Annotated in this window: 43 protein-coding genes and 6 pseudogenes (1 of these 49 running past the window's edge); 23 read left to right on the forward strand and 26 right to left on the reverse strand. The window is 69.9% G+C overall.

Annotated features, from left to right (window positions below; all coding sequences use genetic code 11):
* A pseudogene (locus IEY86_RS22140) lies at window positions 1-292 on the forward strand (transposase); the annotation flags it as partial.
* A 199-nt stretch (window positions 293-491) separates the two neighbouring features.
* Here the strand turns inward: IEY86_RS22140 and IEY86_RS22145 are convergent.
* The 14 genes and pseudogenes from IEY86_RS22145 to IEY86_RS22210 all read right to left on the reverse strand — a co-directional run bounded on the left by IEY86_RS22145 (window position 492) and on the right by IEY86_RS22210 (window position 15,357).
* Window positions 492-1,589: a glutamate--cysteine ligase gene (locus IEY86_RS22145; RefSeq protein ID WP_189133556.1), complete on the reverse strand. Its 1,098-nt coding sequence runs from the start codon at window positions 1,587-1,589 to the stop codon at window positions 492-494.
* The gene (locus tag IEY86_RS22150) at window positions 1,586-1,804 is read right to left on the reverse strand and encodes a DUF5133 domain-containing protein (protein WP_189133557.1); all 219 of its coding nucleotides are present in this window, start codon (window positions 1,802-1,804) and stop codon (window positions 1,586-1,588) included. Before IEY86_RS22150 ends, IEY86_RS22145 begins: the two co-directional genes overlap by 4 nt.
* Before the next feature lie 48 nt (window positions 1,805-1,852).
* Window positions 1,853-2,218, reverse strand: a complete 366-nt coding sequence (locus tag IEY86_RS22155) for an SDR family NAD(P)-dependent oxidoreductase (protein ID WP_189133558.1) — start codon at window positions 2,216-2,218, stop codon at window positions 1,853-1,855.
* A 111-nt stretch (window positions 2,219-2,329) separates the two neighbouring features.
* A pseudogene (locus IEY86_RS22160) lies at window positions 2,330-3,792 on the reverse strand (aminotransferase class I/II-fold pyridoxal phosphate-dependent enzyme).
* A gap of 612 nt (window positions 3,793-4,404) precedes the next feature.
* Complete coding sequence (locus tag IEY86_RS22165; RefSeq protein WP_189133559.1) at window positions 4,405-5,418, reverse strand: aldo/keto reductase; 1,014 nt, start codon at window positions 5,416-5,418, stop codon at window positions 4,405-4,407.
* 23 nt (window positions 5,419-5,441) lie between these two features.
* Window positions 5,442-5,729, reverse strand: a pseudogene (locus IEY86_RS22170) (FAD-binding protein); the annotation flags it as partial.
* Between the two features lie 95 nt (window positions 5,730-5,824).
* The gene (locus IEY86_RS22175; RefSeq protein ID WP_189133560.1) at window positions 5,825-6,778 is read right to left on the reverse strand and encodes an ABC transporter permease; all 954 of its coding nucleotides are present in this window, start codon (window positions 6,776-6,778) and stop codon (window positions 5,825-5,827) included.
* A 1-nt stretch (window position 6,779) separates the two neighbouring features.
* Window positions 6,780-8,297: a sugar ABC transporter ATP-binding protein gene (locus tag IEY86_RS22180; protein ID WP_189133561.1), complete on the reverse strand. Its 1,518-nt coding sequence runs from the start codon at window positions 8,295-8,297 to the stop codon at window positions 6,780-6,782.
* Window positions 8,294-9,271 (reverse strand): ABC transporter permease, encoded by a 978-nt coding sequence (locus IEY86_RS22185; protein ID WP_229698660.1) that lies wholly within the window; start codon window positions 9,269-9,271, stop codon window positions 8,294-8,296. Before IEY86_RS22185 ends, IEY86_RS22180 begins: the two co-directional genes overlap by 4 nt.
* 62 nt (window positions 9,272-9,333) lie before the next feature.
* Window positions 9,334-10,434, reverse strand: coding sequence for a sugar ABC transporter substrate-binding protein (locus IEY86_RS22190; RefSeq protein WP_189133562.1), 1,101 nt, complete (start codon window positions 10,432-10,434; stop codon window positions 9,334-9,336).
* 25 nt (window positions 10,435-10,459) lie between these two features.
* Entirely contained in the window at window positions 10,460-11,620 is a 1,161-nt protein-coding gene (locus IEY86_RS22195; RefSeq protein WP_189133563.1) for an acyl-CoA dehydrogenase family protein, read from the reverse strand.
* A gap of 48 nt (window positions 11,621-11,668) precedes the next feature.
* Complete coding sequence (locus IEY86_RS22200) at window positions 11,669-13,216, reverse strand: CoA-transferase (RefSeq protein ID WP_229698661.1); 1,548 nt, start codon at window positions 13,214-13,216, stop codon at window positions 11,669-11,671.
* Complete coding sequence (locus tag IEY86_RS22205) at window positions 13,213-13,971, reverse strand: SDR family NAD(P)-dependent oxidoreductase (protein ID WP_189133564.1); 759 nt, start codon at window positions 13,969-13,971, stop codon at window positions 13,213-13,215. The genes IEY86_RS22200 and IEY86_RS22205 overlap by 4 nt, the downstream gene beginning before the upstream one ends.
* 378 nt (window positions 13,972-14,349) lie before the next feature.
* A complete protein-coding gene (locus IEY86_RS22210; protein WP_189133565.1) occupies window positions 14,350-15,357 on the reverse strand; it encodes a LacI family DNA-binding transcriptional regulator in 1,008 nt (335 codons plus the stop codon).
* Between the two features lie 292 nt (window positions 15,358-15,649).
* On the opposite strand from IEY86_RS22210, the gene IEY86_RS22215 reads away from it, so the two are divergent.
* Both IEY86_RS22215 and IEY86_RS22220 read left to right on the forward strand, forming a co-directional pair.
* Window positions 15,650-17,158 carry an aldehyde dehydrogenase family protein gene (locus tag IEY86_RS22215; RefSeq protein ID WP_189133566.1) on the forward strand — a complete coding sequence of 503 codons (1,509 nt, stop codon included), beginning with the start codon at window positions 15,650-15,652 and terminating at the stop codon, window positions 17,156-17,158.
* Between the two features lie 108 nt (window positions 17,159-17,266).
* Complete coding sequence (locus IEY86_RS22220; RefSeq protein ID WP_189133567.1) at window positions 17,267-18,880, forward strand: GMC family oxidoreductase; 1,614 nt, start codon at window positions 17,267-17,269, stop codon at window positions 18,878-18,880.
* 314 nt (window positions 18,881-19,194) lie between these two features.
* Here the strand turns inward: IEY86_RS22220 and IEY86_RS22225 are convergent, their stop codons facing one another.
* From IEY86_RS22225 to IEY86_RS22235, 3 genes are all read right to left on the reverse strand, one after another.
* Window positions 19,195-20,025, reverse strand: a complete 831-nt coding sequence (locus tag IEY86_RS22225; protein ID WP_189133568.1) for an aldo/keto reductase — start codon at window positions 20,023-20,025, stop codon at window positions 19,195-19,197.
* A 410-nt stretch (window positions 20,026-20,435) separates the two neighbouring features.
* Window positions 20,436-21,260, reverse strand: coding sequence for a sugar phosphate isomerase/epimerase family protein (locus tag IEY86_RS22230; protein ID WP_189133569.1), 825 nt, complete (start codon window positions 21,258-21,260; stop codon window positions 20,436-20,438).
* Window positions 21,257-22,420 (reverse strand): dihydrodipicolinate synthase family protein, encoded by a 1,164-nt coding sequence (locus IEY86_RS22235; protein ID WP_189133570.1) that lies wholly within the window; start codon window positions 22,418-22,420, stop codon window positions 21,257-21,259. The genes IEY86_RS22230 and IEY86_RS22235 overlap by 4 nt, the downstream gene beginning before the upstream one ends.
* A 1,033-nt stretch (window positions 22,421-23,453) precedes the next feature.
* On the opposite strand from IEY86_RS22235, the gene IEY86_RS22240 reads away from it, so the two are divergent.
* The 6 genes and pseudogenes from IEY86_RS22240 (at window position 23,454) to IEY86_RS22265 (ending at window position 30,068) form a co-directional block, all read left to right on the forward strand.
* A complete protein-coding gene (locus IEY86_RS22240) occupies window positions 23,454-23,897 on the forward strand; it encodes a ricin-type beta-trefoil lectin domain protein (RefSeq protein WP_189133571.1) in 444 nt (147 codons plus the stop codon).
* Window positions 23,898-24,083: 186 nt separating this feature from the next.
* Window positions 24,084-24,611: pseudogene (locus IEY86_RS22245) on the forward strand (transposase); the annotation flags it as partial.
* 606 nt (window positions 24,612-25,217) lie between these two features.
* On the forward strand, window positions 25,218-26,165 hold the full coding sequence (locus tag IEY86_RS22250; RefSeq protein ID WP_373287076.1) for a D-alanyl-D-alanine carboxypeptidase family protein: 948 nt from the start codon (window positions 25,218-25,220) through the stop codon (window positions 26,163-26,165).
* A gap of 767 nt (window positions 26,166-26,932) precedes the next feature.
* A complete protein-coding gene (locus IEY86_RS22255) occupies window positions 26,933-27,997 on the forward strand; it encodes a tartrate dehydrogenase (RefSeq protein WP_229698663.1) in 1,065 nt (354 codons plus the stop codon).
* Window positions 27,994-28,926 carry an alpha/beta fold hydrolase gene (locus IEY86_RS22260; RefSeq protein ID WP_229698664.1) on the forward strand — a complete coding sequence of 311 codons (933 nt, stop codon included), beginning with the start codon at window positions 27,994-27,996 and terminating at the stop codon, window positions 28,924-28,926. The genes IEY86_RS22255 and IEY86_RS22260 overlap by 4 nt, the downstream gene beginning before the upstream one ends.
* Window positions 28,923-30,068, forward strand: coding sequence for a M20/M25/M40 family metallo-hydrolase (locus tag IEY86_RS22265; protein WP_189133575.1), 1,146 nt, complete (start codon window positions 28,923-28,925; stop codon window positions 30,066-30,068). The genes IEY86_RS22260 and IEY86_RS22265 overlap by 4 nt, the downstream gene beginning before the upstream one ends.
* Window positions 30,069-30,101: 33 nt before the next feature.
* Here IEY86_RS22265 and IEY86_RS22270 read toward each other — a convergent pair whose 3' ends face one another.
* Window positions 30,102-30,848: a TetR/AcrR family transcriptional regulator gene (locus IEY86_RS22270; protein WP_189133576.1), complete on the reverse strand. Its 747-nt coding sequence runs from the start codon at window positions 30,846-30,848 to the stop codon at window positions 30,102-30,104.
* A gap of 192 nt (window positions 30,849-31,040) precedes the next feature.
* Here IEY86_RS22270 and IEY86_RS22275 point away from each other — a divergent pair, with 192 nt between their 5' ends.
* The 6 genes from IEY86_RS22275 to IEY86_RS22300 are packed head-to-tail and all read left to right on the forward strand — an operon-like array spanning window position 31,041 to window position 38,708.
* On the forward strand, window positions 31,041-32,759 hold the full coding sequence (locus IEY86_RS22275) for a peptide ABC transporter substrate-binding protein (RefSeq protein WP_189133577.1): 1,719 nt from the start codon (window positions 31,041-31,043) through the stop codon (window positions 32,757-32,759).
* Window positions 32,760-32,818: 59 nt separating this feature from the next.
* On the forward strand, window positions 32,819-33,787 hold the full coding sequence (locus IEY86_RS22280; RefSeq protein ID WP_189133578.1) for an ABC transporter permease: 969 nt from the start codon (window positions 32,819-32,821) through the stop codon (window positions 33,785-33,787).
* Window positions 33,784-34,686, forward strand: coding sequence for an ABC transporter permease (locus IEY86_RS22285; protein ID WP_229698665.1), 903 nt, complete (start codon window positions 33,784-33,786; stop codon window positions 34,684-34,686). Before IEY86_RS22280 ends, IEY86_RS22285 begins: the two co-directional genes overlap by 4 nt.
* Window positions 34,686-35,714, forward strand: a complete 1,029-nt coding sequence (locus IEY86_RS22290) for an ABC transporter ATP-binding protein (protein WP_189133579.1) — start codon at window positions 34,686-34,688, stop codon at window positions 35,712-35,714. Before IEY86_RS22285 ends, IEY86_RS22290 begins: the two co-directional genes overlap by 1 nt.
* The gene (locus IEY86_RS22295) at window positions 35,711-36,724 is read left to right on the forward strand and encodes an ABC transporter ATP-binding protein (RefSeq protein WP_189133580.1); all 1,014 of its coding nucleotides are present in this window, start codon (window positions 35,711-35,713) and stop codon (window positions 36,722-36,724) included. Before IEY86_RS22290 ends, IEY86_RS22295 begins: the two co-directional genes overlap by 4 nt.
* 37 nt (window positions 36,725-36,761) lie before the next feature.
* Window positions 36,762-38,708: a prolyl oligopeptidase family serine peptidase gene (locus IEY86_RS22300; protein ID WP_189133581.1), complete on the forward strand. Its 1,947-nt coding sequence runs from the start codon at window positions 36,762-36,764 to the stop codon at window positions 38,706-38,708.
* 799 nt (window positions 38,709-39,507) lie between these two features.
* On the opposite strand, the gene IEY86_RS22305 is transcribed toward IEY86_RS22300, so the two are convergent.
* Entirely contained in the window at window positions 39,508-40,413 is a 906-nt protein-coding gene (locus tag IEY86_RS22305; RefSeq protein ID WP_189133582.1) for a LysR family transcriptional regulator, read from the reverse strand.
* 137 nt (window positions 40,414-40,550) lie between these two features.
* Between IEY86_RS22305 and IEY86_RS22310 the strand changes: the two genes are divergently transcribed.
* The 3 genes from IEY86_RS22310 to IEY86_RS22320 all read left to right on the forward strand — a co-directional run bounded on the left by IEY86_RS22310 (window position 40,551) and on the right by IEY86_RS22320 (window position 42,685).
* The gene (locus tag IEY86_RS22310) at window positions 40,551-41,369 is read left to right on the forward strand and encodes an inositol monophosphatase family protein (protein WP_189133583.1); all 819 of its coding nucleotides are present in this window, start codon (window positions 40,551-40,553) and stop codon (window positions 41,367-41,369) included.
* Between the two features lie 41 nt (window positions 41,370-41,410).
* Complete coding sequence (locus IEY86_RS22315; RefSeq protein ID WP_189133584.1) at window positions 41,411-42,007, forward strand: NADPH-dependent F420 reductase; 597 nt, start codon at window positions 41,411-41,413, stop codon at window positions 42,005-42,007.
* A 234-nt stretch (window positions 42,008-42,241) separates the two neighbouring features.
* Window positions 42,242-42,685: a hypothetical protein gene (locus IEY86_RS22320; RefSeq protein WP_189133585.1), complete on the forward strand. Its 444-nt coding sequence runs from the start codon at window positions 42,242-42,244 to the stop codon at window positions 42,683-42,685.
* A 211-nt stretch (window positions 42,686-42,896) separates the two neighbouring features.
* On the opposite strand, the gene IEY86_RS22325 is transcribed toward IEY86_RS22320, so the two are convergent.
* A complete protein-coding gene (locus tag IEY86_RS22325) occupies window positions 42,897-44,684 on the reverse strand; it encodes a hypothetical protein (RefSeq protein WP_189133586.1) in 1,788 nt (595 codons plus the stop codon).
* 448 nt (window positions 44,685-45,132) lie between these two features.
* Between IEY86_RS22325 and IEY86_RS22330 the strand changes: the two genes are divergently transcribed.
* The 4 genes from IEY86_RS22330 to IEY86_RS22345 all read left to right on the forward strand — a co-directional run bounded on the left by IEY86_RS22330 (window position 45,133) and on the right by IEY86_RS22345 (window position 49,882).
* Complete coding sequence (locus IEY86_RS22330; RefSeq protein WP_189133587.1) at window positions 45,133-45,969, forward strand: SDR family oxidoreductase; 837 nt, start codon at window positions 45,133-45,135, stop codon at window positions 45,967-45,969.
* A 6-nt stretch (window positions 45,970-45,975) separates the two neighbouring features.
* The gene (locus tag IEY86_RS22335; RefSeq protein ID WP_189133588.1) at window positions 45,976-47,295 is read left to right on the forward strand and encodes an NAD(P)/FAD-dependent oxidoreductase; all 1,320 of its coding nucleotides are present in this window, start codon (window positions 45,976-45,978) and stop codon (window positions 47,293-47,295) included.
* A 77-nt stretch (window positions 47,296-47,372) separates the two neighbouring features.
* Window positions 47,373-48,842, forward strand: a complete 1,470-nt coding sequence (locus IEY86_RS22340; protein ID WP_189133589.1) for a cytochrome ubiquinol oxidase subunit I — start codon at window positions 47,373-47,375, stop codon at window positions 48,840-48,842.
* Window positions 48,842-49,882 (forward strand): cytochrome d ubiquinol oxidase subunit II, encoded by a 1,041-nt coding sequence (locus IEY86_RS22345; protein ID WP_189133590.1) that lies wholly within the window; start codon window positions 48,842-48,844, stop codon window positions 49,880-49,882. The genes IEY86_RS22340 and IEY86_RS22345 overlap by 1 nt, the downstream gene beginning before the upstream one ends.
* A gap of 279 nt (window positions 49,883-50,161) precedes the next feature.
* Here the strand turns inward: IEY86_RS22345 and IEY86_RS22350 are convergent.
* A pseudogene (locus tag IEY86_RS22350) lies at window positions 50,162-51,983 on the reverse strand (glycoside hydrolase family 15 protein).
* A gap of 359 nt (window positions 51,984-52,342) precedes the next feature.
* Between IEY86_RS22350 and IEY86_RS22355 the strand changes: the two are divergent.
* Window positions 52,343-52,915, forward strand: coding sequence for a hypothetical protein (locus IEY86_RS22355; RefSeq protein ID WP_189133591.1), 573 nt, complete (start codon window positions 52,343-52,345; stop codon window positions 52,913-52,915).
* A gap of 414 nt (window positions 52,916-53,329) precedes the next feature.
* Here the strand turns inward: IEY86_RS22355 and IEY86_RS22360 are convergent, their stop codons facing one another.
* The 5 genes and pseudogenes from IEY86_RS22360 to IEY86_RS22380 form a co-directional block, all read right to left on the reverse strand.
* Complete coding sequence (locus IEY86_RS22360; RefSeq protein ID WP_189133592.1) at window positions 53,330-54,655, reverse strand: ABC transporter ATP-binding protein; 1,326 nt, start codon at window positions 54,653-54,655, stop codon at window positions 53,330-53,332.
* 426 nt (window positions 54,656-55,081) lie between these two features.
* Window positions 55,082-55,243 (reverse strand): hypothetical protein, encoded by a 162-nt coding sequence (locus tag IEY86_RS22365; RefSeq protein ID WP_189133593.1) that lies wholly within the window; start codon window positions 55,241-55,243, stop codon window positions 55,082-55,084.
* Between the two features lie 965 nt (window positions 55,244-56,208).
* Window positions 56,209-56,817, reverse strand: a complete 609-nt coding sequence (locus IEY86_RS22375) for a LysR substrate-binding domain-containing protein (protein ID WP_265805281.1) — start codon at window positions 56,815-56,817, stop codon at window positions 56,209-56,211.
* Window positions 56,806-56,928 (reverse strand): annotated as a pseudogene (locus IEY86_RS38500) (helix-turn-helix domain-containing protein); the annotation flags it as partial. The pseudogene IEY86_RS38500 and the gene IEY86_RS22375, both read right to left, overlap by 12 nt.
* Window positions 56,929-57,576: 648 nt before the next feature.
* Window positions 57,577-57,671, reverse strand: the 3' portion of a protein-coding gene (locus IEY86_RS22380) for a hypothetical protein (protein WP_189133596.1). It continues 532 nt past the right edge of the window; 95 of the gene's 627 nt are visible here — the last part of the coding sequence; its start codon lies beyond the right edge, outside the window; the stop codon is at window positions 57,577-57,579.

Raw genomic sequence — 57,671 nt, forward strand, 5'->3', positions numbered from 1 at the left:
CGAGTTCGCCGACGCCTGGGGCAGGACGTATCCGGCGATCGTGAAGCTGCGGGAGAACGCCCGGGAAGAGCTCACGCCGTTCCCGCGGTTCGGCACCGAGATCCGCCGCATCGTCTGCACCACGAATGCGATCGGGTCGGTAAACGCCCGGATCCGCCGGGCGGTCGAGGCTCGCGGGCACTTCCCGCATGAGCAGGCCGCGCTGAAGTGCGTCCACATGGCCATCATGTCGCTCGATCCCACCGGCAAGGGGCAGGCCCGCTGGACCATGCGCTGGAAGACCGCACTGAACNGCACCGCTCGTTTGACAGACCTCTCGGCCGGACCGGCCCTGTCCTCTTTCGGGAGGCCACGGCCTGCACGCAGACTTCGTTCGGGGGCAATGACCGGCCCCCGTTTGTGCCCTCGCCTCTCGCCAGGACCCTCGCCCTGCCGCCGTTGACGACAGTGCCCCTGTCATCTGCCGGCTGGCTGCGCGCCGAGCAGCCCTGTCAAATGGTTCGCAGGGTGCAGCGGGCGACAATGTCGCGCAGGCTGCCGGTCTGTTCCAGGAGCTCGCGCTGGGTGCGGGCGCCGTTGCCCCTCTTGAGGATTTCGGCCAGGGCATCCTGAGCCGGGACGAGGTCGTCGGTGTCCTCCAGAGCATCCCGCACGTGGTCGAACAGGGCTCGTACAACGGTCTCTGCGGAAGCGGGCTCCATGGTGGCGGGGTGGATGAGTTGTCCGTCCAGCCCCTCGCGGCCGGCCTGCCAGGTCGCCAGTCGCAGTAGACCGACGCTGTGGCGGGACGGCGGCTCGTCGTCCCGCCATTGACGGGCGGCTGTCTCGACCAGGGCCCGTACCAGGGTGGCGAGCAATGCGGTGTCGTCCGCGTTCAGGCAGACGTCGGCCACCCTGATCTCCACGGTGGGGTAGGTGCGGGAGAGCCGGGCGTCGAAGTAGATCATGCCCTCGTCGCGCAGGGCGCCGGTGGCGACCATGGCCTGGACCAGTTCGTGGTAGCGGCCCGCGGAGCCGAAGATCTCCACCGGGCCTGCCGAGGGCCAGCGCCCCCACACCCGGCTGCGGTAGCTGGCGTATCCGCTGTCCTGTCCTTGCCAGAAGGGCGAGTTGGCGCTCATGGCGAGCAGAACCGACAGCCACGGCCGGATCCGGTCCAGGACGGCCACGCCTTCTTCGTCGGAGTCCACGGACACATGGACGTGGCAACCACCGGTCAGCTGCTCGTCTGCGGTGAGCCCGTACCGTTCCTGCATCCACTGGTACCGCTCCCCCGTGCTCAGCGTCGGGCTCACGGGAAGGGGCGACGTCGCAAGCGCGGCCACCGCCGCTCCCAGGCTCTCGGCATGGCGTGCCGCCTCGGCACGCCATCGCGCAATCTCGGCGGCCAAATCCTGCATGCGGGTCTGTGGGCGAGTGGCGAATTCCAGTTGCTGACGCTGCAGCTCGGCGTCGAACGCCTCGTCCGTGCCCGAGCGGCCGCGGCGGGCCGAGGCCAACACGGCGGACGACAGTGCGCGCGGCTCGAACGATTCGGCGTCCAGCAGGAGGAGTTCTTCCTCCACCCCCACACTGCGGCTCATGTTCATGCCGCCACGGAGTCGTCCTGCGGGCGGGCCCCAGGCAGCCGCAGGCGCGCGGCGATCACCGCGGCATCGACGTCACTGGTGCCGGTCGCCACGCACAGCGTGTAGGACACGTCCTCCAGCCGCCGCCGCACCTCAGGGTCTTCCGAGTTGAGCAGGCACAGCGTCTCGTAGCGGTCGAGGAGGTCGTCCAGAACAACGGGGTGGGCCATCAGCATGGGCTTCTCCTGGTATCCGCGGCACCGAAGCGGCCGTCTGTACACCGGCTACCCCGGCCCGCCCCCGTCACTCAGGGGAGCGGCGTCCCGATAGGCGGCGCTGTTCACCAGGATGTCCAGCCGCCCGAACTCCGCGACCGCCATGTCGATCACTTCGGCAGCGGTCCTCGTCGCGGATGTCGCAGGCCACCGCCACGGCCTTGCGCCCGGCGTCCACGCCGGACCCACGGTGGCGTGCGCGCCGTCCTTCTCCTCCGGCAGATGCGTGAAGAGGATGTCCGCACCTTCGCGGGCGAAGGCGAGCGCCACGGCCCGGCCGATCCCGAAGCCGCCTCCGGTGATGACCGCGGCCTGCCCCTGAAGGAGGCCGCTGCCCCCGTAGGAGGTCTCGCCGTGGTCCGGGGGCGGGTCCATCGGTCCTGGCCAGCCTGGATGCGGCTGGTCCTGTGCGGGCAGGTCGGGCTGCGGGTGCCGGGTGACCGGGTCGGGAGCCCCGTCGTGGGGATCGTGCGCCGTGGTTGCTCCTCAGTGCTCGATCACGACGCGGACGGACTCGACCCGCGGGTCGACGGCGTCGGGGACGACCATGCCCGCCTTCACGCCCGAGCGCAGGTACTCCAGCACGTCCTGGTTCAGGCGTTCTCCGGGCAGCGCTGCCGGGATGCCCGGCGGGTAGGGAGTGAGCATCTCCGCCGCGATGCGCCCTTCGGCCCGGGCCGCGGATACCTGCTCGGTGGGGCCGAAGAAGGCGTCCCGGGGCAGGAGCTGCTGTTCCAGGGTGAGCCCTTCCGGCGAGGGCACGTCGACGGCCGGGCCGGCGGGCAGCTCCCCGTTGTGCCGGGCGAGGTCGACAAGCGCGGCGACCAGGACGGCGGCCGTGCCCTCGTCGTCCGCGTGGGTGAGCTGGGCGCTGATCCTGCGGTGGTCGCTGACGTGCAGGTTCACCCCGTGCTGCGCGCGCAGCCAGTCGGCCGCGTGGTATCCCGTCGTGCTCAGCGCGGAGATGTCGACGATCACCTGCAAGGGGTCCATGTCGGCGGCCCGGCCGGGACCGCAGAAATCGTCCCGCCCATGCACGTGGAACCCGTCCAGGGCGTTGATCCGCTCCCGTACCGAGGCCGCCAGGGCGAGGGCCCGGTCATAGATCTCGGCGCCGTGCTCCACCATCTGCCGCCGCCAGCCGTCCAGCGCCGCGTAGAGCAGCACCGAAGGGCTCGTGGTGCCGAGCAGATCCTCCCGGGACTTGAGGACCACGGGGTCGACCAGGTCGCCCTGCAGGTGAAAAACGGAAGTCTGCTCCAGCGCCGAGCCCATCTTGTGGACGGAGGTGACGCACACATCGGCGCCGGCGTCCATGGCCCAGGTCGGCAGGCCCGGGTGGAACGGCAGGTGTGCTCCCCATGCCTCGTCGACGATGAGCGGTTCGCCCGCTGATGGCACTCCTGCGCGATGGCGCCCAGGTCGGCGCAGGTCCCGTACGGGGTCGGGGAGGTGATGAGGGCGCCCTTGGCGGCCGGATGGGCGCGGAGCGCCCGGCCGATCGCCGCGGACGGCGGATGGGCGAGGCGGAGATCGGGGTCCCACTGGGGCTGCACCCACACCGGTCGTTGTCCCGACAGGATGAGGCCCGAGATGACGGCCTTGTGGGCGTCGCGGCCGACCACCAGCTCCTCGTGCGGCCCGGCCACCGAAAGCATCGCCGACTTCACCGACAACGAACTCCCGCAGGTGGAGAAGAACGTGTGCTCCGCCCCCACCGCGTCCGCCATGAGCTCCTGGGCCTGCTGAAGGACCCCGTGGGAGGAGGTGCGGTCGTCCAGCCCGCTGGTGGCCAGGATGTCGGAGCGGAAGACGGCCTCACCCAGCGCGGCCAGGACCCGAGGATCGGTACCCCGGCCCTGCTTGTGCCCCGGCGGCGTGAACGGTGTCTGTCCCGTCGCGTGATACGCGGCCAGGGCGTCGAGTACCGGTGCTTGCGCATGGTCCATGACCAGCGGCTGCCCCCGGCACTTCGGCACAAACACCCCCTGGTACGACCTCCGCGTCGTGAGAGCCGTCCGTATCGGCGTCCCCGATGTTTGCTCCAGTGGTCCCGTGAGTCGATCAAGCCGGACAAGGGTTCCTGCCGCTCGGACTGCCGGAGCGGCGGGCCGCGGCAGCCGCCGCGGTCGGGTGCCTCGGACGGGTGCCTCGGACGGGGTAGGCGCATGGTGACTGCTGGGAGGTCGCCGTGTCGGAAGGGCTCGCCGAGGTGTGACCGGATCGGGCGGCAGGTCGCCGCACGCGCCGATGTGCTCTGGGAGGTGGCACTGCGCCTGCACGACACGCCGGAGCTCGCCTTCGAGGAAGCGCAGGCTGCCCGTCTGCTGACCGGACACCTTCGGGCCGGGATCCAACGTGGCGATCACGGACTCCGGCTCCGATCACACGCCCCGGTTCCCCACCGCGGCGGCCGCCCGGCATGTCTCCGGGCCAGTGGCGCCATCTGCGACGAGGGAGTTCCGCCGGGCCAGGAGAAGATCCCGTGCTGACGCCCGTGGACGGCTCCGGTCCGCCCGGTCCCCTGCCGTGAACGCACCGGCCGAGGCGGGCGGCACCTACTACGGGGTTGGGGCGTCGGCCCGCAGCAGTCCGGCGTCCCGCAGGTCGTGCCACAGCGAATCCGGGATGGCGGTCTCGAACAGGGCGGCGCTTCCGCTTTGCTGCTCGGGGGTGCGCGATCCGATGCAGACGCTCGCCACGGCGGGGTGGGCCGCGGCGAACTGCAGTGCGGCGGCGGGCAGCGGCACCTCGTACGCGCGGCACAGGGCATGGATCCGCTCCGTGCGCTCCAGCACCTCCCGGGGAGCGGGCGCGTAGTTGAACTTCGCGCCCTCGGTGGCGCCGGTGGCCAGGACGCCGCTGTTGTAGACCCCACCGAGGATCACACCGACGCCTCGCTTCTCGCACAGGGGCAGCAGTTCGTCCAGCGGGTCCTGCTCCAACAGCGTGTACCTGCCGGCCAGCAGCATGCAGTCGGCATCGGTACGCCGAAGGGCTTGCAAGCACACGTCCGCCTCATTGACGCCGAAGCCGATGGCCGACACCACGCCCTCCTCGCGCAACCGCACCAGAGCGGGGAACCCTTCGTCGACGGCTTGGCGGAACACCTCCGGCTGGGCCTCGCCATGGGTGTAGCGGTCGACGTCGTGCATGAGCAGGACGTCGACGCGATCGGTGAGCATGCGCTGCAGGCTCTCCTCGACCGAGCGCATGACTCCGTCGTAGGAGTAGTCGTAGCGGGCGGCGAAGGGCGGCGGCTGTACCCACAGGCCGGAATCGAAAGTGCCGGGCCCGGCCGGACTGAGCCGTCGGCCGACCTTGGTGGAAATGATGTACTCGTCACGCGCGCGGCCGCGCAGCGCATGGCCGAGGCGGTGCTCGCTGAGACCGTGTCCGTACAGCGGGGCGGTGTCGAAGTGGCGCATGCCGAGATCCCACGCCTGGGACACCATCTCGGTCGCCGCGGCTTCGCTGAACGCGCGCATGAAGTTGCCTATGGGCGCCGCGCCGAAGGACATGGCCGTGGTGCGAACAGCGGTGCGCCCCAGCGGACGGGAGTCATGGACCTGCATGGGGTGAGCCTCCTGTGGGCTGGTCAGACGGTGGGGTTTGCGCGGTCGGCGATCCGGCTCGTGGCCTGGGAGAGCACCGCCTGTAGATCGCCCATGACGCCGAAGTCGGCGAGGCCGAAGATCGGCGCCTCCGGGTCCTTGTTGACCGCGACGATGGTCTTTGGAGGTCTGCATGTCGGCGATGTGCTGGATGGCACCGGAGATCCGGATGCCACGTACGACCGGGGAGACCGTCCGCCGGTCTGGCCGACCCTCAAGGCATGCGGACACCAGCCCGCGTCGGTCGCGTCGAACGTCCGCTCCACAGCTGCGGGCACGTACTTCACACAGACGACGATGTTCACTGTCGATCCGCTCCATGGTTCATGCGAAGACACGCAAATACGGCCATGCCCTCGCGGGTCTTTCACGCGACCGAGGTGCCTCGTCGCCGGTCCGCCGTCGCCGCGATCGCCAGGATCACGATGCCGCCGTACAGGATGGGCTGGAATGCCGCGTCGATGCCGACGAGGTCCAGGCCGACCCGCAGCAGGGCGATGACCAGCGCACCGCACAGGGTGCGTCCCACCCCGCCCACTCCCCCGGAGATGGCCGTTCCACCCACAATAACCGCCGCGATGGCGGGGAGGAGCAGCGCGTCGGAGGTGGTTGCCCCGGCGGACTGCAACTGGGCGACCTGCAGGACCGCCGCGAGGCCCGCGAGGGCTCCGGAAGTGGCGAACATCGCGATGACGATCCAGCCGGTGCGGATCCCGCTGCAGGCCGCGGCCCGTTCGTTGAGCCCGATGGCGCGGATGCGCCGCCCGAGCGGAAACGCCCCCATACAGGCGGTCAGTGCGAGGGCGACGAGCAGCACCGCCGCGTAGGACAGGGGGACGCCGAAGATCCTGTAGAAGATCCACTCGATGCTGCCGTAGCCCCGGACGACGAGGATCGAGTCGGCCCGCGAGACGGACAGCGACATCCCCGCGAAGATCCCCAGGAACCCGAGGGTGATGATGAAGGAGGGCACTTGGGTCGTGATGTGGATGACGCCGACCAGGAGCCCGCACAGGGTCGCGCCCACCACGACGACCAAGATCCAGGCGGGCCCCCAGGTGCCCAGGCCATGGGCGAGGGTGACACCGGCCAGGCTCGCCAGTGCGGCATTCGCCAGATCGATGCGACCGGTGAGGACCACCATCGCCTGGCCGAGGGCGAGCAGGGTCAGGGGCGCGGCCTGTTCCAGCAGGGACGCCAGGCTCGGGGGCTGGAGGAACGAGGGGTCGTAGGCGCCGACGGCCACGACCAGGGCCACGAGCACGAACAGGGGCGCGGCGCCGGCCTCGTGGAGGCGCCTGAGCCGTGGGGTGGCGGCCACGTCAGACCATCCTTTCCAGCACGTCGGCGCGCTGGGGGCGAGCGTCGACGTCGGAGCTGAACTCGGCCGTGAGACGGCCGTCCTTCATGGTCAGGACACGGTGGCTCATCGCGATGCCCTCGTCGAGGGTGTCGGCGAGCAGCAGAACGGCCAGGCCCTGGGCCGCGAGCCGCCGTATCAGGGCGTAGACATCCGCCTTGGCGCCGACGTCGAGCCCGCGGGTGGGAGTGTCCAGGAGCAGTACCCTCAGGTCGGGGTCCAAGAGCCACTTGGCGAGCACGACCTTCTGCTGGTTGCCTCCGGACAGGCTGCGCAGTGGGGTGTAGGGGGACGGGGTGCGCACGCGCAGCTCGTCGATCCACCGCTGGACCGTGCGGCGTTCGCGGCCGGGGTCCGTGAACGGTCCCCTGCCCACCCGGCGGGGGTGGGCGAGCGTGAGGTTCTCGCAGACGTCCATGGCGATCACGGATCCGTCGACCTTGCGCTCGGACGGCACGTATCCGATGCCCGCTCGTACCGCGTGCGCGGGAGACCGCGGTACGAAGCGCCGCCCGTCGAGTGTGATGCTGCCCGACTTCGTCGGGACGGCACCGAAGACGGCCCGGGCCACGTCCTCGCGGCCGCTGTCCTGGACCCCCATCAGGCTCACCACCTCGCCCCGCGCGATGGTGAAGGACACGTCGTGGAAGTTCTCGCCCGTGAGGTTGCGCAGTTCCAGCCGCGGCTGCGGCCGTGCGGGCCGCTGGTGCGACTCATCGTAGTAGCCGGCGCTGAGGTCCTGACCGACCATCATCGAGAAGAGCTGGTCGGTGGTGACCTCCGAGGGCCGGCATTCACCGACCACACCCCCGTCCCGCATGACGTAGACGCGGTCGCATATCTCCAGCACCTCCTCCATGCGGTGGGACACGAAGACGACGCTGGCGCGCGTGCGCAGCTCACGGATGACGCAGAAGAGCGTTTCTATCTCGGAATGCTCCAGGACCGAGGTTGGCTCGTCGAGCAGGACGACCGGTTCGTTGTGGCCGCGTGACCCGGACGCGAGCGCCTTGGCGACCTCGACCATCTGCCGTTTGGCGAAGGACAGACGGCTGGTGGGCGTGGCGGCCCGCAGGGAGCCGCTCACCAGGTCCAGATACTTCTGGGCCCGCCGGTTCATGTCCCGCCACCGGTAGAGTCCGAAGCGCAACGACGGGTGCTCGTTACCGAGCAGGACGTTCTCTGCGACGGTGATGTTCTCCAGCAGGGACTGCTCCTGGAACACCATCGCGACACCGCCCCGGTTCGCGTCGGCGACTCCCTGGAAGGCGACCTCGGAGCCCCGCAGCAGCAAGGAGCCCGAGTCGAGGCGCTGCAGACCGCAGAGGATCTTCAGCAGAGTGGACTTGCCGGCGCCGTTCTCGCCGATCAGCCCCAACACCTCGTGTGGCCGGATCTCGATGCTGACGTCGTTCAGAGCGCGCACACCGGGGAAAGACTTAGTCGCTTGGCGTACCTCCATGACCGGCGCGTCATTCATTTGATCACCCTCATGCGTTCCCGGGCGCGCCACAGGGTGATGCTCGCCGCAGCCACGACGATGACTCCCTGGACTGCTTGTTGGACGTAGGAGCTGATGCCGGCCAGGACCATGGCGTTGCCGATGGCCACCATCACGATCACGCCGACCAGTGAATGCAGTACGCCGCCGCGCCCGCCGGTCAGAAAGGTCCCGCCGATGACCACGCCGGCGATGGTGGTGAACAGCAGGCCGGTTGCGATGCCGACGTTGCCGACCCCGGACCTGGCGGTGGCCATCACCGCGGCCAGCCCCGCGGTGGCACCGGCCAGGACGAAGGACGCCGCGCGGTAGCGGCGTACGGGTACGCCGGACAGCAACGCGGTCTCCTCGCTGCCGCCGATGACGTAGGCGTAGCGGCCGAACCGCGTGTAGTGCTGCAGCACCAGGCCGAGAGCCACCACCAGCAGGGCGATCCAGACGATACCCGGAAGCCCTGCCGCCTTGCTGTCCGCAAGGCCGCGGAACGACTCGTCCGTCACCCGGGGCGGTGTCTCGCCGAACAGGAGTTGCGCGATTCCCAGGCCGATCTGCCACGTGCCGATGGTGACGATGAAGGACGGGACGCGCAGCAGCGCCACGGTGGTGCCGGCGACGAGCCCGAGCACGGCTCCGACGGCGCATCCGACCGCGATGGCCCATAGGCCGAGGTTCATGCCGCTGTGGTCGTTGGCCACCAGGAGGGCGGTGCTCATCGAGGCCGCCGCCATGATCCCTTCGAGCGAGAGGTCGATGCCTCCCATGAGGATGACGAAGGTCAGGCCGACCGCCAGTACGGCGGGCACCGCGCTCTGCTCGGCCACCGCGCCAGCGTTGCCCGGCGAGAGGAACGCCGGGTTGACGAAGAGCATGACGAGGCAGATGAGCGCCAGCACGCTGAGCGCGGGCGTAGGGACGGTGTGCGAACCGAGTACGGACCGGACCGGTCTCGACACGGCGTGCCCGGTGCGGCCGGGAGTCCGACGGTCGTGTGCCCTGGCTGGTTCGAGTCTCACGTTCACTTGATGGGCCTGCCGTTCTGCGACCACAGGTCCTTGAAGTCGAGCTTCGTGGCGTCGGTGGGTGAGGGGACCGCGGACGCGTTGGCGCGGGTGATGATCGGCATCGGCTTGAGGTAGAAGGACCGGTGGTCCTGCGGCTCCTTGTCGGGATTGATGTGGCCGGTGGCGGCGGCGTACGCGATCGCCATTCCGAGGCCGCCCTGGGCGGCTCCGGTGGATGGAGTGGTCGCGACGTAGCCGCTGGACGGGTCCTGGATCTGATCAATTGCTTCGGCCAGCCCGTCGATCGAAGCGATCTTGACCTGCCCCTTCCGGCCCGCGTTCTTGACGGCTTCCAGCGCGCCGAGCCCCATGGAGTCATTGGCCGCCCAGATGCCCGTGATCTTGCGGCCGTACTTCGTCAGATAGGTCTGGGTGACGTTCTGGCCCTTGGTGCGGTCCCATCCGGCGGTCTGGTCGGCGAGCAGGGTGATGCCGGGGTATTCCTTCAGGGCCTTCTTCAGCCCCTGGAAGCGCTCCTGAGCGGGTGCGTTGTCCAGGATTCCCTGCAGAGCCACGATGGCTCCCTTGCCTCCCATCGCCTTGAACAGCGCCTTCGCGGTCGCGTAGCCCTGTGGGACACCGTCCACCGACATGTGGGCGGCCCAGTGGGCGGATTCGTGCTCCGGGGCCATGCCGTTGGGACGGTTCCACTGGGTGACCAGCCATGCGCCGGACTTGTCGACCGCCTTCACGATCGCCGGCAGCACCGACGACTCGTTGGGGTCGACGTTCAGCACGACGCACTTGCCACCCTTGGCCAGGATCGACTGGATCTGGCTCAGCTGCTTGGAGGAGTCGCCGCCGCTGGCGATCCACTGGTACTTGCCCTGCACGCCGAGGGACTTCGCGAAGGCACGGGCGCCGGCGTTCACGGCAACGTAGTATTCGTTCTCCAGCCCGCGTCCGGACTGGACGAGAGTAACGGCCGACGGCTTGCAATGGCCCGAGTCACTTGCGGCCGTCCCCTTGTCGACCGCACCGCAGGCGGTGAGCGAGGCGGCGAGCGTGGCGACGGTGACGGACACGCCGGTGACCGCGAGTCGGGTGTGGTACATGGTGTCTCCTCCTGGTGATGACCCGCTATGCGCGGCGGCGCACGAGGTCGCGGCTGATGATGAGGCGTTGTATCTCGCTGGTGCCTTCGTAGATCGTGGTGATGCGCGCGTCGCGGTAGAGCCGCTCGGCCGGTACACCGCGGATGTATCCGGCGCCGCCGAGGATCTGCACGGCTCGGGAGGTGGTGCGGATACTCGCCTCGGAGGCGAACAGCTTGGCCATCGAGCAAGCGGGGCCCGCAGGGCGCCCGGTGTCGAGCAGGCGGGCCGCGTCCTCGAGGAGCAGCCTCGCGGCACGGTGGTCCACCGCCATGTCGGCGAGCTGGAACGCGACGGTCTGGAAGGCGGACAGCGGCTCACCGAACTGGCGGCGGCTCACCGCGTGTTCGGTCGCGGTGTCCAGCGCCGCCCGGGAGATGCCGTTGGCCAGCGCTCCGATCCCCAGCCGGCCCTTCTCCAGTACAGAGAGTACGGCGCCGAAGCCGGTGCCCTCCTCTCCCAGCAGCGCGGTGGAGGGGAGCCGGGCGTCGGTGAAGACGAAGCCACCGACGGGCGACGCCTTCTGCCCCATCTTCTTCTCACGGTAGGCGCGTGCGACGCCGGGGGTGTCCACGTCGACAAGGAACATCGACATGCCGCCGCGTTTGCGCTTGTCGGGGTCGGTGACCGCCAGGACCAACGCCACGTCGGCCACCGGCGCGTTGTGTATGTAGACCTTCTCGCCGTTGAGGATCCAGTCGGCCCCGTCGCGACGGGCGCGCGTGGCCAGGGCGCCGAGATCCGACCCGGCGCCGGGCTCGGTCAGCGCATAGCTGCAGCGCGTCCGGCCGCTGATGAGGCCCGGCAGATAGCGGTCCTTCTGCTCGGGGGTGCCGAAGCCGACCAGCAGCGAGCTCACCAGTTCCACCAGACCGCACTGGTCGGCGACGCTGGCGTAACCGTAGGACAGTTCCTCCATCACCGCGACGTAGTCGCCCACGAGGCCACCGGCCCCGCCATCGGCCTCAGCGACGGTGACGCCCATCAGCCCCAGCGCGCCCATCCGGGCGTAGATCTCCTCAGGGAAGCGCTCGGTGGCGTCGAGCTCCTCGACGATCGGAGTGATCTCCTTCGCCACGAAGTCCCGGACCATGGAGACGAGGGCTTCGCGCTCCGGCGCGGTGCCGGAGGTCTGGCTCGGTGACATGGGTGGCTCCTCCAGAAGGTACGGCGGCGGACGCTGCCGCTCGGCGGCTCAGGGGGTGAAGACCCCTGCGGGCATCGGGCGCAGCGCGGGATCGATCGCGGGCGTGAAGTCCATGCGGTCCACAACATCGCGGCGGACGTCGACGCCCGGTGCGACTTCGACCAGTACGGGGCCTTCGTCCCGCAGCTCGAACACGGCACGCTCGGTCACATAGAGCGCCCGCTGTCCTCTCCGACGCGCGGTGGCGGCGTCGAAGGTGACGTGCGAGACCTCGTGGACGAACTTGCGCACCTGGCCCTCGGTGGTGATCCGCAGTTCCCCCGGGCGTACCTCCGCCCGCAGGCCCTGGGCCGTGAAGGTGCCGCAGAACACCACGGTGTCCGCGGCGTGCGCGATGTCGATGAAGCCTCCCGGCCCAACCACCGATGGCCCCACCTTGCTGACGTTGACGTTCCCGTGCCGGTCGGTCTCAGCCATGCCGAGCACCGCCACGTCGAGCATCCCGGTCGCGAAGAAGTCGAACTGCGCGAGCGAGGAGACCAGCGCCGCCGGATACCGGCTGAGGCCGAACAGCACGCCGGTCTCGGGCACACCGCCGACGGCACCCTGCTCGATGGCCAGTTGCACATCGTGCAGCCGGCCCTCTTCGGCAAGGATGTCGACGACTCCGGCGCTCATGCCGAAGCCGACGTTGAGCACGCATCCGCGCGGCACCTCCCGCGCCGCCCGGCGGGCCACCACATCGCGCGGCCCGGACACGCAGCGGCGGGGCGCCGGCGGGGCCTGGTCGGGCGGGGCGGACCGGCAGTACGCGGCGTCGAACTCGCCGGCGTACGTCTGCCACTGGCCGGGGCTGACCACACCGATGTCGACCAGGGGTCCTGGAACGCTGACCGTCCGGGGATCCTGGGCACCGACCGTGACCAGGCGCTTGACCTGGGCGATGACCCGGCCCCCGCCGCCTCGGGCGGCGGCGGCGACCGCCTGGCTGTCCAGGGACGCGGCCTCGTCGGCGCAGCTGACATTGCCCAGCTCGTCCATGGAGCTGCCCCGCACCAGCCCGATGTCGACACGCAGGGGGCGGTAGTGCAGGTATTCCGTTCCGTCGATGTCCACCAGGGTGACGAGATCGCCGGGAGAGACATCGTTCAGGCGCCCGCCTTGCCGTCGGGGGTCGACGAAGGTGCCCAGCCCCACCTGGGAGAACACCCCTGGTCTACGGGCTCCGCTCTCGCGCAACAGCGCGGCGATGATCCCGGCGGGCAGCGCGTAAGCCTCGATGGCACCCATGGCCGCCAGGGTCTGCATGGCCGGGGACCACGACCAGTGGCCGCCGATGACCCGGCGGACGAGGCCCTCGTGGGCGAGCCGGTTCAGGCCCGTCTTCTTCCCGTCCCCGATGCCCAGACCGTGAACGACGGTCAGGCCGCGGGGGTGTCCGGTCGTGAGGAAGCACCGCTCGATCCCGGCGAGCACCTCATCGGCTTCCAGGATGCCGCCACCCGATCCGGTCATGGCGAGCGTGGCGCCATCGGGGATGGTGGCCGCCGCCTCGGCGGCGCTCATCATGGCGGGGCCCGCGTGCGCAACGGTCATGCGACGCTCATCCCTCCGTCGACGGTGACGACCGATCCGGTCGCGAACGACGAGGTGTCCCCGGCCAGGAAGGCGATGGCCGCCGCGATCTCGCTCGGCTCGGCCAGCCGGTTGAGCAGTTGGCGCCCTTCCAGGTAGCTGCGGTAGGCCACTGGGTCGGCGATGTCCGCCGCGATCTTCGCGAAATACGGGGAGTCAGTGGTGCCGGGCGCGACCGCGTTGACGCGCACGCCGGCCCCTGCGTGGTCCACCGCCATCGCCCGGGTGAGGCCGAGGACCGCGGATTTGGTGGCACAGTACGCCGCCCGCCGTGCCATGCCGATCTGGCCGGCCACCGAGGCGACGTTGACCACCGATCCCGAGCCCTGGGCGACCATCCGTGGCAGGACCGCCCGGCAGCCGAGGAAGACACCGGTGACATTGGTGGCGAACAGGGCCTCCCAGGCGTGCAGATCGGTCTCCAGGACCGTCCCTTGGATGCCGTAGCCCGCGTTGTTGACCAGGACGTCGACGCCACCGAGCCGGTCGATCTCGTCGATCACCTGTTCCCAGGCGGCCGGGTCGGCCACGTCGCCGGCCACGACGGTGACGGGCCACCCGTGCGATCCGGCCTCCTGGGTCAGCGCGCCGCATTCGCTTCTGTTCTTCGCCAGCACCACCTGCCGGGCGCCCTCGCCCGCGAACAGGCGCACCGTCGCCAGGCCGATGCCGGAGGTACCACCGGTGACTACGCACACCTTGTCATTCAGCGTCATTGTCGCCTCCCAGGAAACGCTTTCTAACAGTGCTCCTGGGTGCCGGTCAACGGGTTTGGCACGGCGAGATAGCGTTTTCTCGCGATGAGGCTCGGGATCGACTGCCCGCCGTCCCGGCATGCCGGGCCCGGCGCGAACCGACGGGGAAGGAGCGCTCGGCCCAGATGGTCTCGCCGTTGCGCGTGGAGCACGCCCCAGCGCCGGTGAGCCGCGCCACGGGCAGCGGCCCGCGGCCGCCCTCATCGAACGTAGGGGCACGGCGCAGGCGCGGGGCGGATGTGGTGGCGGCGGCGTCGGGCACCTGACCGATCAGGCTCCGCCCGGTGGCCGTGGCGGCGACCCGACGCCCCGCCCCACGGATCCCGCGCCGACTGCCTCTCAGACGCGCGAACGCGACGTCCTGGCCGGGCCGGTGGAGGCACGGTGGACAAACGCGGCTCGCAGCAACGGCGGCTGCTCGATCCGCTCGCCGCGCAGGCTGGCTTCGAACATCGCCCACGCCAGTTCGCCCAGGGCCGCCTTGGGGCTGACGATCGTGGTCAGGGGAGGGTCGGCGAAACGCGCCAGTGAGACATCGTCGAAGCCGGTCACCGAGATGTCCGCGGGTGTCCTCAGACCGAGCTCGCGCAACCGGGCGATGGCCCCCAGGGCCGCCAGGTCGTTGAAGGCGATCAGCGCGGTGGGGTCATGGCTGAGTGCTTCGTCGGTCGCCTCGAAGCCGGCCTCTATGGTTCCGTCCGCGGCGACCATGACCGGGTCGAGTCCGAGTATGCGCGCCTGTTGCACCGCCCTCCACCGCTCGCGGTTCTGCCACGCGCTCGGCGAGCCGGCGAGATAGACCACACGGCGGTGGCCCAGGGACGCCAGATGCTGACACAGTTCGAGCATGGCGGAGAAGTTGTCGACCGCGACCATGGGCAGATCCACCCCGAGCTCTACGCGGTTGACCAGCACGGTGGGGACTTTGCGGGCCGCCAGGTCGCGCAGACCGTCGATGTCCATCCTGGCCGACAGCAGCAGAAGCCCATCGACCCGGGAGAGCACGTCGAGGCTCACGCCCAGTTCCTCCCCGGGCTCCCGCCATTCCGTGACGAGCATGCGGTACTGCTCGCGTGACGCTCCTACGTAGGTGGCCTTGATGATGTCGTTGAAGTAGGGATTGGACAGATCCGGCAGGACGACACCCACACTCCGGTGCATTCCCGAGGCGAGCCCCTGGGCGGCCCCGTTGGGCCGGTACTCGAGCTCCTGCATGGCCCATCGCACCCGCTCGGCCATGTCGGAGTTGACCGTATGCGACCCACTCATGACCCGTGACACCGTGGCAACCGATACGCCGGCGGCGTCTGCTACGTCCCTGATCGTGACGCGACGCCGCTCCTTCACCTACGCCTCCACATCACTCCCCGCCAGGGAGTCCCACCTTGCCCCACGCCGACCGATCGGCACGTCCTGGCGATCCTGGCACATCTCATCGTGCGGACCCACTTCCGAGTTCATGGGCGTTCCCGCCCCCCCATGAAGCGCTGCCCCGCACCGGTTCCGGAACCCCGTCGACACTAGCGAGAAAACGCTTCCTGGACCCTGCACACACTTTCTTCTTGTTAGCAGCTTATGCCGCTGTTAGCGTATCGCTCATCTGACGAGACACTGTGGTAACCGCTCTCTTGGAGGCTCCATGGTAGCCCCGACTACCGAGCGCGCCGTCCGTACGTACGGCGTCTTCATCGACGGCGAGGAGACTCAGCCGACGGCGGAGCTCATGGCCCGCGAGAACCCCGGCACCCAGAAAGTGGTCGCCCGGTTCACCCGGGGCGATGCCAGCGAGGCTCAGGCAGCCGTCACCTCGGCCCGCCGCGCGTTCGACAAGGGTGACTGGCCGAGCCGCTCGGGGGCGGAGCGCGCCGCGGTGCTCCGTGCCCTGGCCTCCCTCATGCGCCGCGACCAGGAGCCACTGGCCGGCATCGACGCCGAGGAATCGGGCAAGCCCATCCGGCTCGCCCGCGGTGACGTCGCCGCCGGTATCGCGCTCACCGAGTACGCGGCCGCTCTGGCGATGACCAGCCACGGTGAAGTACACACCCATCTCGGGCCGGACTTCACCGGGCTCGTCACCCGTGAACCGTGCGGAGTCGTCGCCATGATCACCCCGTGGAACTTTCCGCTGTTGCTGCTCATGCAGAAGCTCCCGTTCGCCCTGGCGGCCGGCTGCACCGCCGTATGCAAGCCGTCGGAGCTGACCTCGGGCAGTACGCTGGAGATCGCGAAGCTGGCGACCGAGGCGGGCCTGCCGGACGGCGTCTTCAACGTCGTCACCGGGCCCGGGGCGACGGTGGGAAACCATCTGGCGCGGTCGAGTGACGTGGATCTGCTGTCGTTCACCGGCAGCACCGCGGTGGGACGTTCGGTCGTCGAGGCGTCCTCCGGCAACGTCAAGCGACTCTCCCTGGAGCTTGGCGGCAAGGCGGCCAGCATCGTGTTTCCTGACGCCGATCTCGAGGACGCGGTCGACGGCGTGCTCTTCGCGGTGCTGTTCAATCAGGGCGAGTGCTGTGTCTCCGGAGCGCGCCTCCTGGTCCACCAGGACGTCGCCGACCGCTTCGTCGCAGCCCTGGTGGACCGTGTCAGCAGGCTGCGCGTGGGGGCGCCGCTCGACGAGGACGCCGATATCGGCGCCATGATCCACTCCGCTCACCTGGACAAGGTCCTCGAGTACATAGGCGGCGCGGAAGCCGAGGGTGCTCGAGTGGTGGCCGGAGGCACACGGCTCACCAGCGGCGCCTTCGCCGCGGGCCACTTCATGGCCCCCACGATCATCGACCAGGTGTCGCCCACGTCGCGCCTGTTCAACGAGGAAGTCTTCGGACCGGTCCTGGCCATCAGCCGATTCCGCACCGAAGAGGAGGCGGTCGAACTCGCAAACTCCGTCGAGTACGGGCTCGCGAACTCCGTATGGAGCAAGAACATCGATACCGCCCTGTCCTTGGGCAGGCGGTTGCGCAGCGGCACGGTCTGGGTGAACACCACCATCGACGGCGCGCCCCAGCTCCCCTGCGGTGGCGTCAAGAACAGCGGCTACGGCCGTGAGATGGGACAGGCCGGTTTCGAGGAGTTCACCGAGCTGAAGACCATCCAGATCCGCTCGGGCAAGCGCACGCCGTTCTTCCGCGACGGGTGCGCGCACTAGGACGAGCGGGCCGCGGCTCGCCGAAATCAGGACCGAGACATCCGGCCGCCCACTCGTGCCGCTCCGCATGAGCGTCTTCGGGCGGCCGGGGAACCCCAGGAGTGCTTTGTGGCTCAGCAGGACGACTCGTTCGACTATGTGATCGCGGGCGGAGGTACGGCCGGATGTGTCCTGGCCAACCGCCTCAGCGCGGATGTCTCCGTGAGGGTGCTGCTCCTTGAAGCGGGGCGTTCCGACCGGCACCCGCTCATCCACGTACCGGCCGGATTCGCCAGACTCACGGCGGGCCCGTACCAGTGGGGCTTCGTCAGCCAGCCCCAGAAACACTGCGAAGGACGGGAGATACCCCTGGCCCAGGGCAAGGTCATCGGCGGTGGCGGCTCGATCAACGCGCAGGTGTTCACCCGCGGCGTCGCCCAGGACTACGACGAGTGGGCGAGTGTCCACGGCTGCGAGGGATGGTCCGCCAAGGAGGTACGGAAGTACTTCGTTCGGTCGGAGCGCAACGAGCGGCTGTCGGGGCCGCTGCATGGCGCCGAAGGCCCTCTCTCGGTGTCCGACGTGGTCAATCCGCACCCCCTGTCCAAGGCCTTCGTGCGGGCGGGTCAGGAGTTCGGGTTGCCTTACAACAGCGACTTCAACGGCAACGAGCAGTACGGCGTCGGGTTCTACCAGACGACCACCCGCGACGCGCGGCGTTGCAGTGCCGCCGTCGGCTATCTCCGCCCCGCCCGCCATCGCAGGAACCTTGTGGTCAGGACGGGCGCCATGGTCAGGCGTGTGGTCACCGACCACGGCCGTGCCACCGGAATCGAAACCCTCGAGGGCGGTACCACCCGGCGGTACACCGCGCGCCGCGAGGTGATCGTAGCCGCGGGCGCCTTCGGCTCCCCGAAGGTTCTGCAGCTGTCAGGCATCGGTGACCCCGCGGATCTGAGGCAGGCGGGGATCGAGGTCGTGCACGCGTTGCCCGGCGTCGGCAAGAACCTCCAGGACCACTGCGACCTCGACATCATCTACGAACTGACCTCGTATCAGAGCATGGACCGCTACGCACGGCCACTGCCCGCCACCGCTGTGGCCGCCGTGCAGTACGCCGCCTTCCGCCGGGGGCCGCTGGCATCGACCGTCGTGGAGGCGGGTGGCTTCGCTTACGGCGGCGAGGAGGAGCCGACACCTGACCTGCAGTTCCACTTCCTGCCGGCTGCCGGGGTCGAGGCGGGGATCGCCGCGGTGCGGCCCGGCTTCGGCTGCACCCTGAACTCCTACTTCCTCAGGCCACGCAGCCGTGGCACTGTGCGGGTGGCCGGCCCCGACCCGCGTCAGGCGCCGCTCATCGACCCCAACTACCTGGCCGATGACTACGACCTCGAAATGGCGATCGAGGGGGTTCGGCAGAGCCGCCAGATCATGGAACAGCCGTCCATGGCGTCCTCCATCAAGGCGGAACACCTCGCGGGAGGCCGTCCGGTGCGTACGAAGGACGACTACGTCGCCTTCGTACGCCGGCACGGCAGGACCTCGTACCATCCGGTCGGCACCTGTGCCATGGGCGTCTCGGACCAGTCGGTGGTCTCGCCCCGCCTGAAGGTGCACGGTTTGGAGGGGCTGCGCGTGGTGGACTCCTCGGTCATGCCTCGCATCGTCAGCTCCAACACCCAGGCCCCGACCGTTATGATCGCGGAGCATGCCTCGGACATGATCGTCGAAGACGCCCGCTGACCTGGCGCCACCGGCGGAGCCGGGCTCCTGAGGCGGGGCACCGCCGATGAGGTGCGCGACGGCGCGCGGGCGCACACGATCACCGCGCGGAGCGAGGACCGTTCCACGACAGGGACGGCGGCGCAGGCGATATGGGGCTGCCAGGACGCCGTGCGCGCGAGCGTAGCCCCCGGTCCCTTCGACGAAGTGGCGGCGCCCTTCTCGGCACACGGGTCGGCTGATCGCAGCCTTGGGGTCCCCCGCGGACCTGCCGCGGGCCCCGTCAGCGCCGCCGGAGCAAACCGCGATCCGGCGGCGTCTTGCGCTACGTAGCGTCAGAACTCCTCGTAGGTCTCCGGGTCACCGCCGATCCGCCCGCGCTCCAGGCTGGTGAGTGCGGCGACCTCCTCCTCGGCCAGGGCGAAGCCGAAGATGTCGAGATTGGCGCGCCGGCGCGCGGGCGTAGCCGACTTGACGATCGGAATCGCTGCCAGTTGAAGATGCCAGCGCAGGATCACCTGGGCCGGCGTCACACCGTGGGTGCGGGCGAGCTCAACCACGAGGGGGTCGGCGGTCAGACCGCTCCCCCGGCCCAGCGGGCTCCAGCCCAAAGTCGCGATATCGCGCGCGGCATCGGCTTCCCGCTGCTCTCGCTGCGGAAAGTTCGGGTGCAGTTCGATCTGGTTCACGGACGGCAGCACGCCGGTCTCCTCACGCAGCCGGTCCAGGTGCCGTGCCGTGAAGTTGCTGACCCCGATCGATCGGATGCGGCCCTGCGCACGGAGCTCGATCATGGCGCGCCATGAGTCGACGTACACGTCGAGACGGGGCAAGGGCCAATGGATCAGATAGACGTCGACGTAATCGACGCCGAGTCGCGCGGTGGACTCTGCGAAGGCCGCCAGAGTCCGCTCGAAGCCCTGGTCCCGGCCGCGCACCTTCGTCATCAAGGTCACGTCCGCGCGCGGTACGCCGCTAGCCGCGAGGGCCCGCCCGACCGCTTCCTCGTTGCCGTAACTCGCCGCGGTGTCGATCAGGCGATACCCCGATCCGAGGGCGCCGCGTACCGCCGACTCCGCTTCGGAACCGGACAGCGGATACGTGCCGAACCCGATGGTCGGAATCGACACGCCGTCCGACAGGACGCGTGAGGGGGCGATGTTCATGAGCACTCCTGCTTCGTGGATCCGGAGGGAGGCGATCTCGCCGTACGAGCACGGCGGGCCACGCCTACGGGTCTGGGTCATGCCCGACATGACACCGAGCGAGCCGAGTCCCACCATCGAGGTGGCGCCCCTCGGCGACACCGCCCGTCCCGCACGGCGCACTCACCCTCGCCCTGCGGCGGGCTCGCGGCCGATGCGCGCAGACGGCTCGTTAAAGGCAGAATCCCTGATCAAAAGAGGCACGGAGCCCCTCCCCACAGGATGGAGGGCAACGGTCCCGCCCGCGCCGCCACACGGTCGCGGGACCGGTTCCTGCCTGGTACCGGGCGCTCTCCTGCGGGCCCAGGCGGCCTTGGACACCGGCACACAGGACGGCGCGCTCCCTCCGTCGGGGCGCCGATGCCCGTGGATCAGGCGACATGGGCAAGGTACCGGCGGCACGCTTCGGCGAGGACCTCGTGGCCGGCACGCTGCCACAACCGCGCGTTGAAGATCTCCACTTCTGTGAGCCCGCTGTAGCCGCTGCGCTCCACTTCGCGTCGCAGTGCCCCGAGGTCGATGACACCATCGCCCATCATCCCGCGACCGGTCAGCACGCCGGCGGGCAGCGGCGTCACCCAGTCGCAGACCTGGAATCCGGCGATCCGCCCGTCGAGCAGCGCGAGTTCATCGACGAGCTCGGGGTCCCACCAGACGTGGTAGGCGTCGACGAGCACCCCCACCTGCTCGGGGGGGAACCGCTCGGCGAGCCGCCGGGCCTGGCGCAGCGTGGAGACCACGCTACGGTCCGAGCAGTACATCGGGTGCATCGGCTCGATGGCGAGAACCACACCGTGGTCACCCGCGAACGGCGCCAGCTCCGCGATGGCGTCGGCGACCATGCCGCGCGCCCCCGCGAGGTCCCGGCTGCCCGACGGCAGCCCTCCGCAGACCAGGACCAGGGTCCGGGCACCCAGCAGGGCCGCCTCCTCGACCGCCCGCCGGTTGTCGTCGATACGTTCCTGGCGGGTGGCGGCGTCCGCGGCCGTGAAGAAGCCGCCCCGGCACAGGCTCGTCACCTCCAGCCCCGCCGAGCGCACAAGGTGTGCGACGCGGTCGATCCCCGCCTCCCGCACGGGTTCGCGCCACAGCCCCACGCCACCGAGCCCGCCGCGCCCGGCGGCGTCGATGAGTTCGGGAAGCGGCCAGTGCTTGGCCGTCTGGGAATTGAAGGAGAGGCGGCTCAGATCGCTCATACGGGGCCCCCGTTGATCTGGAGGAATGTGCGCATACGGGAAGTGGCCAGATCGGGGTCGCGCAGCACCCCGGCGCGATCGGCCAGCCGGAACAGCTCCGCCAGGTGGGTCAGCGACCGTGCGCTCTGTGCTCCGCCCACCATGGTGAAGTGGTCTTGTCGCCCGTTCAGCCAGGCCAGGAAGACCACGCCGGTCTTGTAATGGCGGGTGGGTGACGCGAACAGGTGCCGACCGAGGGGGACGGTCGGCTCCATGGCGGCCCGGTAGCCGTCCAGGTCGTTCTCGTCGAGCGCCTGAAGCGCTTGGGAGGCCGCCGGCGCGATGGCCGCGAAGACACCCAGCAGGGCGTCGCTGTGGCCCTGGTCGTCACCCTGGATGAGTTCACAGTAGTGGAAGTCATCGCCGGTGTAGAGGCGGACACCGTGCGGAAGGCGTCCCCGGAGCGAGCGCTCACGGTCGGCGTCGAGGAGCGAGAGCTTGATGCCGTCCACACGGGCCGCATGGGTGCGCAGCAGCGTGAGCACGGTGTCGGTCGCCGCGTCGAGATCCTCCGATCCCCAGTAGCCGCGCAGTTGGGGATCGAACATCTCGCCGAGCCAGTGGAGGACCACGGGTCCGGACGCCTGGGCCAGGACCTTGTCGTAGACGGCCAGGTAGTCCTCGGGCGTGCGAGCCGCCGTGGCGAGGGCCCGGCTGGCCATGATCACCGGTGTGGCGCCCGCATCCTCCGTGACGGAGAGTTGCTCGAGGTACGCGGCCGTGACGTCGGTGAGCCTCGGCTCCGCGACGGCCAGCTGGTCGGTGTTGACACCGGACACGATACGGCCGCCGACGGCACGGGCCTCGGCCGCGGAACGGCGTATCAACTCTGCCGCGGTGGGCCAGTCCAGGCCCATGCCGCGCTGGGCGGTGTCCATGGCCTCGGCGACGCCGAAACCCCATCGCCACAGCTCGTGCCGGAACGCCAGGGTCCGTTCCCAGTCGAGTGCCGCTGGGGCACCCGGGGCGTTCCCACCGTACGGGTCGGCGACCACGTGGGCCGCGGCGTACGCGACGCGGCTGCGCAGAGCGGCGCGCGGAGGGGTGAATTCCTTGGGGGTGCCGAGTGTGTAGGGCGCGGTCCGCCCCGCGGAGACCGGGAGTTGGAGGGTATGGGTCACAGATGGCTCCTGGGAGTCAGTGCGCGGTCGAGGGAGGGGAGGCGAAGGCGGGGGTGCGCCTCTCCCGGAAGGCGGGGGTGCGCCTCTCCCGGAAGGCGCGGGTGCCTTCGGCCCCTTCGGGGCTCCGAAGGTTTCGCCGGACGGAAGAGGTCGCGAGCCTCCCGGGCGGTGGTGAGCCGGAAGAACTCGCCGATGTCGTCGCCGGCGCGGAACGCGCTGGGTGAGCCACGCAGGACGAACGCCCGCACCACGGGAATCCGCGCCCGCGTCCCACAGCCGACTGGCCGGAGCGGTCCGGCCCACGGCGTCCATGGCATGCAGCTTTTCCGACCACCCGAAGGCGAGGGTGCGCGACCGGCCCCTCCGTACGTAGGCCCATCGGCTCCTCCTGGTGGTTCCCGGACAGCAGACCGTTGACACCCACTCTCTCTGAAAGCGGTTTCTAGCATGCCTCTGGACAGCCCCGCAAGAAGCCCGTCAGTGCGACCCAGGGAGGCGCCACACGCAGACGTAACCGTACTATTACGGATGAATACCGGCAGGCGGCGCCACATGTCGAGGCTTTTCGGAGGCGGGATAACGTTTTCACATCCGTGCACCAAGCTTCTTCCACCGACCTGATCGAGCCCGCCCCGTTCGGCGTCATCTCGCGCACTCCCGCCGCATTCGTTGGGCAAGTTCACGAACCGAGTCTGCGACGAACGGGCCCTGTTCAAAAGTCACCGAAGAACTGGAATGCACAGGTGGAAGGCGGGTGCCACGCGCTGCCCAGGAGGTGGGGGACCCGGCACCGCCCCGGAGGCGGCGCCCCGGCCTTTGACATGGCTTCGGCGTCACCCGCACGGTTCAGGGCGGTCACCCGCTCGGCCCCGGAAGGTGCGGGCTCCGAGACGGGAAGGCGCTGTAGTCCTGAAGAGTGACGCACGGCGTGTCCTGGCCTGCCTGGTGCGTCGGCCGGAGGTTGTATGGGTCCGCCCAGTAGACCGGTGGTACCCCGCTCGGGTGCCGCGCCTCGGAAATGGAGTCGGCGGCCTTGGCACCTGTACCGAACGGCCTGTACACGATCGCCCGTCCTGGCGAGCAGCTTCTCACCCTGGAAGGCGGGTCGGCAGAGCCCAAGACACCAGCGCTGCTGCTCCCACCCACCGGCAGCCCGGGTGAACAGGAGTGGTCGCTGGAGGGACTCACCAACGGCAACTGCACGATCCGCAACCTCAAGAGCGGTACCTACCTGGGCTTCGACGGCGATCCCGAGGTGAACAAGCCGGTCGGCGGATTCACCGAGCCCTGCGAATGGGCGCTCTACCAGAGCTCGCAGCCTCGTACCTTCCACCTCGTCGTCCCCGGAGGCCCCGTCGACGGCGAGGAACTGGCCGTAGACCTCAGCCTGTTGCGGATCTTCCCGCCCCGCATCGCCCTGAGGCCGCTCGACGTCGCCAATGCCCGCCAGGCGTGGATGTTCCAGTTCGTGGAGTAGCAGTCCGGAGCTCGGCGCCCCGGGAAAGCCGACGTCGGCCGGGCGGCACCGCCCGGCCCCGCGGCAACGACTGCCGGGCGCCGGCCTCCTACTACCGACGCAAGGCCGGTGTTTCCCTGGCCACCGCGGTGGCGGCACCCGCCCTTCGAGTCCGACGTCCCGGTGCGGACCGCCGCGCTTCACGCCCGGATGCATCTGGCCTGTGACGGTCTGGGCCGCCCGCTCGCTCTGGTGCTCACGGGCGGCAACACCACCGACTGCGCCCAGTTCACCGCTGTGATGGAGGGGATACGGGCACCCCGCCTCGGGCCGGGACGGCCGCGGGTGCGGCCCGCTCACGTCATCGGCGACAAGGGCTTCAGCTCCAAGGCCATCCGCACCTGGCTGAGGCACCGGAACATCCCGCACACCGTCCCGGAGCGGGCCGACCAGGGCCGCAACCGTCTCCGGCGCGGCAGCCGGGGCGGCCGCCCGCCAGCCTTCGACCGCGAGGTCCACAAGCAGCGCAACGTCGTGGAACGCAGCGTGCTGAAGGTCGAGTACGTCCACCGGCCTGTCTTCCGCACCCGCACCGAGGCCCGCATCAAGATCGCCACGCGGAGGGTGAGTGCTTCTGCGTTCCGGGCGAGGCCGGTGAGGTGGACGGTGCCGGGCTGGGCGGTGGAGGCGGCGGTGGTGTCGGCGGTTGCCAGGGCTGCGGCCAGGTGCGGTTGAGCGGTGGCGGTGTGCAGTCGGCGGGCGATGTGCGCGGTGGCGGCTTGTGGTGTCGTCGGGCGGTGGAGGCCCGGGTCGGTGGCGGTGGGGGCGGTGCAGCGGCAGCGGGGTTCGCTCCAGCCGAACCTGCTCAAGGCAGCCAGGGCGGGCACGGTGACCGCCCGGCCCGGGCTGGGTGGGTGGGCGGGCGGCCTTTTTCTGGTCGCCGGTGATGACCTGTCGGCGGGCAGGAGCGCGGTGGCTTGAGCGAGGCGGTGGTCCACCCCGGCAAGGGCCCGCTGCAGGAGCGGGGGCACGGTGGTGCGGTGGCACACCGGGTTCAGGCGTATCCCGGTGCGCTCGCGCCGAGTCGGCTCATCGTGACGTTGATCCATTGAACCTCCTGCGGGGGAGATCCGTACCTTGGGGGTGGGACGCGTGGGGATCATGCGACAGGAGTGGTAATTCCCCCCGTTCCGGAGTGTCCGAGCCAGCGCGTAGGACGAACACCGTACTTGCGGCTCTGCCGTGGGCGTTGCCCCTGGCCGACCGCCCACCAGCCAGCCCCTTCGCCCACTGGAGGTCAGTGAGTTGAGCCACCGACGTGTCACCAAGAAGACCGGCGCCATCGCCGCGGCCGCAGCGGCCGCGGTCGCCGCCGCGGCGATCATCCTGCCCGCTGCCAGCGCGAGTCCGGATACGACTTCGACAGCGAGACCGGCCGCGTCCGGCCCCGCTTTGAAGGCGAAGGCCACCGCTGCCCTGTCCAACAAGATCAGTGCCCAGGGCGCCTTCCTCGTCGACGGCGCCGGGGGAAAGCCGCTGTGGAGCAAAGCCGCGGACACCCAGCGTTCCGTGGCCAGCACAACGAAGATCATGACAGCTGTCGTGGTGCTGGAGACTTCCGGTGTGGATCTCAACCGCCAGGTCAACGTCAAACAGGAGTACCGCGACCATGTCACCGAGAACGGGGCCAGCACGGCGGATCTGAGGACCGGCGACACGCTCACTGTGCGTCAGCTTCTGCACGCCCTGCTGCTGCCGTCGGGCTGCGATGCCGCGGCCGCGCTCGCCGATTCGTTCGGCACCGGCGACACCATCGGCGCTCGTACAAAGTCGTTCATCGACGCGATGAACGCCAAGGCTGCTTCGCTGGGCCTGACGAAGACCACCTACGACTCCTTCGACGGCCTCTCCCCCGGGTCCCTTTCCACGCCGCGCGACCTGGCCACGCTCGCCCGGCACGCCATGGCGGACGCCACCTTCCGCGACATCGTCAAGCAGGTGAGCACCAAACAGGAGGCCACCAACGGCCGCACCTACACCTGGTTCAACACCAACCAGCTTCTCGGCTCGTATCCTGGAGCCATCGGCATCAAGACCGGCACCAGTACCCCCGCAGGTCCCTGCCTGGTCTTCGCCGCCACGCGTGAGGGCCGCACTGTCATCGGAGTTGTGCTCAACGACCCCAACCGCTTCGTCTCCGCGGCCACCCTGCTGGACTCGGCCTTCAAGTCCGACACCGCGGTCACGATGAGGCTGCGTCAGCTGCCGCCGGGGGCCCAGAGCGACTGACCGCCTATGACTGCACCGGGCTCTTCCTCGGCAGCCAGGGTCGGCTCACCCGCGCGATCAGCCACCTCCGACGCGCCCTCACCTGCCGGGTGCGGGTGCGCTGGCCTCCGGGCAGACACAGCCGTCCCGCCAGGGAGATCACGGCGGTGAACTCCGCGGCATGGATCTCGTCTGTTCATACCGAATTCGCCAGTGCAGCGCTCTGAGCTGCTACTTCTCGTGAACTGAGTCGCGTGCCGCGGCTATTGGCCATGTTGCTCGCGTAGGTGCGGGGTGTACCCCGCTCCTTCATAGTCGGCAGTCCGGACAACCCCGTCTGCTCCGATGAGAGCCGCGAGCCACGGACCGCCCCTCACCACCACGATCCGCATTCCTCGAAGGCCCCGTTGCCCACATCTTGGGCAACGGGGCCTTCGCCATGCCTGCACACCCCACGAGATCCGCCATGACCCGCGCTCCCCCTGCGAGGCAGTACGGGATGGGACGGCAGTGGTGCCACGTCCGGTTGCCCCACCAGTGCGGCTCGTCGAACGGGGCACGACGGGCCCAGGACCCATTCACCCTGTCTCGCCCTGGTCTGTCCTCCTGTGCCGCCGACGCAGGCGGACGGGCCTGCCGGCTACCGCGCCTCCTCGCATTCCGCCCAGAGCCCGGCGGCCACACCGATACGCCTGCGGATGACAGCCTCCAGTGCATCCGGCAGTCTAGTGAACTCAGTTGTCAATGCCATAGACTATCCCTCTGAATCCTTGAGGGAAGGAGTCCATGTGCGCACCTATCGGATCGCGGCCGTCCCAGGGGACGGCATCGGGCAGGAGACGGTGCCCGCCGCCGTGCGCGTACTCGATGCCCTTGCCGGGCTGCACGGCTTCCGGCTGGAGTGGACGATGCACCCGTGGGGGTGCGCGTACCTCGCGCGGACCGGGACGATGATGCCCGCCGACGGGCTCGAGAGCCTCGCCGGGGCCGACGCGATTCTCCTCGGAGCCGTCGGCGCGCCCGGAGTTCCCGACCACGAGTCACTGTGGGGCCTACTCATACCCATCCGGCGCCATTTCGACCAGTTCGTCTCGTTGCGTCCCGTGCGCTCGCTGGCCGGTGTCGAAGGACCGCTGCGCGACGGGCGACCGTTCGACCTCGTGGTGGTGCGGGAGAACACCGAAGGGGAGTACAGCGAGATCGGCGGGCGACTCTACCGCGGACGACCGCAGGAGATGGCTGTGCAGGAGGCCGTGTTCACACGCCTCGGGGTCGAGCGGGTGGCCCGCTACGCGTTCGAGCTGGCCGCCAAGCGTTCCGGCCGTGTGGCGTCGGCGACGAAATCGAACGGGATCGTCCACACCATGCCGTTCTGGGACGAGATCCTGTCCGAGGTGGCCGCCGACTACCCCGATGTCGAGCTGACGCCCTATCACGTCGACGCCCTCGCCGCGCACCTGGTCCTCGATCCGGCCCGGTTCGACGTGATCGTCGCCTCCAACCTCTTCGGCGACATCCTCAGCGACCTGACCGCCGCCCTCGCCGGCAGCATCGGGATCGCCCCATGCGGCAACATCGACCCCTCCCGGCAGCACCCCTCGATGTTCGAGCCCATCCACGGCTCGGCACCGGACATCGCCGGTACGGGCACGGCGAACCCGATCGGCCAGATCTGGTCCTCCTCCCTGATGCTCGACCACCTCGGCGAGCGGGAAGCCGCCGCCCGGCTCACCGCCGCGATCGGCGAGGTCGTGCGTTCCGGCTCGCTCACCCCCGACCTGGGCGGGAGCCTGTCCACGGCCCAGGTCTGCGACGCCCTGATCAGCGCCCTGACCAAGGACACCGCGTTGTGAACGCGCTGCTTCCGGACTTCACGGACGCGACCCGCCGGTGCGGTGGCGTACGCATCCACGCCCAGGTCTCGGGTGACGGTCCGCCCGTGCTGCTCCTGCACGGGTATCCCCAGACCCTCGCCATGTGGCACCGCGTCGCGCCCGAGCTGGCCAGGGACCACACGGTCGTGCTCGCCGACCTGCGCGGCTACGGCGACAGCGGCAAGCCGGACGACGACCCCTCCCACGAGCAGTACGCCAAGCGCACCATGGCCGCCGACCAGGCCGCCCTCATGCGGTCGCTCGGATTCGACCGATTCGCCGTCGCCGGGCACGACAGGGGCGGGCGGGTCGCCCACCGCATGGCCCTTGACGTCCCCGAGCACGTACGGGCCGTCGCCGTGCTGGACATCGTGCCGACGCTGCACATGTTGGGGAACGTCGACCGGGCCATGGCCTCGGCCTACTTCCACTGGTTCTTCCTCTCCCTCGACTCCGGCCTGCCCGAACAGCTGATCCTCGCCGACCCTCGCGCGTGGCTGCGCAGCCGGTTCGAGGGGCGCCACGCCGGCGGGCTCCCCACCGACCCGCGTGCCATGGCCGAGTACGAGCGCTGCTTCACCGACGCGGCCGCGGTGCGCGCGTCATGTGCCGACTACCGGGCGGCCGCCGGTATCGACCTGGAGCACGACGCGTACGACCGCGACCTCGGGCGCGTGGTCGAGGCGCCGCTCCTGGCGATATGGGGCACGCACAGCTTCGTCGGCCGCCATTTCGACGTGGCCGCGGTGTGGAAGGCGTATGCGCGGCACGTCACCGCGGTCGCCGTGCCCGCGGACCACTACCTGGCGGAGGAGGCGCCGGGGGAAGTGGCACGCGCGCTGGCCTCGTTCTTCCGCAATCGCGACCAGGATCCCGTTCGGCACCTCGACGCGGAGGGCACGCGGTGAGCCGCGCAGGCGGCTTCGACCTCGGGCGGGCCGTGGAGCGCCTGCGGCACCTGGTCGGCATCGAGTCGCCCTCCGGTCACGCGTGCGGTCTCGGCGGCTGCTACGAGCTGCTGACGGAGTGGTCCCGGGACCTGCTCGGCCCGCCGCAGTGTGTCGTCGAGGGCGGCGTACCCCATCTGTACTGGGAGGAGGCACCCGCGGCACGCGGCGTGCCCGGCGTCCTGCTGCTCGGCCACGCCGACACGGTGTGGCCTCTCGGGACGCTGGAGGGCTGGCCGTTCACGACCGAGGGTGAACGGGTCTCGGGGCCGGGCGTGTTCGACATGAAGTCGGGCCTCGTGCTTGCCCTGGAGGCGCTGGCCCTCGCAGGCGACACCCGCCATGTCCGGATGCTCGTCACCGGAGACGAGGAGTGCGGCTCGCTGACCTCGCGCGGCCTGGTGGAGGAGGCGGCACGTGGCTGCGCTGCCGTCCTGGTCCTGGAGCCGAGCATGGACGGCGCGGTGAAGACGGCCCGCAAGGGCGGGGCCATCTACCGCCTGGACATCCGCGGCCACGCGGCCCATGCCGGTCTGGAGCCGGAAAAGGGGGTGAACGCGCTGGTCGAGCTTGCCCACCAGGTGCTGGCCATCACCGCGCTCGCCGACGCGGATCTCGGCACTTCGGTCACGCCGACCGTCGGCCGAGCCGGTACCACCACCAACACCGTCCCCGCGGACGCGCACATCAACGTGGACGTCCGTGCCTGGCACCGCGACGAGTTGGAACGGGTGGATGCGAATCTACGAGTGCTCACCTCGCGGGTGCCCGGGGCCGCCGTGGAACTGTCCGGAGGGATCAACCGACTGCCACTGGAGCGTTCCATGTCGGCCGGGCTGCTCGCGGTCGCCAGGCAGCTGGCCGAGGCCGGCGGCCTTGGGGAGGTCGGCGAGGCGGCGGTCGGCGGGGCGTCGGACGGGAACTTCACGGCGGCCCTGGGCATCCCGACCCTGGACGGGCTGGGGCCGCGCGGCGCGGGTGCGCACGCGCGGCACGAATGGGCGGACACGGGCTCGTTCGAGGAACGGGCACTGCTGGTCGCCGGGCTGGTCAGGTCGCTCGGCCCGCAGGGTGCGAACGGCACGGACGAGCAGGCCCGGTGAGCGGCGAGGACGGGACGGGGCGCCGACGCCCGGTCAGGTGCCCTGTCCCCCTTCCCCGTCGGCCTTCCGCGCGCGGACCTCGATCGCGTCGAGGAACAGTTCGATCGCCGTGTCGAAGACCCTCGGATCGCCGATGTCGGTGAGCTGGTCGCTCATCGACGCGATCCGCGGGTACTCCTCCGGCGCGAGCCGGCGGTACTCCAGGTGCCAGGCCAGCGCGTCGCGTTCCCGCGTCTCGGCCTCAAGCGCATGGAGCCCGGCCTCCATGCTCGACAGCGACCGGATGACATTGCCGAAGACGCGCAGGAATATCGCAGCGTCGTGCGGCGGGAGCCCGGCGCGCAGGAACGCGTCCAGGGCGAACTCGACGTTGGTGAACTCGGTTGGACGGCGGGTCGTGCGTGCCGCCATCTGGAGTGCGAACTGCGGGTAGCGCAGGTAGTGCTCGTGGATGTGGTACGCGAGGGAGCGCAGGTCGTCGCGCCAGGAGTCCGTGGCTTCCAGCTGCCCGCCGTAGGAGCGCGAGCGCAGGTTGTCGATCAGTTCCAGGACCAGCTCGTCCTTGTCGCGGAAGTGCCGGTAGATGGAAGTCGGATGGGCCGTCAGCTCCTTGCCGAGCGCCTGGAAGGTGAGGCCGTCGAGGCCGTCACGGGCGGCGATCGTCTCGGCCGCGTCCAGGATGACCTGCCTGCTGAGGCTGTCCCTTGCCCGGCGCGTGCGCCCCGGCCGGTCTTGCTTGGACGCGGTGCGGGACTTCCGGTCCCGGCTCGGGGTGCTCATGGGTGTCCTTCCTGGACGCCGTGCGGACGGTCGCGCGAGGGCTGGCCCGACCCTGCCCGAACAGCGGCCCCAACGCAAGTCAACGACATTGACAATTGGATTGTCGAGACATATTGCTAATGGTCTTCGCACTCCTTACGATGAGGCCGCATCGCGCCCCGCCGGGCCGCCGGGAATGGAAGGTCCTACGTGATGAGCAAGCCATGGAACGAGCGCACGGGAGCGTCCCGCAGATCCGGGCGGCAGTCGGCCGCAGTCGCCTGCGCGGTCCTCGCGGTCCTCGCGGCAGGATGCACGGCCGGCGGCGGGACCGCCGGCAACGGGGGCAGCCCGGCCCCGGACGCGCCGGTCAGGCAGGGCGGCAGCCTCGTCATCGGAGCCGAGCAGGAGCCGGACTGCACGGACTGGATCGCCACCTGCGCGGGCTCCATCTGGGGCACCTACATCATGCAGACGCCCACGATTCCCAAGGTGTTCGATGTCCGGCGCAAAGGTCGCGACTGGACCCCGGTCGCCTCCGAACTGATGGCGTCCGAGCCGACCGTCACCGTCAACGGGAAGCATCAGAAGATCACGTACCGGATGTCACCCGACGCCCGCTGGTCGGACGGCACCCCCATCACGTCGGCCGACCTGAAGTACACCGCGCTGCAACTGCGCGACGGCAAAGACATCTTCGACAAGACCGGCTACGACCGGATCACCTCCGTCGCGACACCCGACGACAAGACGGCGGTCGTGACCCTGAAGTCGCCGTTCGCGGGCTGGAAGACCCTGTTCAGCTCCGGCTACGGGGTACTGCCGAAGCACATCCTGGACGGCAAGGACCGGCACGCGCTGATGAAGGACGGCTACACCTTCAGCGGCGGCCCCTGGAAGATCCAGTCGTGGAAGAAGGGGACGTCCGTCACCCTGGTCCCCAACAAGCGCTACTGGGGCAAGCAACCCAAACTGGACAAGGTGACCTTCCAGTTCACCTCCGACACCGCGTCCGCGTTCCAGGCGTTCAAGAGCGGCCAGCTCGACGCCCTCTACCCCACACCGCAGCTCGATGTGATAGAGCAGATCAAGAGCGGCCTCGGCACCGCCCGCTCCCGGGTCGATGCCCAGACCGGCAACCTTGAGGCGCTGTGGATGAACAACGCCAAGTTCCCGTTCGACTCGGCGCCCGTCCGGAAGGCGGTCGCCCACGCGATCGACCGCGCCGCGATCATCAAGAAGCTCTACGGCCCGCTCGGTGTCGACCAGCCCGCGCAGAGCTTCCTGTCGCCGATCGTCTCCGGCTACGCCGGGTCCGACTTCTCCGCCTACACCCGTGACCTCGATCGGGTCGCCGAGTTGATGACCGGGGCGGGCTGGGCGAAGGGAGAAGGCGGGCTCTGGGCCAAGGACGGCCGCAAGGCGCGGTTCACGATCGTCTCCCTGGCAGGCAACAAGCGCCGCGAGCTCACCGAGCAGATACTCCAGACCCAGCTGAAGGAGGCCGGGTTCGAGATGAGGATCAAGAACACAAGCCCGGCCACGCTCTTCGGCAAGCAGGCCCCCGCCGGCGACTTCGAGCTGGGCCTGTGGACGCTCGTCGACCAATTCCCGGACCCGGCGCTGAGCAACACCTTCAGCTCCACCTCGATCCCGAGCGCGGCGAACGGCCAGTCCGGTATCAACTTCATCCGTGCCCGAGTCGACGGCCTCGACACACCGCTCGAGCGCGTGGACACCGAACTCGGCGAGGCCGCGCGAAAGGACGCCTCCCGCCAGGCCGAGAAGATCATCGCCGACAACGTGCCCTCGCTCCCCCTCGGCGCCGTTCCCAACGTTCTGCTGTGGAGCCGGCGCGTCGGCGGCCCCATCAGCATCAACCCCGCAGAGGGGCCCTGGTGGAACCTCCACGAGTGGGGCCTGGCCAAGTGACCGGCCGACACCTGCCCGGGCCCGCCCGGGCTCTCCTCCACTAGCGCCGGGGACGGCACATGCTCAGATTCGTCATACGGCGGCTGGTGTACTCGGTGCCGGTGGTGGCCGCGGCCTCGCTCATCCTCTTCTGGGGGGTTCGCTCGACGTTCGACCCACTCGCCAAGCTGCGGCAGGGCCACGACGCGGGAGCGTTGCGGCGCGAGGTGGCCAGGCTGGGCCTCGACCGGCCGGTCCTGGAGCAGTACGTGCTGTGGATGAAGGCGTTCGCCACCGGAGGCTGGGGCACCAGCACCCGAACCGGCGGCGACGTCAGGGCGATGATCGGGTCGGCGCTCGCGACCACCGTGCAACTGGTCTTCTGGGGTGTCCTGCTCGCGACGGTCCTCGCCCTCGGCATCGGCGTGTACTCGGCCGTGCGGCAGTACTCCGCGGGGGACTACGTGCTCACCGCCCTGTCCTACCTCGGGATCGCGATGCCTGCGTTCTGGTGCGGGCTCATCCTGATCCAACTGCTCGCGGTGTGGCCGAAGGAGCGGTTCGGGCTGGCCGAGCCACCGCTCTACTTCGTCGGCCTGCACTCTCCGGGGCGAAGCGGCTTCGACATGGACTACCTGCGGCATCTGGCCCTGCCTGTGATCACGTTGACGATCAGCCTGATCGCGAGCTGGTCGCGGTTCAGCCGGGCGTCCATGTTGGAGGCACTGTCCAGCGACTACGTGCGCACGGCCCGGGCCAAGGGCGTGCCGTCACGGCAGATCTTCGTCCGGCACGCCCTGCGCAACTCGCTGGCGTCGTTTGTGACCGTCGTCGCGCTCGACTCGGCGATCCTCTTCGGGGGCCTGGTGGTGACGGAGCAGATCTACGCGATCCCCGGGATGGGGCGGCTGTTCCTTGCCTCGATGCTGGCGGGCGACGTCTTCGTGCTCATCCCGTGGATGCTGATCGTGGCGCTCGCCACCGTCCTGTTCAATCTTGCGGCGGACCTGGGGTACGCGCTGCTCGACCCAAGGGTGGTGCTGAGGTGAGCGTCCAACGAGCCCCCGTCGGCCCGGTGGCCGAGACCGCCTCCGCGCGGCGGGACTTGAGCGGGCGACGGATCGTCGCCAAGCGGTTCCTGCGGCACCGACTCGCCGCCGCGGGCACTGTGGCGCTGCTCGCACTGGCCACGTGCTGCTTCGGCGCGAGCTGGATCGCCCCGTACCCGCGCAACGCCCAGGATCTGCTGACCGGTGCCCGGCAACCGTCCATCGCGCACTGGCTGGGCACCGACGACCTGGGACGCGACTACCTCAGTGAGGTGCTGTACGCGGGTCAGGTCTCCCTGTCCATCGGGCTGTGCGTGGCCGTCCTGTCGACCGCGCTCGGCACGCTCGTCGGGGCCATCGCCGGTTTCACAGGCGGCTGGGCCGAGGAGGTGATCATGCGGGTGACCGACCTGTTCCTGATCGTGCCTGGCATCGCCGTGCTCGCCTTGGCACTGGAAGGTCTTGGCCCCTCCCCCGTCACGATCGTGCTGGTCCTGACCGGGCTGGGCTGGACCGTGATCGCCCGGGTGGTGCGCTCGCAGGTGATCAGCCTGCGGGAGAAGGAGTTCGTGGAGGCGGCCCGGGTCATCGGAGCGTCGGGGGTACGGATCATCACCAGGCACCTCCTGCCGAACCTCGTCGGCGTGATCGCCGTCAACATGTCCCTGGCCGTCGCCGGGGCGATCATCCTGGAGTCCACGCTCAGTTTCCTCGGGTTCGGCATCCAGCCGCCCCAGTCAAGCTGGGGCAACCTGCTCACCCAGGCCGCGAGCCTCGTCGGCACTCCCAAGGCGTACCTGCTGTACGCGCCGGGCGCGGCGATCCTGCTCACGGTCCTGGCCGTGAACTTCGTGGGCGACGGGTTGCGGGACGCCTTCGACCCGCAGGGGAGGAAGTGATGGAGGCGGTCTCCCACACCGAGGTGGTCTCCCACACCGCGAGCCCACCGGAACTGCTCCGTGTCCGCGACCTGACGGTCGAGTACCGGACCGACTCGGGGACGGCGGTCGCCGTCGAGGGCCTGTCGTTCGACGTGGCCGAGGGACAGACGCTGGGCATTGTCGGAGAGTCGGGCTCGGGCAAGAGCGCCGCGTCCATGGCGATCATGGGGCTCCTGCCGCGTTCCGCCCGGGTGACCGGCTCGATCCGTTTCCGCGGGCGGGAACTGCTCAGCCTGGCCGACAGCGAGTTGCGGGAGATACGGGGACGGCGGATCGCGGTCATCTTCCAGGACGCGCTCGCCGCGCTGAACCCGATGATGACGGTCGGCGCGCAGATCGCCGAGGCAGTGCGCGTGCACGACCCGTCGACGAGCAGGGCCTCCCTGGTCGAGCGGGCCACCGAACTGCTCGACGTCGTCGGCATCCCCTCGCCCGCCACCCGCCTGGGCCAGTACCCGCACGAATTCTCCGGCGGGATGCGGCAGCGGGTGATGATCGCCATGGGCATCGCCAACGAGCCGGACATCCTCATCGCCGACGAGCCGACGACCGCCCTCGACGTGACCGTCCAGGCGCAGGTGCTCGACGTCATCCGGCGGGTGCAGGAGCGTACCCGCACCTCGGTCATGCTCATCACCCACGACCTGGGTGTCGTCGCGGGTCTCGCCGATCGGGTCATGGTCATGTACGCGGGGCGCAAGGTCGAGGAGGGACCGGTCGAACCCGTCTTCTACGAGCCGTCGCACCCGTACACACGAGGGCTCCTCGCGGCGCTTCCCCGGATCGACCGGCGCACCGCCCGGCTCACGCAGATCCCGGGCCGGCCTCCGCAGCCCGGCGAGCGGCCCGCCGGATGCCCCTTCCAGCCCCGCTGCCCCCACGCGGAACCCGCGGTGTGCGGCGACGCCGGCACTGTGCCCGTCGCCGTCGCGGACTCGCACTCCACGGCCTGTGTGCGAGTGCACGAAATCGGAGGGGACCGATGAAGGCTCCAGTGGTGAACGCGCAGGCGGTGGACGGGCCCGCGGTGGAGGCCAGCGGGCTGGTGGCCGAGTACCGGATCCGCCGCCGCCCCGGGCAGGGCCGGGCGACCGTCCAGGCCGTCTCGGGGGTCGACTTCTCCATCGGCCGCGGACGCACACTCGGCCTCGTTGGGGAGACCGGCTGCGGCAAGAGCACGCTCGGTCGGTGCCTGGTGGGGCTGGTGACCCCGGTCGCGGGGCGGGTGACGCTCGACGGCACCGATGCCGCGGCCGCCGGACGCGGAGCACGGACCAGGCTGCGACGCCAGGTCCAGCTCGTCTTCCAGGACCCGTACTCGTCGCTGAACCCGCGCATGAGCGTCGGCGCGATCCTGGCCGAACCGCTGCGTATCCATGGGCTGCACTCGGGGCGCCGCGACACACGGGTCCGGGAGCTGCTGGAGCTGGTCGGCCTCGACCCCGACCACACGGGGCGGTTCCCGCACCAGTTCTCCGGCGGGCAGCGGCAGCGCATCGGCATCGCCCGGGCGCTCGCGGTCGAACCGCGGATCCTGGTACTGGACGAGCCGGTGAGCGCCCTGGACGTGAGCGTGCAGGCGGGCGTGGTCAACCTGCTCGAGGACCTTCAGGAGGAGTTCGCGCTCACCTACCTGTTCATCGCGCACGACCTTTCCGTCGTCCGGCAGATCAGCGACGACGTGGCGGTGATGTACCTCGGCCGGATCGTCGAGCACGCCCCGGCGGACCGCCTGTACACATTCCCGTACCACCCGTACACCCAGGCCCTGCTGTCGGCGGTACCGATCCCCGACCCGCGGGCGGAGCGTGCCCGCAAGCGGATCGTGCTGCTCGGGGACGCGCCCAGCCCGCTCGTCCCGCCGTCGGGGTGCCGTTTCCGCACCCGCTGCTGGAAAGCACAGCAGATCTGCGCCCTCGAGGCGCCCGCGCTCGCAGACATGGGCGGCGGGCACCTGGCGGCGTGCCACTTCCCGGAGACCCGGGTGGTGACGTGAGGACCGTCGCCCCGCACAGAAGCATGGGAGAACAGTGATGCCTGCAACCGCTCCGACGACACCCCAAGCGGCTCCGGCGTGGCACCGGTACTTCGCGGCCCGCCAGTGCATATCGATGCGGCGAGGCCGGGGAGCGGAAGAGGAACTCGAACTGATGGTCCTCGACGGCCCCGACGGGGAGACCCTGGCCGTCTGGGACACCACCGAGGCCGCCCCGGTCCCGCTGCCCGGGGACTTCGGGGACCCCAAGGAGGCCGTGCTGACCGCGGACGGCGCGTGCGTGCTCGGACTCCGTGACGACAACGGCTCCGAGATGGGCCATGTGTGGGCGGCACCGGCCGGAGCAGGCGCGGGGGCCGTGGACCTCACCCCCGGACTGCCGCCGTACACCCTGCGTGGAATCGACGTGGGCCGCTACGGCTCCCGTGCTGTCATCACCGCGGTCGCCGACGACGGCTTCACCCTCTGGCTGGTCGACAGTGGAGGCAATGAGCAGCCGAGGCGCCTGTTCACCTCCCGCAACGAGGCGTGGAACGGCCTGATCTCCGCCACAGGGGAACTGGCCTGCATCGACACCACGGAACACAACCCCGGGTTCAGACGCTTCGCCGTGACCGTCGTCGACACCGGGACCGGCCGGGTAGTGGCCTCGCTCTCGGACGGGCCCGAGGCACCGGTACGCGCCGTGCGGTTCTCGCCCGTAGCCGGGGACGGCCGCCTGCTGGCCGCCACCGAGCGGACCGGGTACGCCCGCCCCTGCGTGTGGAACCCCGCCGACGGCACCCGTATCGACGCCGACGCGCCCGGCCTGGACGGGGACCTCGTACCGCTGGACTGGTCCGACGACGCGTCACGGGTCCTGCTGGTGCACGTCGACGCGGGAGTCCACCAGGTCATGGAGCTCGACCTCGCCACGGGCGGGCTGTCCCGAATCGAGCACCCTCCGGGCGCGTTCTTCGAACCCGACGTCGCCGCCGCGCACCTGTACAGCTGGGCGTCCCACTACGCCGCCGACGGCCGGATCCGGCTGCTGCACCAGCGCTTCGACCAACCCCTGACGGTCCTGCACGTTGACCAACGCACCGGCGAGGCCCGCCCCGGGTGGCAGCCGCGAGACGTGGGACCGGGCACAGCGGTGGTCTCCCGGACGGTGCGCTCGGCCGACGGCACCGCGGTGCAGTTGTGGGTCGGCCGGCCACCCGGGGCCGATCGGCCGACACCGCTCGTCCTGTACCTGCACGGCGGCCCTCAGATGGCCACCGTCGACCGCTACAACCCCGAAGCGCAGGCCTGGCTCGCCTCCGGGACGGCGTACGCGGCGCTGAACTACCGCGGCTCGGTCACGTTCGGCCGCGCCTTCCGGGAGGGCTTCTTCGGAACGGTCGGCGCCAGGGAGGTCGAGGACATCGAGGCGGCGGTCGGATGGCTGGTCGCGGAAGGAATCGCCGACAAGGAGAACGTCTTCGTCACCGGACCGTCCTACGGGGGATTCCTGTCCCTGCTCGCCGTCGGGCGCCTCCCCGACCTGTTCGCAGGGGCGTTCGCGTTCGTACCGATGGCCGACTGGGTGTCCGCGCACGAGGACATGAACCCCGCGCTGCGCACCGCGTGCCGGTCCTTCTTCCGCGCCTCCCTTGAGGAGGACCCCGGCAGGTATGTGCGGGCATCGCCGATCTCGTACGTCGGGCAGGTGCGCTCGCCGGTGTGGATCAGGCACGCCACCCATGACACCCGCACCCCACCGTCCCAGGCCCACTCCTACGCCCTGGCCCTCGAACGGGCCGGCGGGGACGTCGTCCTGGACTGGTTCAGCGGGGGCCACGAGACAAGCAGCAGGGACATGGCGATCGGTGACCAGCAGCGCATGATGGACCTCGTGCAATCCGCGTTGCGCGGCGAGCGCTGGTCCCGCAGCCGGGTCCGGCCGCCGGACCCGGACCCCGACTCGGCACCCGACCGGGACCCTGCCTGCCGAGACCACTAGCGGCGGCGGGCTCAAGAGGTCAGCGCATCCCCGCTGTTCAGAAGGCCGGCGTAGACCTCGGCAGTGTCCAATCAACGGCCCCGTCTCACATTCGGTAGTGGCGGAGGGTGTCGCTGTCCGAGGAGGACGCGGTGGCGAAGGCGGGCGCGGCACTTCACCCCAGCGTGTTCCAGGCCGGCCAACTCGTGACCACTCCTGCGGGACGCGCATTCCGTACCCCGCGCAGGAAAGAGCCCCTGGCGATGACGCCAGGGGCTCTTCGGGACTGCGACGCTGGACGACTGGGGGTTCCACCCAGCGGCGCTAGTGGTGGTTGAGGAGCTTCACGACCAGTTCCCAGAGAGCTCTCGCTCCGAGGGCTAAGCCAAGCCGTTCTGCGACCTCACGGGTCCGCCCCTTCTGGGCCGGGGACCGTTCCTTGTCCACCATCTGCCCACCTCACCTCCTCGTGATTTGGGCCGGGTCGACCGGTAGATCCGGCGACCCCCAGGACGGCGGATCAATCGGAGGAACCCGGCCCAGCCCACTGATGAGGTAAGGCCCCCTCAGATTAAGCACGAACTCGACTGGTGTCCAGGTCAGTTGTGGTCACTCGCATGCCGGTTCCCGGTCCGGAAAGGCGCCCCGGCCATCGGTGATGCGATCGGACGGCGCATGCAGCAGGCCGACGCCACCGTCGCAGTCACCCACCACCGCGTCAAACGGCCGCCGGTCCCCCCGACTGCGGCAGGAACGCGGTCGGCCGTGCGGCATCGAGGGGTCGCATGGACGTATGGGTGAAGCGGCCGGACTTCGCCGACTACGACGCTGCGCACATGGCCAGCGCGGTTCGCGCCAGCCCGCGCAGCCAGGCGTGGGCGTGGTCGGTGTCGTAGCGCTGATGCCACGACAGGTATATCGGTGCCGACGGCAGTTCGAGCGCGAGGGGGAGCACGACCAGGCCGAGGTCGGCGACCGCTGACCGCGTGGTGGCTTCGGGGACGCTGATCAGGAGATCGGAGCCGCGCGCGAACTCCAGAGCGGCCGCTTCCGTGGGCGCGGACGCCACCACGCGGCGGGTGAGGCCGAGCCGCGCGAGGGCGTCGTCGACGGCATTGCTGAGGTTTCCACGTCGCGAGACGGTGACGTGCTCAGCGGCGGCGTACCGCTTTGCGGTGACGGTCCTGACGCGGGCGAGGGGGTGCCCCTGCCTCACGACGACGACGAGGCGGGTCTCGCCCACGTTCTCGGCACGGATGTCCGGTGCGCTCGGGCGGTTGGCGTTCGCCTCGAGGTCGACCTCGCCGCGCCGCAACTCGGGGGTGTCGATGCTCGATTCCGCGACGAAGCGCAATCGCACGCCCGGCGCCTGTCCGTGCACGGCGGCGAGCAGTGCTGGGCCGCTCAAGGCGACCAGGGAATCGTGCCAGCGGAGTGTGAAAGTGCGCTCCAACGTCCCCAGGTCGAGTTCACGGCTCGGTGCCAGCACCCCCTGGACCTGGTGCAGCAGCTCGTGCACCTGTTCCCGGACGGCGATCGCATACGGCGTCGGGGTCATCGTGCGGCCGGTGCGCACCAGGATCTGATCCCCGGTCGTGCGCCGGATTCGGCCCAGACTCCGGCTCATCGCGGGGGCGGTGACGTGCAGGCGCGCGGCCGCCCCGGCCACACTTCCCTCTTCCAGCAGCGCGTCGAGCGCGGCGAGCAGGTTCAAATCCAATTGCATCTGAGTAATCCTAGCCGTACTTGACATGCATTTGAAGTTAATCAAAAGGCTGTATACCTTCGAGACGAGAGCGCAAGACGGAACGCACGGCTCGGCCCGACCGGCCTCATCACCCCTCCTCACATGGGAGTACCACCATGTCCGAAACGCTTCAGCCCCCTGACGTCGCCGCCTCCGACGCCGACCTGCTCGGCCAGACCGCGATCGCCGTGCGCGCGGCCGGTTCGGCGCTGCACGAGCGCTTCGGCGAGGTGGTCCGCCACCAGACCCGCGAAGAGCTGATGCGCGCGCTCGCCACCAACGACGACACGGCCCTCGACACCCTGCGCCCCCGCCTCACGCGCCTGCGCCCGGACGCCGGCTGGGTGGAGGACGAACTGGACGGCGGGGCGCTGCCGCCCGGCGAATGGTGGGTCGTGGATCCGGCCGAAGGCAACGTCAACCACCTGCACGCCCTGCCGGAGTGGGCGGTGACCGCCACCCTCGTGCGTGAGAACCAGCCGGTGCTCACCGCGGTCCACCTGCCGTTGACCGGCGAGACCTACACCGCGCTCACCGGCGCGGGCGCCTACCTCGACGGCCGGCAGCTGCGCGTCTCCCAGACCGCGGACATCGGCCTGAGCATCGTGGCCACCAGCCAGGCCCGGCCGGACGAGGACGAGAAGGTCGTGCGGCGCGTCGGCTCCTCGATCACCGCGATGCTCTTCGACGCGCTCGTCGTCCGCACCGCCGTGCCCGCGACCCTGCACCTGCTGAACGTGGCCGCCGGCCGGATCGACGCCTTCTGGCAGTTCGCCGGCGCTCGCGCGGACCTGCTGCCCGGGGCGCTGCTCGTCACCGAGGCCGGCGGACAGATCTCCGACGCCGAGGGCCGCCCCTGGACCCCGCGGAGCGAGAGCTTCCTGGCCGCCGCGCCCGGCGTCCACGCCGAGGCCGTCGCCACGCTCTCACGCTGACCGCGCACCACAACCCGCACCCACGGAAGGACCACATCATCATGACCACGATCGCAGTTCTCGGAAACGGCCGCGTCGGCGGCAACCTGGCCACAGCCCTCACCCGGGCAGGGCATGAGGTGACCGTGGCGGACCGCGCGCCGGGCGCCGCCGCCGACGCTGCCCGGACAGCCCAGATCGTCATCAACGCCACCCCGGGCGCCGGCTCGCTGGACCGGCTCGTCGCCCTGCGCGAGGAACTGCGCGACAAGATCCTCGTCGACGTCTCCAACGCCACCGTCGACGGACCGGACGGACTGCCCGCCGACCTGATCCACCCCGGCTCAAGCCTCGCCGAGCAACTCCAGGAAGCGCTCCCCGAAACACGCGTCGTCAAGACACTCAACACCATGCTCTTCCCGGTGATGACCGCGCCGGCCACGCTCACCCAGGCGCCCGACGCCTTCCTCTCCGGCGAGGACCCGCAGGCCAAGCAGACCGTCCGTGAACTGCTCGTCAACCTCGGCTGGCGCAAGGAGTGGATCACTGATCTCGGCGGGATCCAGACCGCCCGCGCCACGGAGGCCGCGATACTGTTCGTACCGCACGTGATTCGGTCCAGTGGATTCGCGCCCTTCGCGATCTCGATCGCCCGCTGATCCGCACGCGGTGCACCGCCCCACCACATCCAGAACGGATACGACAGCGCGGCCAGGGCCAGCGATTCAGCGCCGTACGGCGACCCGTGGCCACCCTTCCCGGGGCCGTCGGCCCCGCACCGAGGAATCGGCCCATCTCACGGCGCAGGCGCTTGCGGAGCTGATCGCGGACCTGCCCGCCGATACCCGCGGCCGCCGCCGACACCGGCCTCACCCTCGCCGATCCAAGTGCGCGTGCGTGTCCATGGCGCCGGCGCCGGACGGCATCAACGGGAGCACAAGCTCGGGAGGCAGGCCGGCAAGCGAGGCATGGGGGTCGGCGTCGCCCTGGGCCTGATCGCGGCGATCCCCACGGGCGGGCTGTCACTGGTCGGAGGTGTGCTCGGGGGCCGGGCCGGCTGCGGGATCATCGGTGAGTTCTTCCACAAGGGCCTAAAAAAAGATGACCGACGAGGACACGGCGCGCATCGCCTGCGAGCTCACACCCTGCTCCGCAACACGATCTACTTCGACGGACACGGAACCGCGCAGGCCCTCATCATCCTCCTGCTCTACCTGGTCATCGCCGGAGCCGCCCTCGGCCTCCTCGACTGGTTCCGCACACCCGAGATTCCCGTGGCACCCGAAACCGAGGCCGAAGCCGCCGCCGTCACCGTCCCGATCGGGGCCGCGCCGTAACCGTGCAGTTCAGGGGTTCGTGGCATCCGCTCAACGGCGGATGTCCCCCGGGCACAGCCGCCCGGCCGTACACGATCCGGGCCACCTGGGCTGGGTTGTCACCTTGGCCACCTTGTGGGCCTGGGGATTTCCGCCCACCCCCTCGAGTATTTGTGCCACAGCGCCGGTCTCGAAGTCCCAGGTGAGCACACCCACCGCTGCGTGACCCGCGTTAGGCGTTGCGGGGTGGGAGGAACGGGCCGATGTCACGCCAGAAGGCCGGGAGGTACGCCACTCCGTTGGATCCTCCGGAGGAGGGGTTGCCGAAGAGCATGATCACGATGACGGTCACGAGTGTTCCGGCGGCTCCGAGGAGCTTTTGCAGTACGGCGGCGGTGAGGGCGACCGCGGCGATGATGAGGGACAGGATGGGCCATACGATCCAGAACTTGTCCGTGGGGTATCCCTGGAGCCATGGGCCGACGATGAGGTTGACCACCATCCCGGCGACGATGCCGAACCCGGCGAGCATCATTCCCCGCCACCGACCGGTGGCCGTTCCGGTCGCCGTCTTGAGCATGGTCGCACTCACGTAGCCACCGATGAGCAGCGGAACCAGCATCAGTGACACGACGATGCCGAAAGGGTCCTTCTCGGCCAGCGGAGTGGGTGCGTACTGCTCGATCTTGAGCGGTTGTCCCAGGCCCTTCGCGGCGGCCCGGAAATGTGCCGCGAGGTCCAGAGGTGCGATGTCGCTCCTGGTGGGAACGACGATCAGGGTTCCCGTGGCCGGGACGAACCCTCCGTAGAGCTTGGCCTCGCCGACCGCCTTCTTCACGGCGGATTCACTCGGGTAGCCGGTGACCTTGAGCGAGAGCCGCTTCTCGACCGCTGTCAGGATCGGGGAGGCCCCGGTGGAGCCGAGGGCGAGGTTGCTCGCGGCGGGCGCGTGCGCTGAACTGATGTAGTTGGCTGTGAACAGGCATTGCATCACCGCGGCGATCGCCAGAGCCACGACGATCCGTAGGGCGTTCTTCGCGGCCGGGGACCTGGCCGCCGAGGTGTCCGTCGCCCCGGCGGACTGTGGCGTGTCAGGTACTGGCTCGGGGCGCCACCGTCCCAGGTAGCCGATGATCGCCGCCCCGGCCAGGGCGTACGCGCCGAGGATGACGGCCGAGGTGGTGATGTTGTTTCCGTCGAAGTACAGGACGTTCCGCATCAGGGTGACGGCGCTCTGCGGCGGGAAGACGGCTCCGATGTGCTGCCAGTAGGAGGGCAGGAGGGACAGGCCCGACCCGCCGGCCGATGCTCCGCCCATCACGATGAACAGGAGCACCACCAGCAGGGTGCCGAGGGCTCCGACGATGCGCTGGATGGCGGCGGACGCCAGGGCGACCGCCGCTGTCACGAGCATGAAGCAGGGCAGCAGCGGCCAGAAGTGGCTGTTGGCGTAGGCGCCGATCCCTGGTCCCGCGATCAGGTCGGTCAGGAGGGCGCCGATCGCCGAGTAGCCGATCAGGATCGCCACGCGCCAGGGCGCGGCCGCTGTCCTGCTGGTTTTGAATACAAGAACGGTGGCCAGGTAGCCACCGATGAGCAGCGGCACCAGGAGCAGGCCCGCGACGGCGCCAAGGGGATCGCTCTGCGGCAGCGGTTTGACCGTCCGTACGTCCATGGGCCTGCCGAGCTTCTTGGCGGCGTCGGTGAACGCGCCCTCGAGTTCGATGCGGGCGAAGAAGCTCTTGGCCGGAACCACGATCAACGTATCGTGCGTGGAGCCGGGGATGTACGCGCCGTAGGCCTTGCTCTGGTTGATCGCGTCGAGCGCGGCGGATTCGTTCGCGTAGCTGATCGTTTCGAGCGACACCTGCGAGGCCACCGCGTTCACGACCTTGGAAGAACCGGTCACCGCGAAGGGCATGTCGCGCGGAACCAGAAGCTGCAGTGCACTGATGAGGCAGAGCGCGAACAGGCTCTGCACGACGAGCACAACCCCGAGGGAGACCACGACCTTCTTCACCGTGCGCACTCCCTTTGGCCCATGCCGGCCAGGCGCCACGAGCCGCGGGCAGCACGGAACCGCTCATGGTGATCGCTCAGCCGTGGGAACGGCTGACCGACCCGCGTGCTGACTGTCCCCATCGCGTCCATACCGGCACGCCAGGGCCTCCCCTCCCACCAAGGCATCCGGAGATGTGCGGCCTGGTGAGGGCAGCAACCGCAGGCTCCAGGGGAAGCCCGCTCGCCCGCGCGCAGGACTCGTAGCCCGACCGTGTGACATGCCCCGCCGAAATCGGCGGCACAGCGTGCCGGTCGGTCTCGCCCGGGGCGCAGGGTGCTTTCGTCTGGTGGCCGGGTATGCGACGGCTCCTGTTCCTGTCCTGGCGGGCGGCCGTCGCCTGGCTTTCCTCATGTGCGTCGCCCGTCTCCCTGCGGCGTGCCGTCCGAACGCCGAAGGAGAGATCGTGGTGGCAGCAAACGTCGGGAACCGCGGGACCACGGCCGCGCAGCTTCTCAGGGGCCAGAAGGCGCTGGTGACCGGTGCCAACTCGGGCATCGGTCTGGCGACCGCCGTTGCCCTGGGCCGGGCCGGAGCGGACGTCGTGGTGAACTACGTCGTCGGTGAGCACGAGGCAGACAATGTCGTGAAGGAGATCGAGGGCTTCGGGGTACGCGCCTACACCCACGAGGCCGACGTGTCCGACGAGGACCAGGTGACCGCCATGGTCGCGCGGATGGTCGAGGAGTTCGGCACCATCGACATCATGGTGGCCAACGCGGGCCTCCAGCGGGACGCTCCGCTGACGGAGATGACGCTCGCGCAGTGGCAGGAGGTCATCGACGTCAACCTGACCGGCCAGTTCCTCTGCGCGCGGGAGGCCGCCAAGGAGTTCATGCGGCGCGGCGTGGTGGAGAAGGTGTCCCGGTCGGCCGGAAAGATCATCTGCATGAGCTCGGTCCACCAGGTCATCCCGTGGTCGGGGCACGTGAACTACGCCTCCTCCAAGGGCGGTGTGGGCATGCTGATGCAGACCCTCGCCCAGGAGCTGGCCCCCCACCGGATCAGGGTCAACGCGGTCGCACCCGGCGCCATCCGCACGCCCATCAACCGCGACGCCTGGTCCACCCCCGAGGCCGAGGCCGAGCTGCTGCGCCTGATCCCGTACCGCCGCGTGGGCGACCCGGACGACATCGCCAACGCCGTCGTCGCCATGGCGTCCGACCTGCTCGACTACGTCGTCGGCGCCACCCTCTACGTCGACGGCGGAATGACGCTTTTCCCCGGCTTCGCCACCGGAGGCTGACCTCCGATGCAGGATCACATCACGCCCCGCCGGGTGGTGATCCTCGGCGGGGGGTTCGCCGGGCTGTCCGCCGCCCGCGCCCTGCGGAAGTCACCGGTCGCGGTGACCGTGGTCGACCGCCGCGCCCACCACCTCTTCCAGCCACTGCTGTATCAGTGCGCCTCCGGGATCCTGTCCGAGGGGCAGATCGCACAACCGCTCCGCGGGGTCCTGCGGCGCCACCACAACGTGAGCTGCGTGCTCGCCGAAGCGACCGACGTGGATGCCCGCGCCCGGCTGGTCCACGCCCAGCGACCCGAGGGTGGGGTGGTTCAGCTGCCCTACGACGATCTGATCGTCGCGGTGGGCATGCGCCAGTCCTACTTCGGGCACGACGAGTTCGCCGCGCACGCCCCCGGAATGAAGACCCTGGACGACGCGCTGGACATCCGCCGACGGATCTACCGGGCGTTCGAGATGGCCGAAACGGCCGCGGACGACCGGGAACGGCAGCAGTGGCTCACCTTCGCGCTCGTCGGCGGCGGCCCGACGGGGGTCGAACTCGCGGGACAGATCCGGGAGATCGCCGGCCACACGCTCGACCGGGAGTTCCAGAAGATCGACTCCGCCAAGGCCAGGGTGCTGCTCTTCGAGGGCTCCGACGAGGTGCTGGGCGCGTTCGGGCCCCCACTGGCCCACCGTGCGGCCCGGACCCTGCAGGGCCTCGGCGTGGAGCTCCATCTGGGCACGATGGTCACCGGCATCGACGCGCACGGCCTGACCGTAAAGGACCACGCCGGCGCGACGACCCGGTTCGACGCACGCACCGTGCTGTGGACGGCGGGCGTCGAGGCGCCGCCGATCGCGGCCGCGCTGGCCCGGGCAACCGGTGCCAAACAGGACCGGGCCGGACGCATCCTCGTCGACCCCGACCTCACCGTCCCCGGCCATCCGCAGATCCGCGTCACGGGCGACGTGATGAGCCTGAACCGGCTGCCGGGTCTGGCAGAGGTCGCCATGCAGTCGGGTGCGTACGCGGGCCGGAGTGTGCGACACCGAGTCGAAGGCAGGACGAAGGAGCCGAAGCCCTTCAAGTACCTGGATCTCGGCAGCGCCGCCTACATCTCCCGCGGCCGGGCCGTCGTCAAGGCCGGCCCGCTGCATCTGTCGGGCTTCACCGGATGGCTCGCGTGGCTCTTCATCCACATCGCCTTCCTCACCGGCTTCCGCAGCAGGCTGGGAGCGGTGCTCAGCTGGTCCGTAGCCTTCGCCACCGGCTCGCGACGCGAGCGCGCCTTCACCATGCCCGGCACCGACGCGTCGACGGCGCCCCCACCGCCTCCCTGACAACGGCCCCCGGCCCCCCTCGCATCCTGTCCCTCCTCAGCCCCGCCACCTCCGCAGGGCAGACCATCGAGGCGCACATGCTCAGCACCGCTGCCCTTTTGGCGAACAGCACCCCGGCCCAGCTTCTGCCGGCCCGCGAGCTGATGGCCTTCACCCTGGCCTCGCACATCCTGCTGGTCCCGTTCGGCGTGGCACTGCCGTTCATCACGCTGCTCATGCACCACCGGGCGCTGCGCCGCGACGACCCCGTCGCCCTCACACTCGCCCGGCGCTGGTCGGCGGTGATGGCCGTCCAGTTCGCCATCGGCGTCATCACCGGCACCGTGCTGTCCTTCGAGTTCGGTCTGCTGTGGCCCGGCATGATGGGCCGCTGGGGCGACGTCTTCGGCCTCGGGTTCGGCGTCGAGGCATGGGCGTTCTTCCTGGAGGCCGTCCTGATCGCGATCTATCTCTACGGCTGGCGCCGACTCAGGCCCTGGACGCACTTCTGGCTGGCGGTGCCGCTGCCGCCGGCGGCCCTGATGGGGGCGTTCGGCATCATCGCGGCCAACTCCTGGATGAACACCCCCCAGGGATTCAGCCTCGACGCCCAGGGCAAGCCGGTCCACGTCGACGTGCAACAGGCGGTCTTCACACCGATGTTCGGCCCGGAGTACTGGCACTTCGTGGTCGCGATGCTGCTGACCGCCGGGTATGTGGTCGCCGGTGTGTACGCGGTCGGCTGGCTGCGCGGGCGCCGCGACCGCTACCACCGGCTCGGCTTCACCGTGCCGTTCACGGTCGCCGCGATCCTCACACCGGTCCAGTTCATGCTCGGCGACTCCGCCGCCCGCGCCGTCTTCCACAAGCAGCCGATCAAGTTCGCCGCCATGGAGATCGTCTGGAAGACCGACACCCATGTGCCCGAGTACATGTTCGGACGCCTGAACAGCGACGGCACGCTCTCCGGCGGACTCAAGATCCCCCAACTGGACTCGATCCTCGCCGGCTTCAAGCCCAGCACGCGGGTGACCGGGCTGACGTCGGTGCCGGCTGCCGATCGTCCCACCGTCGTCCAGGCCACCATCGCCCACTGGGCGTTCGACATCATGGTCACCGTCGGCAGCGTGCTGGTCCTGCTGGCGCTCTGGTACGCCTGGTGCTGGTGGCGCCACCGGGACAACCCACGCAGCCGCTGGTTCTACCGCTGCGCCGCGCTCGCGGGAGCCGCCTGCCTGGTCACCGTCGAATGCGGGTGGATCACCACGGAGGTCGGGCGTCAGCCCTGGATCGTCTACAACCATATGAGGGTCTCGGAGGCGGTGACCAGCACCCGCGCCGGATCGCTGTGGGCGATGCTCGGCATCGTCATGGTCGTGTACGTGGCCGTTTTCGGCGCGTTCCTCGCGGTCGTGCTGAAGATGCGTACCCGATGGCGCATCGCCGACGAGGGGTCAGCTGCTGCGCGCGCCGCACCGCCCCCGGAAGCCGACACCCCGTACGGGCCCAGAGGTGAGCCCGCGGCCGCCGGGGCCGCGCCCGACCACACCCCGGGCGGTACGTCGTAATGGCCGATTTCATCGCATGGGTGCTGGTGATCGCTATCGCCGCGTACGCCTGCGCCGGAGGCACCGACTACGGCGCCGGACTCTGGGACCTCCTGGCCGGCGGCGCGGAGCGCGGCAAGCGGCCCCGCCGGCTCATCGACCACGCCATGGCACCGGTCTGGGAGGCCAACAACGTCTGGCTGATCTTCGTCCTGGTCATCATGTGGACCGGCTTCCCGACGATGTTCCAGGCCGTCTTCTCCGCGATGTGGCTGCCGCTCGCCCTCGCCGCAGCCGGCCTGGTGCTCCGCGGCGCCGGATTCGCCCTGCGCAAGCCGACCCGCCGCCTGGCCCAACGACGCATCTACGGCGCGATGTTCGCCGTCTCGTCACTGGTGACGCCGTTCTTCCTCGGGGCGGTGCTCGGCGGCATCGCCTCCGGCCGGGTCAAGGTCGGCACGACCGCCTCCGCGCACGCCTGGGCCAATGGAACCTCCGTCCTCACGGGTCTGCTGGCCATCGCCGCCACCGCGTTCCTCGGGGCGGTCTTCCTCTTCTCCGACGCCCGACGGTTCGGCGCGCACGATCTCGTCGACTACTTCCGCCTGCGGGCGCTGATCGCCTTCGGCGCCGTCGTCGTCCTCGCGCTCATCGGCCTGCCCGTCACCCACGACGACGCCCGGTACGTCTGGGACGGCCTCACCGGGGGCTGGGGCCTGCTGCTGATCATCCTGGCCGCGGTCTGCGGTCTGGCCACGGTGCTGCTTGTGCTGCGCCGGTCCTACGGCTGGTCCCGCTACACCTCGGTGGCGAGCGTCGCCCTGGTCGTCGGCGCCTGGGGCTTCGCGCAGCGGCCCTATCTGCTGCCCACCTCGCTGACGGTGGCCGAGGCGGCCGGCGCCGCTCACACCCTGCGCTGGCTGGTGATCGTCACGGGCATCGCGATCGTGCTGGTCGGCCCGGCGCTGGTGCTGCTGTACCGGCTCGACACATTGGGTGAGCTGGAGGAGCTCACCGCCGCCGACACCGGTGCCGCCCGAACACCGGGGGACAACCTGTAGCGGCGCGCCCCCGTCAGCTCAGCCGGGCGGCGATGCGGTCGCCGACCCGCAGGGCGTTGGCGATGGCCGTCAGGGACCGCTTCACCGCGCCGATGCTGGGGAAGAAGCGGATACTCCCAGTCGTCCGCGCCCAGACACCAGTCGTTCAGCGCCAGGGTCTTCTGGAATCTGGTGGGGTTCGGTTCCTTCGACACCGCCATCAGCGCCAGGTTGTTGTGCGAACTCGCCCTCGGTCAGCCGTGGCGGTCCTGCCGGACGGGCATGGGTGGCGACCATGGGTCAGCGCCCCTGCTCCGCGTCGAGCGCCTTGTCGAGGGTGGTGGCCGCCATGATGAGCGACAGATGGGTGAACGCCTGAGGGAAGTTGCCCAGTTGCTCCCCGGTCGGACCGACCTCCTCGGCGAAGAGCCCGACGTGGTTGGCGTAGGTCTGCATCTTCTCGAAGGTGTAGCGGGCCTGGAGCAGCCGCCCGGCCCGGGCCAGCGCGTCGACGTAGAGGAAGGTGCACAGACTGAAGGTGCCCTCCGAGCCGCGCAGCCCGTCCGGTGAAGCCGCCGGGTCGTAGCGGTAGACAAGGCTGTCGGAGACGAGCTTGCGGTCCATCGCGTCGAGCGTGGAGAGCCACGCCGGGTCCTTCGGGGCGATGAAGCCGGCCCTCGGCATGAGCAGCAGGGAAGCGTCCAGGACGTCGCCGCCGTAGTGCTGGATGAAGGCGCCCTGCTGCTCGCTCCAGCCTCGTTCCATGACCTGATCCAGGACGGCGTCCCTGGCACTGCGCCACTTCTCCACGTCGGCGGGCCTGCGGAAGTGCTCGGCCAGGCTCAGCCCCTGGTCGAAGGCGACCCAGGACATCACCCGGCTGTAGGTGAAGTCCTGGCGGCCGCCGCGGGTCTCCCAGATGCCCTCGTCCGGCCGGTCCCAGGCGTCGGCGAGCCAGTCCAGCGTCCCGGCCATCGCCTTCCATCCCCGGTAGGTGGCCTGCTGCCCGATCTCGCGGCCCTGGGACACCGCGTAGAGGGCCTCGCCGTAGATGTCCAGCTGGAGCTGATCGGCGGCGCCGTTGCCGATGCGGACGGGGTAGGAGCCGCGGTAGCCCTCGAAGTGTTCGAGTGTCTCCTCCGGCAGGTCCGGGTTGCCGTCGATCCGGTACATCGTCTGGAGCGACTCCTCCTCCTTGCCCTCGCGCTCGTGCAGCCTGTCCACGAGCCAGTGGACGAAGGCGGTGGCCTCCTCGACGAAGCCGAGGTCCAGCATGGCCCGCACGGAAAGCGCGCCGTCGCGTACCCAGGTGAACCGGTAGTCCCAGTTGCGCTCCCCGCCGACCTGCTCGGGCAGGCCCATGGTGGCCGCGGCGATGAGGGCGCCGGTGGGGGCGTAGGTGAGGAGCTTGAGGGTGATGACCGAGCGGTGCACCAGCTCGGGCCAGCGGCCCCGGTAGCGGGACTGGTGCAGCCAGTCCTGCCAGAAGCGGCCGGTGTCCTCGACCTGGGCGGTGAGCCCGCCGACCGTGAGAGGTACGGGCGCCTTGCCGCCGGGGGCGCAGACGGTGAACACGGCGCCGCCCGACTCGCCGGCGCTCAGCGTCACTCGGCCGCGTACGTCCTGGCCGTCCCGCTCCAGCGGGAACGAGGTCTGCAGGTGCGCGTCCATCCCCGGGGACCGGAGCAGGCCGGTGTTCTCACCGAGCTCCAGCCGGTGCTCGGCCCGGCCGTAGTCGAAACGCGGCCGACACTCGAGCGTGAAGTCGACGGTCCCCCGCACGGCACGCACGACGCGTACCAGGGTGTGACGGTCGGTGGCGGTGCGGGGCCGGTCCGGGGGCATGAAGTCGACCACTTCGCCCACGCCGTCCGGTGACAGGAATCGGGTCACCAGAATGGCGGTGTCGGGGTAGTAGAGCTGCTTGCAGGTCGCCTCGGGGTGCTCGGGGGCCATCCCGCATGTACCCGCCGCCGTCGTGGTCGAGCAGGGCGGCGAAGATGCTGGGCGAGTCGAACCGGGGAGCGGCGAACCAGTCGACGACACCCTGCGACGAGACGAGCGCGGCGGTCTGCAGGTCGCCCACCAGGCCGTGCTCGGCGATGGGAGGGTAGCGGTCCATGGCTGCTCCGAAATATCGGAAATGATCTTCTATGTTCCACTATCCGTCACTCGGATGGCCCTCGCCATGCTGGCGCTGTCGACGGCCGCTCTCTCTCCGCTGCCGCCGCCGCTCCGCGAGCGGCACCTTTGCGGCCCAACGGTGCCCGGTCGCGGGCCCGCCGCGGCCGGGGGCCTTGGCCGGGCGACGGGGCGCCGGAGCCGAGCATCGCACCCGCCTTGCCGATCCCCTCTCTTCGGGCGTTACCGGCGGGAGTCGGCCGGAGACTGGAGGTTGTGCATGGAGATGATCCACGTCCGGCTGGTGAGCCCCCTGATCGCACCCCCGGCGGTCGGTCGGGCTGCTGACCGACGACCGTTATGCCTTCAATCCGATATGTCTTCAATCCGGTCGCTCTTCCCGAACTGGCGTACTACCCACACGGCAACGCGATCGAGTGCGACATCCTGGCGGGTGCGGCCGACGCCGTGCTGCGCGGTCTGCGCGAGCTGGAAGTCGACCGCCGCGGATCCATCGTCATCGAGCCGGTCGAGATGGCCTTCTCCGGCACCGCGGCCGAGGCGGAGCAGCAGCTCGGGGCGCTCGCCCACGCGCCGGTCCGGGAGGAGGTGGAAGCGGGCATCCGCGAGGGCTGCCATCTGCCGAGCTTCTACGTCCACCTGGTCATCGCCGGCCTCATCGGGGCGGTGGGAATCATCGCCAACTCCCAGATCCTGGGCGGATCGGCGGGATGCACGTACCAGCCGAACTCGAGGCGGAGTGGGCAGGTCCGCGGACTCGCACGAGGACAGGGGCGCAGCGGTGAGCGCGGCGGATCGGCCTGCCTGGCAGGGCGGACGGCACCGTGCCGCCGTCGGGTGCTCGGCGGCGGCGCGGCGGTCGCCGCCCTGGTCCTGGCCGGTGCCCCTGGCGGACCGTGGGGATCGCGGTGACCGCGGCGGTCACCGTGCCCGCTCGCTTCTCGGCCGCCGGATCCTCATGCCGGAAGGGTCCGTGTGCAGACGGGAACTGTGGCCGGCATGGCATGGACGCGCCACTGCCGAGACCGGGCAGAGAAGCTGTCACGGCTCCTTCTCACAGGTATCAAGGCATTGTGAGTTGCCGCGGTGATGCGGTTTGCCCTTCGGTCACGCGTCGGTGGACGGGCGGCGGAACACGTAGCGCTTGATCCCCTGCACCACGACGCGGGACGCGACCGTTCCTCACCGAACCACTCGAGCGACACGAGAAGCCGACCCTGTAGATCGGCGTCCGCTCCTCGCCCTGCGCCCGTGCGGCGGACGCAAGGGTGCCGGCGGCGATAGGTCCGGCCGAGGCCAGGGGCGGTGCTGAAGGCGGCCGGGAGGTCAGACCTCCAGGCCGGGCAGGTCTGCGGGTGCCGGGCAGATCCTGCGGCCCAGGTGGTCGAAGACGTACAGATGCGCCAGGTCCATCAGGAGCGGGACCTGCGCCCCGGTCCGCAGCCGCAGGTCCGGCCACGAGCGCACGACGAAGTCACCTGCGGAGACGGACCGTTCCCGGGGCGGCTGCGGCGGGTCGAGTACCGCAACCGGCGCGGCGATCTGCGCGAGCGCGCGGTCCTTGATCCGGGTGAGTATCCCGGGGCCGGTGTTGGCGCGGCCGCGGCCGGGAGACTGCGGCCGCGGCGACTCCAGGTCGGCGACCACAGCGGGAGTCGAGCCCGTGTCGAGGTGTACCAGCGATTCGTGTCCCTGGTACTCCATGTGCTGCACGATCCCGGTCAGCGCGATCTCGCCGGGTCGGGCCTGGCTGGGCGGGGCGATGCGCACGGCTTCGGAGCGCAGCCCCACGATGATCTGGCGGCCCTGCTGGATGCGGAGCAGCTGGTGGTCCGGGTTGAGCGGCTCGGGCAGCGGCAGCCGCTGCCGACCGAGGTCGATCGACATCCGGTGGCCCAGTGGTGCGTGCAGGACGGCTTGCAGCAGGTTGATGCGCGGCGTGCCGATGAAGGCCGCGACGAAGACGTTCTCGGGCAGGGCGTAGAGCTCGCGCGGGGTGCTGACCTGCTGGAGCACTCCACCGCGCATCACGGCGACGCGGTGGCCCAGTGACATGGCCTCGGCCTGGTCATGGGTGACGTAGATGGTGGTCACCCCCAATTCGGCGGTGAGCTGGGCGATTTCGGCCCGCAGATAGCTGCGCAGCTTGGCGTCGAGATTGGACAGCGGCTCGTCCATGAGGAAGGCGGAGGGCCGCCGGGAGATCGCCCGGCCCATCGCGACGCGCTGGCGCTCACCGCCGGAGAGCTGGCGGGGATAGCGTTCCAGGAGGTCCTCGATGCCGAGCATCCGCGCGGTCGTCTCGACACGCGGGTTGCGGTCGGCGTGCGGGTCCTGCACCCGCAGCGGGAAGCCGATGTTCTCGCGGCTGGTCATGTTCGGGTAGAGCGCGAAGCTCTGGAACACCATCGCCATGTCCCGCTCGTGGGGCGGGATGTCGTTGGCGTACGCGCCGTCCAGCAGCAATTCGCCCTCGGTGATGTCCTCCAGGCCGGCGATCATCCTCAGAACCGTGGACTTGCCGCAGCCCGAGGGGCCGAGCAGGACGAGAAACTGCCCCGGCTCCACGCTGAGGGAGAGGTTGTCGACGGCGCGCACAACTGCGCGTCCGTGTCTCTTGCTGACGTTGTGAAGGGAGATGGCGCGTGTCATGGGTCCTGCCCTGAAAGGAGGTTCTTGCGAGGGTCGCTGACGGTACTGCTGATAGAGGATTCGAGGGCTCGCAGGGCCTTGCGGGCCATCGGCCGGGGAGTCGGGTGCAGCGGCGCACAGCAATGCCGCCCCGCTGGTACGGGCCGAAGGACTGAAGGTGCAAAAGGGGGATCCGTGTAGGGCCCCGCAACTCTTTTCACCGGGTTCCTGTCTGGTGGGCATGGGTCCGGGGGCAGAGCGTGACCGTTGGTGTGGGGGCTGCTTGGGCACGCCAACCGGTTGGGTCCAGGCACAAGGGGAGCGCAGTCGTCGCACTCCCCCAGTGCGGCCCTGTGCTACGGAACCCGTCGCGACTTCCGCCCCATGGCAGGGCGCGTCGACCGGGACGGAAGGCACATCGGTCGTCGGGCGCCCGTTGCCCGTCTGTCAGTGTCGCAGCCCCGGCCGGTATGGACGGCCGGGCAGGGCTTCAACGGCGGCAATCGCACAGGCTCGGGACGATCCATGGGTAGCCAGGAACACCAGGACGTCGTTGACCGCGCCGACCTCCCGGTCGTCCTTGAAGGCCTGCCAAAAGGTGATGGTCACCGGGGTGGTGTCCGAGGCGTCCGGTCCCGCCGCGGTCCCGCATCGGGGCCGGACGCGGCCGAAGTGCGCCCGGCGGCAGCGGCCGAGAACAGGCCCGCGGCCGGCGCGACGCGGATCGCCCGGACGGTCCTGGTGTGCCGGGCGCGGCTCTGGGTCTGTCTGGGACATCTCGTGACGGCCACCTCTCGTAGAGGGATTGCGGAGGGTCGGATGAGTGGGGCGCCGGAGGGGCGTGACCGCCCTGCATACCCAACAGCTGGTAAGACCAAAAACTAACCAGTTACACGTCCTCTTGACCAGTGTGGCGAGTGTGCTGCATTCTTTCGCCGCACGTCAAGGGGATCTTCAGAAGAACCAGCAGACGATCAGACGGGAGGTGGTTATATGACCAGTGGGCAGTAGCGGAGAGTCGCAGTAGCGGAGAGTCTTCGTCCAAGCGCGAACGCATCAGGGAGCATCTGCGCGACCTGGTCGAGTCGCTGGAGGTCGGCAGCGCCATCCCGTCGGAGCGGCAGCGCTGCGGGAAACTCGGCGTCCCTCGCACCACGCTCCGGTCCGCGGTCCATGGTCTGGTCGTGACGGCCTTCTGATACGCCGGCACGGCAGAGGCATGTTCGTCGCCGCACCGAAGATCGCGAACGCACGTCGTCGTCCGCTTCAGCCGGACTTGGCCCCACGCGGGTGGGCGGCATCTGGGACAGCCGTACCCTGCACTTCACCCGGATCAGCGCCGAACGCCAGGGTCGGTCGGCGCCCGCGTCTGTCTCCGGCTGCTCCGGTGCTGCGAATCGCCGACGATGCGCCCACTTTCGACGGTGGGATCAGCGGCTTCGCGGTCTCCCACAGCCCGTCCGGAACAATCCAACTCCACGTACCCCGCCCCATCCCAAGGTCGACGATGCCTCACCACGCAGGACACGGTCTTAGTCGATTCTTAAGGGCTTCTTAACGGCCTGTTTGATATCTCACCGCCTGATTGTGGGAGGCGATGCGGGGCTGTAGAAAACGGTGTGGCGGGTTCCGCGGGCCCGCCGTGAGTTGGCCGATCCGCAGAGAGGACCTGACGATGACGCCATGACACATGCCCTGTAGGGCCCGGGCGTTCCTCGCCCGACGGCATCCGCGTCCACGCCCGCGCCCGTGGCCTGGGCGGCAGGGGGTTTTCCCTGCCGTTCGGCCCGCGCCCAAGGCCTTGAGGCCGCGGCCAGGGGATGGTCGGGGTGAAGGCCTACGAAGACCGGCTCGCGCAGCAGGGCCGCGGACTCGAGCGTGTCGGGCAGCGCCTGGTCCGGTCCGGAGAACTCATGGGTGACCGCGAAGGAGAGGCTGCCGGACACCACGCCCTCGATCAGGGACGTGTTGTAGCGCTCCGCGATGCTGTGCACCGAGGCGCCGGGAACACGCGTGCGCAGCTCGGCCACGATCAGAGGGAGGACCGTCGCGGGAGCGGCGATACGCACAGTGGTGAGGTCGGAGGCGGTGAGCCGTTCCACCTCTGTCCGCAGTTCGTCGAGTCCGGCGACAAGCCGACGGGCATGGGTGATGACGTACTGTCCGAGGTCGGTGGGCTGCACGCCGTCGCGGTGACGGTCGAACAGGGGGGCGCCCATCATTTGCTCGATGCGGCGGAGCTGGGTGCTCAGGGCGGGCTGGGAGACCTGAAGGACTGCCGCGGCCGCCCGGACGCTGCCCGCGTCGCCACCTGGACCACGACGTTCAGGTGGTGGTACTCAAGGCGCATACGCCGCTCCTCGAAGATGTACCGCGGCGGCGGTGCGGTGCGGCAACGGGTCCGGCCCGTGTCACACCACCGCGCGCAACGGCACGGATCCACGGAAGATGCCATCCATGTCGATGACACGTCAAGCCTGTGAGATGTCCGGGCGACCGTGCCGCCGTATGCGATTCACCTATCACCTGCGCGGTGCCGGTCGCCGTGCCGGAATGACCAACGGTTCGGCAGTCGGCGCCCGGGGAGGCAGCCCCGCATGTGGTTTGTGGGGCGTTCGGGCCACACCACCGTCCAACAGTGGAAAGCCGACCACATCACCTACTGGCCAACACGCCCCACCCAGGACAGCACTCCACACCCCCAGACGACACAACCCCCTCCTGCTCCGTCGGCCAGGAGCAGTGACAGCGGACTTCGAGTGGCACAGGTCACGGGGCTGAGGAACGGCTGAAGCGGAGCACCGGTCTGGAAGTCCGCCAGCCGGGCTTTCCGCCAGCCGGGCCGGCGCCGTTCACGTGGCGATGCGTCCCCGTGCCGTGCCTGGGTGGGCGCGGTACGGGGACGCGGTGGTGCCGGGATCTGCCGAGCGGGCTGCCCTCGGTCAGTCCAGCCAGCCTGACGGGACGTTCCTGTAGGTGCCGTGGTTCTTGGCGCGGTCATCAAAGGTGATCTTGTTGCCGTCGGCGTAGTTGATGA

It is taken from the genome of Wenjunlia tyrosinilytica (assembly GCF_014646055.1).
Taxonomy (GTDB): domain Bacteria; phylum Actinomycetota; class Actinomycetes; order Streptomycetales; family Streptomycetaceae; genus Wenjunlia; species Wenjunlia tyrosinilytica.

What these genes read in the sequence shown, in the direction of transcription:
- IEY86_RS22230 (WP_189133569.1), bottom strand. Translation starts at nt 21,260, where the DNA reads ATGAGCGATCTGAGCCGCCTCTCCTTCAATTCCCAGACGGCCAAGCAC.
- IEY86_RS22305 (WP_189133582.1), bottom strand. Translation starts at nt 40,413, where the DNA reads ATGCAATTGGATTTGAACCTGCTCGCCGCGCTCGACGCGCTGCTGGAA.
- IEY86_RS22145 (WP_189133556.1), bottom strand. Translation starts at nt 1,589, where the DNA reads ATGAACATGAGCCGCAGTGTGGGGGTGGAGGAAGAACTCCTCCTGCTG.
- IEY86_RS22180 (WP_189133561.1), bottom strand. Translation starts at nt 8,297, where the DNA reads ATGAATGACGCGCCGGTCATGGAGGTACGCCAAGCGACTAAGTCTTTC.
- IEY86_RS22315 (WP_189133584.1), top strand. Translation starts at nt 41,411, where the DNA reads ATGACCACGATCGCAGTTCTCGGAAACGGCCGCGTCGGCGGCAACCTG.
- IEY86_RS22215 (WP_189133566.1), top strand. Translation starts at nt 15,650, where the DNA reads ATGGTAGCCCCGACTACCGAGCGCGCCGTCCGTACGTACGGCGTCTTC.
- IEY86_RS22300 (WP_189133581.1), top strand. Translation starts at nt 36,762, where the DNA reads ATGCCTGCAACCGCTCCGACGACACCCCAAGCGGCTCCGGCGTGGCAC.
- IEY86_RS22280 (WP_189133578.1), top strand. Translation starts at nt 32,819, where the DNA reads ATGCTCAGATTCGTCATACGGCGGCTGGTGTACTCGGTGCCGGTGGTG.
- IEY86_RS22225 (WP_189133568.1), bottom strand. Translation starts at nt 20,025, where the DNA reads ATGAACATCGCCCCCTCACGCGTCCTGTCGGACGGCGTGTCGATTCCG.
- IEY86_RS22275 (WP_189133577.1), top strand. Translation starts at nt 31,041, where the DNA reads ATGAGCAAGCCATGGAACGAGCGCACGGGAGCGTCCCGCAGATCCGGG.
- IEY86_RS22335 (WP_189133588.1), top strand. Translation starts at nt 45,976, where the DNA reads ATGCAGGATCACATCACGCCCCGCCGGGTGGTGATCCTCGGCGGGGGG.
- IEY86_RS22295 (WP_189133580.1), top strand. Translation starts at nt 35,711, where the DNA reads ATGAAGGCTCCAGTGGTGAACGCGCAGGCGGTGGACGGGCCCGCGGTG.
- IEY86_RS22195 (WP_189133563.1), bottom strand. Translation starts at nt 11,620, where the DNA reads ATGTCACCGAGCCAGACCTCCGGCACCGCGCCGGAGCGCGAAGCCCTC.
- IEY86_RS22190 (WP_189133562.1), bottom strand. Translation starts at nt 10,434, where the DNA reads ATGTACCACACCCGACTCGCGGTCACCGGCGTGTCCGTCACCGTCGCC.
- IEY86_RS22270 (WP_189133576.1), bottom strand. Translation starts at nt 30,848, where the DNA reads ATGAGCACCCCGAGCCGGGACCGGAAGTCCCGCACCGCGTCCAAGCAA.
- IEY86_RS22155 (WP_189133558.1), bottom strand. Translation starts at nt 2,218, where the DNA reads ATGGACCCGCCCCCGGACCACGGCGAGACCTCCTACGGGGGCAGCGGC.
- IEY86_RS22200 (WP_229698661.1), bottom strand. Translation starts at nt 13,216, where the DNA reads ATGACCGTTGCGCACGCGGGCCCCGCCATGATGAGCGCCGCCGAGGCG.
- IEY86_RS22165 (WP_189133559.1), bottom strand. Translation starts at nt 5,418, where the DNA reads ATGCAGGTCCATGACTCCCGTCCGCTGGGGCGCACCGCTGTTCGCACC.
- IEY86_RS22205 (WP_189133564.1), bottom strand. Translation starts at nt 13,971, where the DNA reads ATGACGCTGAATGACAAGGTGTGCGTAGTCACCGGTGGTACCTCCGGC.
- IEY86_RS22355 (WP_189133591.1), top strand. Translation starts at nt 52,343, where the DNA reads ATGCCTTCAATCCGATATGTCTTCAATCCGGTCGCTCTTCCCGAACTG.
- IEY86_RS22360 (WP_189133592.1), bottom strand. Translation starts at nt 54,655, where the DNA reads ATGACACGCGCCATCTCCCTTCACAACGTCAGCAAGAGACACGGACGC.
- IEY86_RS22340 (WP_189133589.1), top strand. Translation starts at nt 47,373, where the DNA reads ATGCTCAGCACCGCTGCCCTTTTGGCGAACAGCACCCCGGCCCAGCTT.
- IEY86_RS22290 (WP_189133579.1), top strand. Translation starts at nt 34,686, where the DNA reads ATGGAGGCGGTCTCCCACACCGAGGTGGTCTCCCACACCGCGAGCCCA.
- IEY86_RS22310 (WP_189133583.1), top strand. Translation starts at nt 40,551, where the DNA reads ATGTCCGAAACGCTTCAGCCCCCTGACGTCGCCGCCTCCGACGCCGAC.
- IEY86_RS22150 (WP_189133557.1), bottom strand. Translation starts at nt 1,804, where the DNA reads ATGCTGATGGCCCACCCCGTTGTTCTGGACGACCTCCTCGACCGCTAC.
- IEY86_RS22345 (WP_189133590.1), top strand. Translation starts at nt 48,842, where the DNA reads ATGGCCGATTTCATCGCATGGGTGCTGGTGATCGCTATCGCCGCGTAC.